Source organism: Mycolicibacterium insubricum, from assembly GCF_010731615.1.
Lineage (GTDB): Bacteria > Actinomycetota > Actinomycetes > Mycobacteriales > Mycobacteriaceae > Mycobacterium > Mycobacterium insubricum.
Genome location: NZ_AP022618.1, coordinates 2,910,249 through 2,967,919 on the forward strand (window position 1 = coordinate 2,910,249; position 57,671 = coordinate 2,967,919).

General features: G+C 70.0%; 51 protein-coding genes, 1 pseudogene and 1 riboswitch (2 of these 53 cut by a window edge). Of the genes and pseudogenes, 26 read left to right on the forward strand and 26 right to left on the reverse strand.

Going from position 1 to position 57,671, the window contains the following annotated elements:
- Positions 1-375: the 5' end (the start) of a Rossmann-fold NAD(P)-binding domain-containing protein gene (locus tag G6N16_RS13830; protein ID WP_083028965.1), read on the reverse strand. The gene continues 1,428 nt to the left of window position 1, outside the view; 375 of the gene's 1,803 nt are visible here — the first part of the coding sequence; the start codon lies at positions 373-375; its stop codon lies off the left edge, out of view.
- A gap of 170 nt (positions 376-545) precedes the next feature.
- Here G6N16_RS13830 and G6N16_RS13835 point away from each other — a divergent pair, with 170 nt between their 5' ends.
- Complete coding sequence (locus tag G6N16_RS13835; protein WP_083028966.1) at positions 546-1,322, forward strand: CPBP family intramembrane glutamic endopeptidase; 777 nt, start codon at positions 546-548, stop codon at positions 1,320-1,322.
- 76 nt (positions 1,323-1,398) lie between these two features.
- Here the strand turns inward: G6N16_RS13835 and G6N16_RS13840 are convergent, their stop codons facing one another.
- The 3 genes from G6N16_RS13840 to G6N16_RS13850 form a co-directional block, all read right to left on the reverse strand.
- Entirely contained in the window at positions 1,399-2,415 is a 1,017-nt protein-coding gene (locus G6N16_RS13840) for a zinc-binding alcohol dehydrogenase family protein (RefSeq protein ID WP_083028967.1), read from the reverse strand.
- Positions 2,416-2,437: 22 nt separating this feature from the next.
- Positions 2,438-2,764: a GlsB/YeaQ/YmgE family stress response membrane protein gene (locus tag G6N16_RS13845; RefSeq protein WP_407663651.1), complete on the reverse strand. Its 327-nt coding sequence runs from the start codon at positions 2,762-2,764 to the stop codon at positions 2,438-2,440.
- A 149-nt stretch (positions 2,765-2,913) separates the two neighbouring features.
- Entirely contained in the window at positions 2,914-3,879 is a 966-nt protein-coding gene (locus G6N16_RS13850; RefSeq protein ID WP_083028969.1) for an APA family fibronectin-binding glycoprotein, read from the reverse strand.
- Positions 3,880-4,045: 166 nt separating this feature from the next.
- Between G6N16_RS13850 and G6N16_RS13855 the strand changes: the two genes are divergently transcribed.
- From G6N16_RS13855 to G6N16_RS13870, 4 genes are all read left to right on the forward strand, one after another.
- Positions 4,046-4,717: an SDR family oxidoreductase gene (locus G6N16_RS13855; RefSeq protein WP_083028970.1), complete on the forward strand. Its 672-nt coding sequence runs from the start codon at positions 4,046-4,048 to the stop codon at positions 4,715-4,717.
- Between the two features lie 142 nt (positions 4,718-4,859).
- Complete coding sequence (locus G6N16_RS13860; protein WP_083028971.1) at positions 4,860-5,768, forward strand: LLM class F420-dependent oxidoreductase; 909 nt, start codon at positions 4,860-4,862, stop codon at positions 5,766-5,768.
- Between the two features lie 67 nt (positions 5,769-5,835).
- Positions 5,836-6,750 (forward strand): LLM class F420-dependent oxidoreductase, encoded by a 915-nt coding sequence (locus G6N16_RS13865; protein ID WP_083028972.1) that lies wholly within the window; start codon positions 5,836-5,838, stop codon positions 6,748-6,750.
- Between the two features lie 75 nt (positions 6,751-6,825).
- Positions 6,826-8,199 carry a type II NADH:quinone oxidoreductase Ndh gene (locus G6N16_RS13870; protein WP_083028973.1) on the forward strand — a complete coding sequence of 458 codons (1,374 nt, stop codon included), beginning with the start codon at positions 6,826-6,828 and terminating at the stop codon, positions 8,197-8,199.
- Positions 8,200-8,362: 163 nt separating this feature from the next.
- Here the strand turns inward: G6N16_RS13870 and G6N16_RS13875 are convergent, their stop codons facing one another.
- Both G6N16_RS13875 and G6N16_RS13880 read right to left on the reverse strand, forming a co-directional pair.
- The gene (locus G6N16_RS13875; protein ID WP_083028974.1) at positions 8,363-8,767 is read right to left on the reverse strand and encodes a PaaI family thioesterase; all 405 of its coding nucleotides are present in this window, start codon (positions 8,765-8,767) and stop codon (positions 8,363-8,365) included.
- A gap of 165 nt (positions 8,768-8,932) precedes the next feature.
- Complete coding sequence (locus G6N16_RS13880; RefSeq protein ID WP_083028975.1) at positions 8,933-9,751, reverse strand: iron reductase; 819 nt, start codon at positions 9,749-9,751, stop codon at positions 8,933-8,935.
- 199 nt (positions 9,752-9,950) lie between these two features.
- Here G6N16_RS13880 and G6N16_RS13885 point away from each other — a divergent pair, with 199 nt between their 5' ends.
- The 9 genes from G6N16_RS13885 (at position 9,951) to G6N16_RS13925 (ending at position 22,307) form a co-directional block, all read left to right on the forward strand.
- Positions 9,951-10,367 carry a BlaI/MecI/CopY family transcriptional regulator gene (locus tag G6N16_RS13885; protein WP_083028976.1) on the forward strand — a complete coding sequence of 139 codons (417 nt, stop codon included), beginning with the start codon at positions 9,951-9,953 and terminating at the stop codon, positions 10,365-10,367.
- A 15-nt stretch (positions 10,368-10,382) separates the two neighbouring features.
- Entirely contained in the window at positions 10,383-11,300 is a 918-nt protein-coding gene (locus G6N16_RS13890; RefSeq protein ID WP_083028977.1) for a M56 family metallopeptidase, read from the forward strand.
- 31 nt (positions 11,301-11,331) lie between these two features.
- Positions 11,332-12,795: an NADP-dependent phosphogluconate dehydrogenase gene (gene gndA / locus G6N16_RS13895; protein WP_083028978.1), complete on the forward strand. Its 1,464-nt coding sequence runs from the start codon at positions 11,332-11,334 to the stop codon at positions 12,793-12,795.
- Between the two features lie 128 nt (positions 12,796-12,923).
- Entirely contained in the window at positions 12,924-14,360 is a 1,437-nt protein-coding gene (locus G6N16_RS13900) for a GuaB1 family IMP dehydrogenase-related protein (RefSeq protein ID WP_083028979.1), read from the forward strand.
- Between the two features lie 73 nt (positions 14,361-14,433).
- Positions 14,434-15,807 (forward strand): hemolysin family protein, encoded by a 1,374-nt coding sequence (locus G6N16_RS13905; RefSeq protein WP_083029073.1) that lies wholly within the window; start codon positions 14,434-14,436, stop codon positions 15,805-15,807.
- On the forward strand, positions 15,807-16,859 hold the full coding sequence (locus G6N16_RS13910; protein WP_083028980.1) for a hemolysin family protein: 1,053 nt from the start codon (positions 15,807-15,809) through the stop codon (positions 16,857-16,859). The genes G6N16_RS13905 and G6N16_RS13910 overlap by 1 nt, the downstream gene beginning before the upstream one ends.
- Entirely contained in the window at positions 16,852-17,742 is an 891-nt protein-coding gene (locus G6N16_RS13915) for a 3-methyladenine DNA glycosylase (protein WP_083028981.1), read from the forward strand. Before G6N16_RS13910 ends, G6N16_RS13915 begins: the two co-directional genes overlap by 8 nt.
- A gap of 132 nt (positions 17,743-17,874) precedes the next feature.
- Positions 17,875-20,067, forward strand: coding sequence for a malate synthase G (locus tag G6N16_RS13920; RefSeq protein ID WP_083028982.1), 2,193 nt, complete (start codon positions 17,875-17,877; stop codon positions 20,065-20,067).
- Positions 20,068-20,156: 89 nt separating this feature from the next.
- A complete protein-coding gene (locus G6N16_RS13925) occupies positions 20,157-22,307 on the forward strand; it encodes a substrate-binding domain-containing protein (protein WP_083028983.1) in 2,151 nt (716 codons plus the stop codon).
- A gap of 15 nt (positions 22,308-22,322) precedes the next feature.
- Here G6N16_RS13925 and G6N16_RS13930 read toward each other — a convergent pair whose 3' ends face one another.
- The 12 genes and pseudogenes from G6N16_RS13930 to secA2 all read right to left on the reverse strand — a co-directional run bounded on the left by G6N16_RS13930 (position 22,323) and on the right by secA2 (position 34,994).
- On the reverse strand, positions 22,323-23,084 hold the full coding sequence (locus G6N16_RS13930) for a hypothetical protein (RefSeq protein WP_083028984.1): 762 nt from the start codon (positions 23,082-23,084) through the stop codon (positions 22,323-22,325).
- A 158-nt stretch (positions 23,085-23,242) separates the two neighbouring features.
- Positions 23,243-26,098, reverse strand: coding sequence for an aminomethyl-transferring glycine dehydrogenase (gene gcvP, locus G6N16_RS13935; RefSeq protein WP_083028985.1), 2,856 nt, complete (start codon positions 26,096-26,098; stop codon positions 23,243-23,245).
- 147 nt (positions 26,099-26,245) lie between these two features.
- Positions 26,246-26,343: riboswitch (glycine riboswitch) on the reverse strand.
- A gap of 159 nt (positions 26,344-26,502) precedes the next feature.
- Positions 26,503-27,045: pseudogene (locus G6N16_RS13940) on the reverse strand (MerR family transcriptional regulator); the annotation flags it as partial.
- Between the two features lie 334 nt (positions 27,046-27,379).
- Positions 27,380-27,874: a bifunctional nuclease family protein gene (locus G6N16_RS13945; protein ID WP_083028987.1), complete on the reverse strand. Its 495-nt coding sequence runs from the start codon at positions 27,872-27,874 to the stop codon at positions 27,380-27,382.
- A gap of 142 nt (positions 27,875-28,016) precedes the next feature.
- Positions 28,017-28,721: a transcriptional regulator FtsR gene (gene ftsR, locus G6N16_RS13950; protein WP_083028988.1), complete on the reverse strand. Its 705-nt coding sequence runs from the start codon at positions 28,719-28,721 to the stop codon at positions 28,017-28,019.
- A 35-nt stretch (positions 28,722-28,756) separates the two neighbouring features.
- Entirely contained in the window at positions 28,757-29,194 is a 438-nt protein-coding gene (gene garA / locus G6N16_RS13955) for a glycogen accumulation regulator GarA (protein ID WP_083028989.1), read from the reverse strand.
- A gap of 148 nt (positions 29,195-29,342) precedes the next feature.
- Complete coding sequence (gcvH, locus tag G6N16_RS13960; RefSeq protein WP_083028990.1) at positions 29,343-29,738, reverse strand: glycine cleavage system protein GcvH; 396 nt, start codon at positions 29,736-29,738, stop codon at positions 29,343-29,345.
- A gap of 40 nt (positions 29,739-29,778) precedes the next feature.
- On the reverse strand, positions 29,779-30,594 hold the full coding sequence (locus tag G6N16_RS13965) for a DUF881 domain-containing protein (RefSeq protein ID WP_179961204.1): 816 nt from the start codon (positions 30,592-30,594) through the stop codon (positions 29,779-29,781).
- Entirely contained in the window at positions 30,591-30,923 is a 333-nt protein-coding gene (locus G6N16_RS13970) for a small basic family protein (RefSeq protein WP_083028991.1), read from the reverse strand. The genes G6N16_RS13965 and G6N16_RS13970 overlap by 4 nt, the downstream gene beginning before the upstream one ends.
- A 55-nt stretch (positions 30,924-30,978) precedes the next feature.
- Entirely contained in the window at positions 30,979-31,884 is a 906-nt protein-coding gene (locus G6N16_RS13975) for a DUF881 domain-containing protein (protein ID WP_083028992.1), read from the reverse strand.
- A gap of 1 nt (position 31,885) precedes the next feature.
- Positions 31,886-32,470: a CDP-alcohol phosphatidyltransferase family protein gene (locus tag G6N16_RS13980; RefSeq protein WP_234805692.1), complete on the reverse strand. Its 585-nt coding sequence runs from the start codon at positions 32,468-32,470 to the stop codon at positions 31,886-31,888.
- A 4-nt stretch (positions 32,471-32,474) separates the two neighbouring features.
- Entirely contained in the window at positions 32,475-34,994 is a 2,520-nt protein-coding gene (gene secA2, locus G6N16_RS13985) for an accessory Sec system translocase SecA2 (RefSeq protein ID WP_456152495.1), read from the reverse strand.
- A 157-nt stretch (positions 34,995-35,151) separates the two neighbouring features.
- Between secA2 and G6N16_RS13990 the strand changes: the two genes are divergently transcribed.
- Positions 35,152-37,077: an ABC transporter ATP-binding protein/permease gene (locus tag G6N16_RS13990; protein ID WP_083029077.1), complete on the forward strand. Its 1,926-nt coding sequence runs from the start codon at positions 35,152-35,154 to the stop codon at positions 37,075-37,077.
- On the opposite strand, the gene G6N16_RS13995 is transcribed toward G6N16_RS13990, so the two are convergent.
- The 6 genes from G6N16_RS13995 to G6N16_RS14025 form a co-directional block, all read right to left on the reverse strand.
- Positions 37,074-38,564, reverse strand: coding sequence for an FAD-binding protein (locus tag G6N16_RS13995; RefSeq protein ID WP_083028993.1), 1,491 nt, complete (start codon positions 38,562-38,564; stop codon positions 37,074-37,076). The two genes, G6N16_RS13990 and G6N16_RS13995, sit on opposite strands and share 4 nt — an antisense overlap.
- 113 nt (positions 38,565-38,677) lie before the next feature.
- Positions 38,678-39,250 carry a LysM peptidoglycan-binding domain-containing protein gene (locus G6N16_RS14000; RefSeq protein ID WP_110810688.1) on the reverse strand — a complete coding sequence of 191 codons (573 nt, stop codon included), beginning with the start codon at positions 39,248-39,250 and terminating at the stop codon, positions 38,678-38,680.
- 114 nt (positions 39,251-39,364) lie between these two features.
- A complete protein-coding gene (locus G6N16_RS14005) occupies positions 39,365-40,531 on the reverse strand; it encodes a cation:proton antiporter (protein WP_083028994.1) in 1,167 nt (388 codons plus the stop codon).
- Between the two features lie 6 nt (positions 40,532-40,537).
- Positions 40,538-41,020 carry a cation:proton antiporter regulatory subunit gene (locus G6N16_RS14010; protein ID WP_083028995.1) on the reverse strand — a complete coding sequence of 161 codons (483 nt, stop codon included), beginning with the start codon at positions 41,018-41,020 and terminating at the stop codon, positions 40,538-40,540.
- A gap of 405 nt (positions 41,021-41,425) precedes the next feature.
- On the reverse strand, positions 41,426-42,541 hold the full coding sequence (locus G6N16_RS14015; protein WP_235674073.1) for a sterol desaturase family protein: 1,116 nt from the start codon (positions 42,539-42,541) through the stop codon (positions 41,426-41,428).
- A 39-nt stretch (positions 42,542-42,580) separates the two neighbouring features.
- Positions 42,581-43,786, reverse strand: coding sequence for an MFS transporter (locus G6N16_RS14025; RefSeq protein WP_083028996.1), 1,206 nt, complete (start codon positions 43,784-43,786; stop codon positions 42,581-42,583).
- Between the two features lie 77 nt (positions 43,787-43,863).
- Here G6N16_RS14025 and malQ point away from each other — a divergent pair, with 77 nt between their 5' ends.
- The 3 genes from malQ (at position 43,864) to G6N16_RS14040 (ending at position 48,031) form a co-directional block, all read left to right on the forward strand.
- Positions 43,864-46,143, forward strand: a complete 2,280-nt coding sequence (malQ, locus tag G6N16_RS14030; RefSeq protein ID WP_083028997.1) for a 4-alpha-glucanotransferase — start codon at positions 43,864-43,866, stop codon at positions 46,141-46,143.
- 10 nt (positions 46,144-46,153) lie between these two features.
- The gene (locus G6N16_RS14035; protein WP_083028998.1) at positions 46,154-47,515 is read left to right on the forward strand and encodes a serine/threonine-protein kinase; all 1,362 of its coding nucleotides are present in this window, start codon (positions 46,154-46,156) and stop codon (positions 47,513-47,515) included.
- A 108-nt stretch (positions 47,516-47,623) separates the two neighbouring features.
- Entirely contained in the window at positions 47,624-48,031 is a 408-nt protein-coding gene (locus tag G6N16_RS14040) for a PASTA domain-containing protein (protein ID WP_083028999.1), read from the forward strand.
- A gap of 45 nt (positions 48,032-48,076) precedes the next feature.
- Here the strand turns inward: G6N16_RS14040 and G6N16_RS14045 are convergent, their stop codons facing one another.
- A complete protein-coding gene (locus G6N16_RS14045) occupies positions 48,077-49,015 on the reverse strand; it encodes an SDR family NAD(P)-dependent oxidoreductase (RefSeq protein ID WP_083029000.1) in 939 nt (312 codons plus the stop codon).
- A gap of 15 nt (positions 49,016-49,030) precedes the next feature.
- On the opposite strand from G6N16_RS14045, the gene G6N16_RS14050 reads away from it, so the two are divergent.
- Together G6N16_RS14050 and G6N16_RS14055 are read left to right on the forward strand one after the other, a co-directional pair.
- A complete protein-coding gene (locus tag G6N16_RS14050; RefSeq protein ID WP_083029001.1) occupies positions 49,031-49,819 on the forward strand; it encodes a hypothetical protein in 789 nt (262 codons plus the stop codon).
- 89 nt (positions 49,820-49,908) lie between these two features.
- Positions 49,909-50,664 (forward strand): hypothetical protein, encoded by a 756-nt coding sequence (locus G6N16_RS14055; protein WP_133052854.1) that lies wholly within the window; start codon positions 49,909-49,911, stop codon positions 50,662-50,664.
- Between the two features lie 32 nt (positions 50,665-50,696).
- On the opposite strand, the gene G6N16_RS14060 is transcribed toward G6N16_RS14055, so the two are convergent.
- Positions 50,697-51,008 carry a WhiB family transcriptional regulator gene (locus tag G6N16_RS14060; RefSeq protein WP_083029003.1) on the reverse strand — a complete coding sequence of 104 codons (312 nt, stop codon included), beginning with the start codon at positions 51,006-51,008 and terminating at the stop codon, positions 50,697-50,699.
- 317 nt (positions 51,009-51,325) lie between these two features.
- On the opposite strand from G6N16_RS14060, the gene G6N16_RS14065 reads away from it, so the two are divergent.
- The 6 genes from G6N16_RS14065 to tnpB all read left to right on the forward strand — a co-directional run.
- Entirely contained in the window at positions 51,326-52,396 is a 1,071-nt protein-coding gene (locus tag G6N16_RS14065) for an FHA domain-containing protein (protein ID WP_083029004.1), read from the forward strand.
- Positions 52,397-52,486: 90 nt separating this feature from the next.
- Positions 52,487-53,866 (forward strand): MBL fold metallo-hydrolase, encoded by a 1,380-nt coding sequence (locus G6N16_RS14070; protein WP_083029005.1) that lies wholly within the window; start codon positions 52,487-52,489, stop codon positions 53,864-53,866.
- 26 nt (positions 53,867-53,892) lie between these two features.
- Positions 53,893-55,095, forward strand: a complete 1,203-nt coding sequence (locus G6N16_RS14075) for an NAD(P)/FAD-dependent oxidoreductase (protein ID WP_083029006.1) — start codon at positions 53,893-53,895, stop codon at positions 55,093-55,095.
- A 222-nt stretch (positions 55,096-55,317) separates the two neighbouring features.
- Positions 55,318-55,986, forward strand: coding sequence for a peptidoglycan endopeptidase (locus tag G6N16_RS21825; RefSeq protein WP_407663652.1), 669 nt, complete (start codon positions 55,318-55,320; stop codon positions 55,984-55,986).
- A 98-nt stretch (positions 55,987-56,084) separates the two neighbouring features.
- Positions 56,085-56,945, forward strand: coding sequence for a glycoside hydrolase family 16 protein (locus G6N16_RS14085; RefSeq protein WP_179961205.1), 861 nt, complete (start codon positions 56,085-56,087; stop codon positions 56,943-56,945).
- Positions 56,946-57,327: 382 nt separating this feature from the next.
- On the forward strand, positions 57,328-57,671 hold the 5' portion of the coding sequence (gene tnpB / locus G6N16_RS14090; protein ID WP_235674074.1) for an IS607 family element RNA-guided endonuclease TnpB. 1,126 nt of this gene lie beyond the right edge of the window; 344 of the gene's 1,470 nt are visible here — the first part of the coding sequence; the start codon lies at positions 57,328-57,330; its stop codon lies beyond the right edge, outside the window.

The window sequence follows — 57,671 nt, forward strand, 5'->3', positions numbered from 1 at the left end:
CGGGGCGATCCGGATGACCAGGCTCGGCGCCCAGCCCGAGGTGACGAGCTCCTCGGCGTCCCGGTAGTCGTTCGGGTCGCCGGCGGCGGGCAGCACGCACAGCAACCGGGACCCGGCCCGGCCGGCCGCGTCGCTGACGGCCAGCACCCCGGGCACACCACTGGCGTCGATGTCCAGGTGGATGATCACGTCTGCATCGGCTGCCAGGTCGTCGAGCACCGGGTCCTCGAGGTCGGCCACGGTGACGGCGACGCGTGGATCCAGCCGCGGATCGTCGGCCACGTCGATGCCGCAGACCTCGTGACCGGCAGCGATGAGCTGCCGGGCACTGGCCCGACCCAATGTCTGCGCGACACCGGTGAGCAAGATCCGCATGCGTCCCCCGATCCATACCCGGGCCTCACTTTAGGAGCCTCGACCGGGTTGCGGCGGGTTTTCCGCGCAGACCGCCACGACGACCTCACAACCGGCGTCCGCGCCCGGCGAACTGGGAGTTTGTACAAATCAGGTACACTTGTCGAGTGATGTCACACGCCACCACAGCGATGCCTGCTGTCTCGAGCACCGAGGCGCACATCGGCGTGTTCGATCATCCGCTGCAATCGCTGCTCTCGGCGCTGCATCACGCCCGGATCTACATCGACATCGCGGTCGTGATCGTGGTGCTGGGCCTGACCAACCTCATTGCGCACTTCACCACCGCGTGGGCGGGCGTGGTGACCGTCCCGGTCGCCGCGGTCGTGCTCGTCGCGCTGGTCCGCTCGCGGGGGCTCGGCTGGGCCGAACTCGGTCTGAGCCGCGAGCACTGGCGCTCCGGGGTGGCCTACGGTCTGGGCGCATTCGCGCTGGTCGCGACCGTCGTGGCGATCGGCGCACTGATGCCGTGGACTCGGCCGATGTTCCTCAACAACCACTACGCGACCGTGTCCGGCGCCCTGATCGCCTCCATGGTGATCATCCCGCTGCAGACCGTCATCCCCGAGGAACTAGCGTTCCGCGGCGTTCTGCACGGCGCGCTGGATCGCGCCTGGGGCTTCCGCGGGGTGCTCGCCGTCGGGTCACTGTTGTTCGGCTTCTGGCACATCGCCAGCTCGCTGGGCCTGACCACCGGCAACGTCGGGTTTACCCGGATTCTCGGCGGCGGGGTGTTCGGCGTGGTGGCCGGCATCGTGGGCGCGGTGATCGCCACCGCCGCGGCCGGATTCGTGTTCAGCTGGTTGCGCCGGCGCAGCGGCAGCCTGATCGCCCCGATCGCGCTGCACTGGTCGCTCAACGGCATCGGCGCGCTGGCTGCGGCCGTGGTCTGGCATATTTCCAGCTGATTGCCCGTTCATTCAGACCTGACGCCGGGATTCCGGCACGCGAACTCAGCGGGGGTTCTGTCTCAACGCCAAGGGCTCAGTTCCGCAGCACCGCCGCCCCGGCGATCCGGCCGCCGGCCAGTGCGGACAGCGCCTCATCGGCGCGGTCCATCGGATAGTCGACAGTGCTGACCTGGATGTGGTGCTCGCCGGCGAACGCCAGAAACTCCCGGGCGTCGGCGCGGGTGTTCGAGGTCACCGAGCGGATCTGCCGCTCCTGAAACAGGTGCCGCTGGTAGTTCAGCGGCGGGATGTCGGTCAGGTAGATCCCGGCGATGGACAGCGTGCCGCCGCGGTCCAGCGCCTCGGCGGCCGGCAGTACCAGCTCACCGACCGGCGCGAACAGGATCGCCGAGTCCAGCCGGACCGGCGGCGGGTCGGCCGCGCCCTGCACCGACGCCGCCCCCAGCGCACGGGCCAGCTCCCGGGCGTCGGCGCCGCGGGTCATCACGTGCACCTCGGCGCCCCGGGCCAGGGCGATCTGCGCGGTGATGTGCGCGCTGCCGCCGAAGCCGTATATCCCGAGCCGCCCGCCCGGGGGCAGCTCCGCCCGGACCAGTGAGCGGTAGCCGATGATGCCCGCGCACAGCAGCGGCGCCAGCTCGGCGTCGGCGTAGCCGGGCGGCAGCCGGTGCGCGAACGCGGCCGGCACGACGGCAAACTCCGCGTAGCCGCCGTCGGCGTCCCAGCCGGTGTAGCGGGAGTGTGGGCACAGGTTCTCCGCGCCGCGCAGGCAGAAGCGGCACCGCCCGCAGGTGTGCCGCAGCCAGGCGATGCCGACCCGGTCGCCGACGGTGACGTCGACGTCCAGGTCGGGCCCACATTCGACGACTTCGCCGACCACCTCGTGGCCCGGGATGACGCCGGGCCGGTGCACCGGCAGATCGCCCTCGCTGACGTGCAGGTCGGTGCGGCACACCCCGCAGGCCAGCACGGCCACCAGCAGTTCACCGGGGCCCGGCCGGGGCACCGGCACGCGCTCGCGATCCAGCGGCCCGGTGTCGACGGGTCCCGGCCGGTTGACCCGCCAGGCGGTCATGGTCTGCGGCGTCATGGCGTCACCGCGAGTCCGGGCGCTATTTGTTCTGGACTTTGCCCAAACCCCAGAGCAGGATCACCGATCCGAGGACCGCGGTGAACAGCGTGAACCACCAGCCACCTTCTGCGGTATTGAGGAAGAAGCTCAGCAGGAAACCGCCGATGAGCGCGCCGATCACACCGATGACGATGTTCATCAGGAGACCGGAACCGGAGCCCTTCACCAGCTTGCCGGCGATCCAGCCGGCGATCGCGCCGATGACGATGTAGCTGAGCCAACCGACGTTGGTGAGCGTGGTGGACCGGTCGGCCAGCAACTCCATGGTTGTGCCGGAAGCCAGATTCATCGCTAGCAGAGTGTTCATCGCGGTCTCCTCGTCGTTTCCGGCTCCGGTGGATCCGGGACCTACATCAGCTATACCCGCTGCGGGTAACAATTCAACCCGTTCTTCGGCGTAGACACAGAAAACCCCGATTCCACCCGGGTGGAATCGGGGTTTTCTGATCGGATCGGTCAGCCGGCGGGGATCATCGCCGGGTCCGGATTCTCCACCGGAACCGGGACGCCGACGGCCGGGTGGGCCGGGTCCGCCGCCGGGGCGGCCGCGTTCGGGTCCGCGGCGGGCGCGGGCGGCGGGGTGTACTGGCGGATCGAGTTGGCCAGAGCCACCGCGGCCCCCTTGTCGATGGGGTCCTTGGCGGTGCCCAGCCACACCACGAACCAACGCTCGTTGCGCTGTCCGCGCGGTGCGTTCTGGCCGGCGTCGCCGACCACACCGGCCCAGATCTGGCCGTCGGGCTTGCTGGAGTCGGTGAACTTCACCTCGTAGTAGGAGGCCGACCCCTTCATCCCGCCGGCGTCCAGCGGTGCCGTCGACTGGTTCACCCGGGTGCCCGGGAACGGCATGAAGAACTCACCCATGTCGGAGGCCAGCCGAACGGCGGCCTTGGCGTTGTCTGGCTCGGCGCCGGCGAACAGCTTCAGGTCGAGCCGGCCCAGCAGGATGCTGGTGTCGTTGGCCGGAGCGGCAGCGGGTTGTCCGGGCTCGGGCTCGGGAACGGCCTTGGTCAGCAGGGCCTGACCGTAGTTGAGGCGGCTGGCATCGCCGACCACCCACCCGGCGGGGACCACGTAGCTGAATGAACCCGCGGCGACGTTGACCCGGCCCGGCTCGTCGACCGGCGCGGCGGGAGCAGCATTGGGATCGTGCGGTGCGGCGTTCGGATCGGTGGGCGCGGGCTCGGCGGGTGCCGGAGTCGCATCGCCCGGCGCCGGGGAGGCCGGTGCGGGAGAAGCCGGTGCCGGAGACCCGGGAGCTGCGGGCGCCGGAGACGCGGGAGCCGGGTTCGGCTCGGGCGTGGGGTCGGCGTAGGCGGGCGGAGCCGCCAGCATGAGGCACAGCGCCGCGGCGGCGCCGGTCCATCGCACGGACCTGGAGCCGCGGCCGCGGCGGGTGGACATCGGCGGGTACTGATCCATGGCGACGAACCTACCGTGTCACCCCGACTGCGCAAGGTACGGCGCGGTAGTGTGTCGCGCCCAACTGCGTTGATGCCGCCCGGCGTGGCCGCTTTGGCGGAATAGCTACCGTCCAGTAACCTCGTGGTGACCGGGTTCGCCGTCGAACAATCTTAGGAGGCTCGCGATGGAGGTTCTCGTCACCGGTGCCGACACCGATCTGGGCCGGGCCATCGCCGCCGGATTCCGCGAGGCCGGCCACGGCGTCGTCATCTCCGGGGCCCGTCGCGCCGAGCTCGAGGTCGCGGCCAAGGAGCTCGAAGTCGATTACGTCGTCTGCGACAACACCGACCCCGACGCCCTGGCGGCCGCCCGCAGCCTGTTCCCGCACCACCTGGACACCATCGTCAACGTCCCCGCCCCGCGGCACGATCCCGGCGATCCCCGGACCTACACCCTCGCCGAGCGCCGGGCCGCCTGGCACGAGGCCCTGGACGCGACGGTGCTGGCACCGGTGCTGACCCTGCAGACCGTCGGGGACCACCTGCGATCGGGCGGGTCCATCGTCTCGGTGGCCCCCGGGCACCCGCCCGACGGCAGCATCGGTGCGGCGGTCAAGGCCGCGCTGTCGGACTGGACGTCCGGACAGACCGAGACCTACGGCACCCGCGGAATCACCATCAACGTCGTGGCCGCCGGGCGCAGCGTGGAAACCGGTTACGACGGGCTGCGCACCCCGCAGCCCGCTGTCGCCGACGAGATCGCCCGCCTGGCCCTGTTCCTGGCGAGCCCCTCGGCCCGGCACATCACCGGCGAAACGCTGCACGTGAGCAGCGGCGTCGCGGCCAGCTTCGGCTGAGCGCGCTCCTCACCCCCGCCGAACGTGGGTCCGGATCAACCCGCCCGCGCAGTAGCCGTCACGGTCGACGGCAAATCGCGTTGACAGCAGTCAACCAACCAGTTGACTTAGTCGATTCGGCGGCTGTCTACCATTGCCAGGCATGACCTTCCGCCTCGGCTTGCTGATCCCCAAATTCGCCTCCGACCCGAAGAAACTCTTCCCCACTCTGGTAGCCCAGACGCGTGAGGCGGAGGCCGCCGGGTACGAGGCGGTGTTCGTGATGGATCACTTCTACCAAGCGGCGAACATCGGCGCGGTCGAGGATCCGATGCCCGAGGCCTACACCACGTTGGGCGCCCTCGCCGCGGCAACGGACACCGTCCAGCTGGGCGCCCTGGTCACCGGCGTCACCTACCGCAACCCGGCGCTGGTGGCCAAGGAGATCACCACCCTCGACGTGATCAGCGCCGGGCGGGCGATCCTGGGCATGGGCGCCGGCTGGTACGAACTCGAACACCGCCAGCTCGGCTTCGACTTCGGCACCTTCGGCGAGCGGTTCAATCGTCTCGATGAGGCACTGCAGATCATCGGCCCGATGGTCGACGGCCAGCGGCCCACCTTCACCGGCAGCTACTACCGGACCGAGGAGGCGTTGGCCCAGCCGCGCTACCGCGACCACATCCCGCTGATGCTCGGCGGCAGCGGCGAGAAGAAGGCCATCCCGATGGCGGCCCGCTACTTCGACCACATGAACCTGATGTGCGATCTGTCCGAACTGCCGCGCAAGGCCGAGGTGGTCCGCCGCTGCTGCGAGGACATCGGCCGCGACCCGGCGACGCTGGCCACCAGCACCATGGTCGTCGTCGACGTCGACGGCACCATGTCCCCGGAGCAGATCGCGGCGGCGTCGGCCAACTTCATCTCCGGCAGCCCCACCGCGATCGCCGAACAGATCAAGGCCAGGGTCTTCGACGCCGGTGTGGGCGGCGTCGTACTCAGCGTGTTCGACTACCGGCCCGGCGTGGTCGCCGAACTCGCCGACGCGCTGCGACCGCTGCTGCCGGCCTGAGCCAACCCACCGGCCGGTTTCGGCCGAGCGGGTGCCGAATCACCTTCAGGCGGCTACCTTTTGGGGTATGTCCTTCCGCCTCGCGCTGCAGATTCCCAACTTCTCCTACGGCACCGGGGTCGAGAACCTCTTCCCCACCGTCATCGCCCAGGCCGCCGAGGCCGACTCCTCCGGATACGGCGCGGTCTTCGTGATGGACCACTTCTACCAACTGCCCGGGCTCGGCACCCCGGACCAGCCCATGCTGGAGGCCTACACCGCCCTCGGCGCGCTGGCCACCGCCACCGAGAACGTGCAGCTGGGCACCCTGGTCACCGGCAACACCTACCGCAATCCGACACTGCTGGCCAAGGCCGTCACCACGCTGGACGTGGTCAGCGCCGGGCGGGCGATCCTGGGCATCGGCACCGGCTGGTTCAAGCTGGAACACGATTCGCTGGGTTATGAGTTCGGCACGTTCACCGAACGCTTCGACAAGCTCGACGAGGCCCTGGCGATCATCGTGCCGATGCTGCACGGCGAACGCCCCACCTTCACCGGCAAGTACTACCGGGTCGACAAGGCGATGGCCGAGCCCCGCTACCGCGACCACATCCCGCTGATGATCGGCGGCTCCGGGGAGAAGAAGACCATCCCGCTGGCCGCGGCCCACTTCGACCACCTCAACCTGATCTGCGGATTCGACGAGCTGGCACACAAGACAGAGGTGGCCCGGCGCTGCTGCGAGGAGCTCGGCCGCGATCCGGCGACACTGGCCACCAGCGTGCTGGCCACCGTCGTCGTCGACGAGAACTTCGACACCGCCCAACTTGGTGAACGGTCCAACCGCACCCTGGTCGGCTCGGTCGAGTCGATCGCCGAGCAGGTACAGGCCAAGGTGCTCGACAATGGGGTCACCGGCATCGTGTTCAACATCCCCTTCCACCGCCCCGGCGACATCACCGCACTCGGGGAGGCGCTGGCGCCGCTGCTGAGGGGGTGAGCCGGCGCGCCCATCCCAGCGCGGGCGACTACGGTGTAGGCGTCGGTCCCATCCGCGGTTTCGAGGAGCCCAAACGTGAGCCATCCCCCCGGCATAACCACTTCGGACAAGCACCGGGTCGTCATCATCGGCTCGGGATTCGGCGGGCTGACCGCCGCGCGCAAGCTCAAGCGCGCCAACGTCGACGTCAAACTCATCGCCAAGACCACCCACCACCTGTTCCAGCCGCTGCTGTACCAGGTGGCCACCGGCATCCTGTCGGAGGGCGAGATCGCTCCCCCGACCCGCATCATCCTGCGCAAACAGCGCAACGCACAGGTGGTGCTGGGTGAGGTCACCCACATCGACCTGGCCAACCGCACCGTCGACTCGGTGCTGCTCGGTCACACCTACCGCACCCCGTACGACAGCCTGATCATCGCCGCCGGTGCCGGCCAGTCCTACTTCGGCAACGACCAGTTCGCCGAATGGGCCCCCGGGATGAAGTCCATCGACGACGCCTTGGAGCTGCGCGGGCGGATCCTGGGCGCCTTCGAGCAGGCCGAGCGGTCCAGCGACCCCGTGCGCCGCGAGAAGCTGCTGACGTTCGTCGTCGTCGGCGCCGGCGCCACCGGCGTGGAGATGGCCGGCCAGATCGCCGAGCTCGCCGACCACACCCTCAAGGGTGCGTTCCGCCACATCGACTCCACCCAGGCCAGGGTGATCCTCATCGAGGGCGCCGACGCGGTGCTGCCGCCGATGGGCCCCAAACTGGGCGGCAAGGCGCAGCGACGACTGGAGAAGATGGGTGTGGAGATCCAGCTCAACGCCATGGTGACCGACGTGGACCGCAACGGCCTGGTCGTCAAGTACAAGGACGGCACCACCAAGCGGATCGAGTCGGCGACCAAGGTGTGGTCGGCCGGCGTGGCCGCCAGCCCGCTCGGCGCCGACCTGGCACGGCAGTCCGACACCGAAATCGACCGCGCCGGACGGGTCAAGGTGCTGCCCGACCTGACCATTCCCGGGCATTCCAACGTGTGGGTGGTCGGCGACATGGCCTTCGTCGAGGGTGTCCCGGGCCAGGCCCAGGGCGCCATCCAGGGCGGAAGGTACGCGGCCAACCTGATCAAGGCCGAACTCAGGGGCGCCGATCCGAGCGTGCGCGCGCCTTTCAAGTACTGGAACAAGGGCTCGATGGCGGCGGTGTCGAAGCACTCCGCCGTCGCCCAGGTCGGCAAGCTGGAGTTCGGCGGCTACCTGGCCTGGCTGGCCTGGCTGTTCCTGCACCTGATCTACCTGGTCGGCTTCCAGACCAAGATCATCACGCTGCTGTCCTGGGCGCGCTCGTTCCTGTCACCGGGCCGCGGCCAGCTGACCATCACCGAACAGCAGGCCTACGCGCGCACCCGCATCGAGCAGCTCGAGGAGGTCGTCGCCTCCACCGAGGACGACGAAAAGGCGAGTTAAGCCTTGGGGATGTTCTGCAGCCTCACCTGCGCAAACCGTTCGGCCAGGATTCGCCCGCAGAACCGTCACCCCGGGTGATCAACCCGCCTTGGGGATGTTCTGCAGCCTCACCTGCGCAAACCGTTCGGCCAGGATTCGCCCGCAGAACCGTCACCCCGGGTGATCAACCCGCCTTGGGGATGTTCTGCAGCCTCACCTGGCCGCGCGCCACGGGTTTACCGGCGTCGTCGCGGATGGTGACCAGCCACAGCTGCTGACGCCGACCGCGGTGGATCGGCTCCGACGTCGCATGCACGGTGCCCGCCGTGATCGCACGCAGGAAATCGGTGTTGTTGTTCACCCCGACGACGTCGCCACCACCGTTCTCCCGCAACCACAGGAAGCCGGACACGCTGGCCATCGACTCGATGACCGCGCAGTACACCCCGCCGTGCACGATCCCCGCGGGCTGCAGCAGCCCCTCTTTGACCTCGAGGCGGGCGGTCGCCCCGTCGGGGCCGGCCTCGACGTAGTCGAGACCGATCAGCCGGTCGAAGGGGGCGGAGTAGAGGTTCACGTCGGCGTTCACATGATCGTGTCTACACCCGGTGGCGACCACCGTGGCTCGCGGGTCGTGCGCGGGATGGATATGCGGAAGGGCCCCGCGCCGTGATGGCGCGGGGCCCTTCCTTCGAGTGGACCGGGGGTCTCTGCAGCCCTCAGGACTCCGGCGCGGTCCGTTAGCCTCGCCCTCTCAGTATAGGCAAGGCTGCCCTAACTTTGCAAGAGGCATCCGGGGGTTCGTCGAATTCGCCGCCGTGGCGCGCCCCGACCGCACTCGGGCGTCGGCACGCAGCCGGGTCCCGCCGCGGACCGGCAACCCGAAACCCGCCAGCGCATCCAGCACCGCCTGCCCCCGGCGCATGCCCACGGCTTCGCTGAAACCGGCGCGCGACGGTGCCTGCGTCGCCGCCGACACCACCGCGGTGCCGACCGCCCGCCACATCGCCTCGACGCTGACCACACCCCCACTGACCCGGTGCAATTCACCGAACAACGGCGACAGGCTGCGGTGGCAGCGATGCGCGGTCCAGGTGGCCAGCGCGGCCTCTCCCGGCAGCGTCACCACGCCGTCCCGCGCGGCGTCCGGGTCATCCGGCAGCACCCTCAGGGTCGGGTCGACCACCGCCAGCCAGTCGATGCAGTCCTCGGAGTCCACGTGCACCCACAAGTTCTCCAGACCCGCGTCCCAGGCCCGGCCCTCCAGCACCACCAGGGCGACCACCCGGCCGATCACGCTGTGCGCGAGCGTGGCGGCGAGTTGCTGGGCCGCTGCGACCGGGTTCCCGATGTCGGCCACCGCAGCGTCGTGCATATCGGCCAGCCGGCCCGCCGTCAGCGCCTCGGCCAGTGGCCACCATCGGCGCCGGGACACGTCGCGCATCACCGCGACGCCGTGTACCCGCGGACTTTCCGGACACAGGGCGCGCAGCCGACGGGCCGATTCGTGCAGCGGAAGTTCCTCGCGGATCGACATCGCGGAGATCAACGGGTCGTCGACTACGACGGTCATGGCACCTCCAGGTTAGGATAGGTAACCCTAACCTAGTATGGAGATGGGCCCGGCCCGCACCCCTGTGATGGCTTTCACAGGGACGCATCGGGAGGAAACGGCAGTTGAGCAGCCTGTGGTTTGCACTCCGCAAACCTGGGTACGACGACCGGTAGTAAACGCGAGTACGCTTTACCTAACGCTGGGAGAAGAACGGATCATGAGCAGAATGGCGCGCTTAGGCGAACTCGAGCAGGCGGTCATGGACCACCTGTGGTCGACGGCCGAGCCGCAGACGGTGCGTCAGGTCCACGAGGGCCTGATCGTCCACCGCGAGCTCGCGTACACCACGGTGATGACGGTGCTGCAACGACTGGCCCGCAAGAACCTCGTGCTACAGCACCGCGACGACCGGGCGCACCGCTACGCGCCCGCCCACGGCCGTGACGTCCTGGTCGCCGGCCTCATGGTCGACGCCCTGGACCAGGCCGCCGACACCGGCAGCCGCCAGGCGGCGCTGATGCACTTCGTCGAACGCGTCGGCATCGACGAAGCCGACGCGCTGCGCCGCGCCCTGGCCGAACTGGAGGCCAAGCACGCCTCCGGGAGGTCGGCTGACAGCGCTGCCGCCGGCTAAGGGACACTGGACGGCGTGTCCGCGCTGGCCTTCGCCATCCTCGCCCTGCTGCTGGTAGGGCCGGTTCCGGCGATCCTCGCCCGCGCCGACTGGCCACTGCGGGCCCCGCGCGCAGCCATCGTATTGTGGCAGTCGATCGCCATCGCGGCGGTGCTCTCGGCGTTCAGCGCAGGCCTGGCGATCGCCAGCCGGCTATTCCTGCCCGACAGCGACGGCCTGCCGTCGGCCGATCCGATCGACGCCCTGCACCGGTTGGGCTGGGCTCAGTGGCTGATCCATCTCGTCGTACTGGGCCTGACCCTGCTGGTGGGCGTGCGCCTGGCCGTGGCCGGAGTCCGGGTGGCCATCGGCACCCGGCGCCGCCGGGCCCATCACCGCATGCTGGTCGACCTGCTCGGGGTAAACCGCGGTGCCCTGCGCATCCTCGCGATCGACCAGCCGTTGGCCTACTGCCTGCCCGGTATGCGCTCCCGGGTGGTGGTCAGCGACGGAACGCTGTCCACCCTCGGCGACCCGGAGATGGCGGCGATCCTCAGTCACGAACGCGCCCACCTACGAGCCCGCCACGACCTGGTGCTGGAGGCGTTCACCGCGGTGCACGCCGCCTTCCCGCGGTTCGTCCGCAGCGCCAGCGCCCTGGACGCCGTCCGGCTGCTGGTCGAACTGCTGGCCGACGACGCCGCCGTGCGCGCCACCGGGCCCACACCCCTGGCCCGCGCGCTGGTCGCCTGCGCCGCCGGTCCGCGTCCGTCCGGGGCACTCGCCGCCGGCGGGCCGACGACCGTGTTGCGGGTGCAGCGCCTGGCCGGTAAACCCAACAGTCCGTGGCTGTGTGCGGCCGCCTACGTCGGGGCGGTCGCCGTCCTGGTGGTCCCGACCCTGGCCGTGGCCGTCCCGTGGCTCACCGAACTGCAGCGCCTGCTGTCCCGCTAGTCCCACCCCCGCCGTACCGAAAGGCAACTCTATGACCGTGACCGACTCCAGTTCCCGCACCGGAACAGCACAGATCGGGGTCACCGGCCTCGCGGTCATGGGTTCCAACATCGCACGGAACTTCGCCCGGCACGGCTACACCGTCGCACTGCACAACCGCTCGATCGCCAAGACCGACGCGCTGATCGCCGAACACGGCCACGAGGGCTCGTTCGTCCGCAGCGAGAGCATCGCCGAGTTCCTCGACGCCCTGGAGCGGCCGCGCCGCGTACTGATCATGGTCAAGGCCGGGGCGGCCACCGACGCCGTCATCAACGAACTGGCCGACGCCATGGAGCCCGGCGACATCATCATCGACGGCGGCAACTCGCTGTTCACCGACACCATCCGCCGGGAGAAGGCCATCCGCGCACGCGGCCTGCACTTCGTCGGCGCCGGCATCTCCGGCGGCGAGGAGGGCGCGCTCAACGGCCCGTCGATCATGCCCGGCGGACCGGCAGAGTCCTACGTGTCGCTGGGCCCGCTGCTGGAGGAGATCTCTGCGCACGTCGACGGCGTCCCGTGCTGCACCCACATCGGTCCCGACGGGGCGGGGCACTTCGTCAAGATGGTGCACAACGGCATCGAGTACTCCGACATGCAGCTCATCGGCGAGGCGTACCAGCTACTGCGCGACGGACTTGGCCTGACCGCACCGCAAATCGCCGAGGTGTTCGCCGAGTGGAACACCGGCGAACTGGACTCCTACCTGGTGGAGATCACCGCCGAGGTGCTCCGTCAGGTCGACGCCAAGACCGGCAGGCCGCTGGTCGACGTCATCGTGGACGAGGCCGGGCAGAAAGGCACCGGGCGCTGGACGGTCATCTCCGCGCTCGATCTCGGAGTGCCGGTCACCGGCATCGCCGAGGCGGTGTTCGCCCGGGCGCTATCCGGATCGGTGCCGCAGCGCCGCGCCGTCGCCGGCATGTCCGCCGGCAACCTGGGCGAAAAACCCTCCGATGCAAAGCGATTCGTCGAAGACGTACGCAAGGCGTTGTACGCGTCGAAGATCATCGCCTACGCCCAGGGCTTCAACCAGATCCAGGCCGGCTCCGCCGAGTACGACTGGAACGTCAAACCGGGTGATCTGGCCACCATCTGGCGCGGCGGCTGCATCATCCGCGCCAAGTTCCTCAACCGGATCAAGGAAGCCTTCGACGCCGACCCGGCGCTGCCCACCCTGATCGCGGCGCCGTACTTCCGCGACGCGGTGGAAAACGCGGTCGACGGCTGGCGCCGGGTAGTCGTCACCGCGACCGAACTCGGCATCCCGATCCCCGGCTTCGCCTCGGCCCTGTCCTACTACGACGGCCTGCGCACCACCCGGCTGCCTGCCGCACTGATCCAGGGCCAGCGGGACTTCTTCGGCGCGCACACCTACGGCCGCATCGACGCCGATCCGGACGCCCGCTTCCACACCCTGTGGAGCGGCGACCGCACCGAAGTGCAGGCCTGACTTTCCGGGCCGGTTCGGCAATGCTCGGCGGAGTCGGCGCGCCCCGACCACCCCAACAGCACAAACACCGCCACCGGGCACGCCGGCGGAGCCGAGGGGAAGCCGGGACCGGCCGATAGGCTTGCACAGTGCGGTTCCTCGACGGCCACCGGCCTCCCTATGACCTGACCTACAACGACGTCTTCGTCGTCCCGAACCGCTCCGAGGTGACCTCCCGGTTCGACGTGGACCTGGCCAGCAACGACGGCTCCGGCACCACCATCCCCGTCGTGGTGGCCAATATGACGGCGGTCGCCGGACGCCGGATGGCCGAGACGGTGGCCCGGCGCGGCGGGATCGTGGTGCTGCCGCAGGATCTGCCGATCGTGGCCGTCGCCACCACCGTCGACTTCGTCAAATCCCGCGACCTGGTCGCCGACACCCCGGTCACTCTGGAGCCGGACGACTCGGTCTCCGACGCCATCGCGCTGATCCACAAGCGGGCACACGGCGCGGCCGTCGTGCTGGTCGACGGGCGCCCGACGGGGCTGGTCACCGAGGCCCGCTGTACCGGGGTGGACCGGTTCGCCCGGGTCCGCGACGTCGCCGTCACCGAATTCGTCACCGCACCCCTGGGTACCGACCCGCGCCGGGTGTTCGCCGCACTGGAGACCGCACCGGTCCCGGTGGCCGTCCTCACCCGGCCCGACGGGTCGCTGGCCGGGGTGCTCACCCGCACCGGTGCCGTGCGGGCCGGGATCTACACCCCGGCCGTCGACGCCCACGGGCGGTTGCGCGTCGCCGCCGCCGTCGGCATCAACGGCGACGTGGCCGGTAAGGCCACCGCGCTGGCCGCCGCCGGTGTCGACGTGCTGGTCATCGACACCGCCCACGGCCACCAGTCCAAGATGCTGGATGCCATCCGCAAGGTCGCCGCACTGGATTTGGGCCTGCCGCTGGCGGCGGGCAACGTGGTCTCCGCCGAGGGCACCCGCGATCTGATCGAGGCCGGGGCGACGATCGTCAAGGTCGGCGTCGGCCCCGGCGCCATGTGCACCACCCGGATGATGACCGGCGTGGGCCGACCGCAGTTCTCCGCGGTGCTCGACTGCGCGGCGGCCGCCCGACGCCTCGGCGGCCACGTCTGGGCCGACGGCGGGGTCCGTCACCCCCGCGACGTGGCGCTGGCGCTGGCCGCCGGGGCGTCGAATGTGATGATCGGCTCCTGGTTCGCCGGCACCTACGAATCGCCCGGCGACCTGCTGCGCGACCGTGACGGGCGGCCCTACAAGGAGTCCTACGGCATGGCTTCCAAGCGGGCCGTCGCCGCCCGCACCGCCGCCGACAGCGGTTTCGAGCGGGCCCGCAAGGCGTTGTTCGAGGAGGGCATCTCCACCTCCCGGATGGCGCTGGATCCCGAACGCGGCGGCGTCGAGGATCTGCTCGACCACATCACGTCGGGGGTGCGCAGCACCTGCACCTACGTCGGGGCGGCCGACCTGGCCGAACTGCACGAGAAGGCGGTCCTCGGAGTCCAGTCGGCCGCCGGTTTCGCCGAGGGCCATCCCCTACCGACGGGTTGGTGAGGCGGGCAGCCGTTAAGCTGAGCTGGCCGCGGAATCGCGGCGGACACGGCGGACCGGGATGGAGGTTGACGCGATGGGCGTCTGGATGACGCTGCTCAGCGTCGGCGCCATCGTGGTCCTGACCGCTGGGACGGCCCTGTTCGTGGCCGCCGAATTCTCCCTGACGGCCCTGGAACGCAGCACCGTCGACGCCAACGCCCGCACCGGCGGCCGCCGCGACCGCTGGGTGCAGCGGGCCCACCGCACCCTGTCGTTCCAGCTGTCCGGAGCCCAGCTCGGCATTTCGGTGACCACGCTGGCCACCGGGTATCTGGCCGAGCCCGTCGTCGGGCAGCTCATCCGGCCCGCGCTGACCGCCGCCGGGCTGCCGGGGCACCTGGTCGCGCCGGTGGCGCTGACCCTGGCGCTGATCATCGCCACGTCGTTGTCGATGGTCTTCGGCGAGCTGGTGCCCAAGAACATCGCGGTCGCCGAACCGCTGCCCACCGCACGTACCGTCGCCGGCCCGCAGTTGCTCGTCTCCGCTCTGCTGACGCCGGCGATCAAGCTGACCAACGGAGCGGCCAACGCCGTGGTCCGCCGCCTGGGCATCGAGCCGGCCGACGAACTGCACTCGGCGCGCTCCGCCCAGGAGCTGGTGTCGCTGGTGCGCACCTCGGCCGACGCCGGCTCCATCGACCCGGCCACCGCCGCGCTGGTGGACCGGTCCCTGCACTTCGGCGACCTCACCGCCGAGGAACTGATGACCCCGCGCACCGAGATCGTTGCCCTCGACGCCGACCAGACCGTCGCCGACCTGGTCGCCGCGGCCAGCGCCACCGGGTTCTCCCGCTTCCCCATCGTCGACGGCGACCTCGACGCAACCATCGGCATCGTGCACGTCAAACAGGTCTTCGAGATCCCCCCGCCGCAGCGCGCCGCCGTCCGCCTCGACATCCTGGCCCGGCCGGTGCCGGTGGTGCCGGCCACCCTCGACGGCGACGCGGTGATGACCCAGATCCGGGCCAACGGCCTGCAGACCGCGCTGGTGGTCGACGAGTACGGCGGCACCGCCGGCATGGTCACCGTCGAGGACCTGATCGAGGAGATCGTCGGCGACGTGCGCGACGAGCATGACGACCGCCGCCCCAACGTGCTGGAAGCCGACGGCAGCTGGCGCATCTCGGGGCTGCTGCGCATCGACGAGGTGGCCGCCGGCACCGGCTACCGGGCGGCCGAGGGCGAGTACTACGACACCATCGGCGGGCTGGTGATGTCGGTGCTGGGCCGCATCCCGGCTGTCGGCGACTCGGTGGAGCTGCCGGCGTTCGACCCCGACGGGCAGCTCGACGACCCGGTCATCTGGCTGGCCACCGTGCTGGCGATGGACGGCCGCCGGATCGACCTGCTGGAGCTGTCCGAACTGGGCCCGCGGTCCCGCCGCGCCGATGGGTCGGGAGCGCTCTGATGGCCGCCGACCTGCTCGCTCTGGTGGCTGCCGTGCTGCTGCTGGGCGCCAACGCGTTCTTCGTGGGCAGCGAGTTCGCACTGATCTCCGCCCGCCGGGACCGGCTGGAGGCGCTGGCCGAGCAGGGCAAGAAACGCGCGGTGACGGTCATGCGCGCCGGGGAACAGCTGTCGCTGATGCTGGCCGGCGCGCAGCTGGGCATCACCGTCTGCTCGATCCTGCTGGGCCGGGTCGCCGAGCCCGCCGTAGCCCGACTGCTCGACGGGCCGTTCGATCTGGTCGGCGTGCCGGCGCCGGTACTGCACACGGTCGCGGCGCTGGTGTCGCTGGCGCTGGTGGTGACCCTGCACGTGCTGCTCGGCGAGATGGTACCGAAGAACATCGCCATCGCCGGTCCCGAGCGCACCGCGATGCTGCTGATCCCCGTCTACCTGGTGTACGTGCGGGTCGCCCGGCCGTTCATCGCGTTCTACAACTGGTGCGCAGCGGTGGTCATGCGGATGGTCGGCATCACCCCGAAGGACGAGCTGGACATCACGGTCTCCACCGTCGAGCTGTCGGAGATGATCGCCGAGTCGGTGTCCGAGGGCCTGCTGGACCCCGAGGAGCACACCCGCCTGACCCGGGCGCTGCAGGTCCGCACCCGCGCCGTCAGCGACGTCGCGGTGCCGCTGAGCGACGTGCGGGTGGTCCCGGTGGCCGGGCCGGGTCTGGGACCGCGGGTCGCCGACATCCAGATCGCCCTGGCCCAGACCGGCTATTCGCGGTTTCCGGTCGCCGACCCCGCCGGCGCCCTGATCGGCTACCTGCACATCAAGGACGTGTTGGCGCTGACCGACCCGGATGCGGTGGTGGACCTGGCGGTGGTCCGCCCGCTGCCGCGGGTGCCGGAGTCGCTGTCGCTGCCCGACGGGTTGTCGCGGCTGCGGCGCAGCAACGCCCACCTGGCCCTGCTGACCGGTCCCGACGACGGCGTCGTCGCCCTGGTCACCCTGGAGGACCTGGTCGAAGACCTGGTCGGGACGGTCCGCGACGGCACCCACCGTGTCTGAGGCAGTGGCCGAACCGCTGTCCGCGGTGACGCTGCCGGAACCGGTATGGACCGCCACCGCGGACGCCCACCGGGCCCGCGCCGAGGCGTTTCTGACCCCGCACACCGACCGGATGCGCCGCGGTGTCCGCCACCCGGTCTGGGACTTCCTGTTCGACTACTACTCGCTGCGGCCCGGCCGGCTGCGACGCTGGCATCCGGGCTACGGCGTGACTCTGACCGGCGCCCGGGCCGCCGAATACGACGGCACGACGGGCTACCGGCGGGTGCCCGACGGGGTGCGGGTCGACCCGGCCCACCTGGCCGCCCGCGCCGACACCGTCGCCTTCATCCACCGGCTGCTGACCGCGACGGCGGCCCGCCCGCCCCGGTTCGGCTGCTTCGGGATGCACGAGTGGGCGATGGTCTACCGCAGTGCCAAACCCCGGCACACCCAGCTGCCACTGCGCCTGGGATCGGCCGGGACCGACGCGGTGCTGGAGACCACCGGGCTGCGCTGCAGCCACTACGACGCCTTCCGGTTCTTCACCGCGGCCGCCGAACCCCGCAACGAGACCCCGCTGAGCCGGGCCGCCCAGGTCGACCACGAGCAGCCAGGCTGCGTTCATACGAACATGGATCTGGCCAAATGGAGCCTGAAATTGACCCCGCTGATCCCCGCCGGGCTGCTGCTGGACTGCTTCGAGCTGGCCGCCAACGCCCGGGTGCTGGATATGCGGGCCAGCCCATACGACCTGCGCGACTTGGGCTTCGCGCCGATCCGGGTGGAGGAGCAGGCCGGCCGCGCCGAATACGTGCGGCTCCAGAGCGAGATCGCCGACCGAGCGGCGGTGTTGCGCGCCGCGCTGATCGGCCGCTGCGAAAACCTGCTCGCTGCACTCTGACACCCGTCGGACCCGTCGTCCGGCGCCGTCGCGCCCGACCCGGAACCGGCCCGCTCCGCTGCCGGAACAGCAAAAACTACTGCCCGGTACGATGGATTAGTTGTCGATAGCCGGAAAAGGACTAGAGGACTCATGACTGAACGCGTCGAGGTTGGCTCACTGCGAGTGGCCAAGGTGCTGTACGACTTCATCACTGACGAGGCGCTGCCCGGTACCGGCGTCGATCCCGACAGTTTCTGGGCCGGCGTCGACAAGGTCGTCACCGACCTCACCCCCGAGAACGAGGCCCTGCTGGCCCGCCGTGACGACCTGCAGGCCCAGATCGACAAGTGGCACCGCCATCGCGTGCTCGACCCGCACGACCCCGAGGCCTACCGCGAGTTTCTGACCGAGATCGGCTACCTGCAGCCTGAGCCGGAGCCGTTTGCCATCACCACCGCCGGGGTGGACCCCGAGATCACCGAGACCGCCGGCCCGCAGCTGGTGGTTCCGGTGCTCAACGCCCGCTTCGCGCTCAACGCCGCCAATGCCCGCTGGGGATCGCTGTATGACGCTCTGTACGGCACCGACGTCATCCCGGAGACCGACGGCGCCGAGAAGGGCAAGGGCTACAACCGGGTCCGCGGTGACAAGGTCATCGCCTACGCCCGCAAGTTTCTCGACGGCGCGGTCCCGCTGGCGTCGGGCTCCTGGGAGGCCGTCACCGGCTTCGCCGTCGTCGACGGCGCCCTGGAGCTGAGGCTGGACGACGGCGGCACCACCGGCCTCGCCGACGCCGGCAAGTTCGCCGGCTACACGGGTGAGGCCGACGCCCCGTCGCACGTCCTGCTGGTCAACCACGGCCTGCACATCGAGATCGTCATCGACCCGTCCACCCCGGTCGGGTCCACCGACAAGGCCGGCGTCGCCGACGTCGTGCTGGAGTCCGCGATCACCACGATCATGGACCTCGAGGACTCGGTGGCCGCCGTCGACGCCGACGACAAGGTGCTCGGCTACCGCAACTGGCTGGGCCTGAACCGCGGTGACCTGTCCGAGGAAGTCACCAAGGGCGACAAGACCTTCACCCGGGTGCTCAACACCGACCGCACCTACACCACGCCGGACGGTGGCGAGTTGACGCTGCCCGGCCGCAGCCTGCTGTTCGTCCGCAACGTCGGTCACCTGATGACCAACGACGCGATCGTCTTCGCCGACGGCCGCGAGGTGCCCGAGGGCATCCAGGACGCGCTGTTCACCTCGCTGATCGCGCTGCACGGCTTCACCGCCGGCGAGGAGACCGGGCCGCTGACCAACAGCCGGACCGGGTCGATCTACATCGTCAAGCCCAAGATGCACGGCCCCGACGAGGTGGCGTTCACCGCCAAGATCTTCAGCCAGGTCGAGGACGTCCTCGGGCTGCCGCAGGCCACCCTCAAGGTCGGCATCATGGACGAGGAACGCCGCACCTCGGCCAACCTCAAGGCCGCTATCAACGCCGCGGCGGACCGGATCGTGTTCATCAACACCGGATTCCTGGACCGCACCGGCGACGAGATCCACACCTCGATGGAGGCCGGGCCGATGGTCCGCAAGGGCTCGATGAAGACCCAGCCGTGGATTCTGGCCTACGAGGACGCCAACGTCGACGCCGGGCTGGCCTGCGGGCTGGCCGGCAAGGCGCAGATCGGTAAGGGCATGTGGGCGATGCCCGACCTGATGGCCGACATGGTCGCCCAGAAGGGCGCCCAGCCGCGCGCCGGAGCGACCACCGCGTGGGTGCCGTCGCCAACCGCCGCGACCCTGCACGCCATGCACTACCACGAGGTGGACGTGGCCGCGGTGCAGCGGGAGCTGGCCGGCAAGACCCGCACCACCCTCGACGAGCTGCTGACCATCCCGGTGGCCGACACCTCGGCGCTGACCTGGTCGCCGGAGGACATCCACGAAGAGGTCGACAACAACTGCCAGTCGATCCTGGGTTACGTGGTCCGCTGGATCGACCAGGGTGTGGGCTGCTCTAAGGTGCCCGACATCCACGACATCGGGCTGATGGAGGACCGGGCCACCCTGCGCATCTCCAGCCAGCTGTTGGCCAACTGGCTGCGCCACGGCGTGATCACCCCCGAGGACGTCCGCGCCAGCCTGGAGCGGATGGCACCGGTGGTCGACCGGCAGAACGCCGGCGATCCCGCATACCTGCCGATGGCGCCGAATTTCGACGATTCGATCGCCTTCCTGGCCGCCCAAGAGCTGATCATGGCCGGTGCATCACAGCCCAACGGCTATACCGAGCCGATCCTGCATCGACGCCGCCGAGAGTTCAAGGCCCGCCACAACGCCTAACTAGGGTGGTGTCGACGGCCGAGGTGTGAGCGGCCCGTCGCGCGGAACCGGTTTCGTGACGATCGCGTTGGAGAGGGCTACGTACGGCTATGGGTAGGCACAGCATCCCCGGAGACCACGACGAACCCGACGATGACGGGTTCGACGCCCCGGAAGCCGACGGCGACCAGCCCGACGGCGGATACTCCGACGACGGGTATTCCGAGGCTCAGTACGGCGGGTACGACGACGACGCCGGCTATGGCGGGTACACCGACGGCGGATACTCCGACGCGGACTACGGCGGCTATACCGACGGGGACGATTCCGACGGCGACCACACCGACGGCGACTTCGCCGATGACGCGAACAACGACTACCGCGACTACGTCGGCGACGACTACCGCGACGACTCCGACTACGGCGACTACACCGACGACTACCCCGACCACACTCCCCCGGTGGACGAGCCGAAGGTCGAAGAGCCGGCGGCCGTCGCCGCCCCGGTGGCCGCGGTGCCGACGCGCAGCCACCGCAACGCCGGGGAATGGACGGGCAGCCACCGCGTGGTGACCCCGGCCCGCCGCGGTGTCAGCCGCGGCGTGGTCATCGCCCTGATCACCGTCGTCGCCGTGGTCGGCGCGTTCATCCTGTGGCGATTCTTCGGCGGGTTGCTCTCCGACCGTTCCAAGGTCGCCGCCGGCAGCTGCGTCGAGGGACAGGTATCCGTGCGGGTGCTGGCCGACCCGGCCATCGCCGACCCGCTCAGCGCGCTGGCCGAGAAGTTCAACGCCAACGCCGACCCGGTCGGCGACCACTGCCCGAACGTGGAGATCAAGGCCGTAGAATCCGGCGCGGTGGTCGCCGGACTCACCGGCGAGTGGCCCGCCGACCTCGGTGACAAGCCCGCCATCTGGGTGCCCGGCAGCTCGGCGTCGCTGGCCCGGGTGCGGGCCAAGGCGGGACCGCAGCTGATTGCCGCCAGCCCGTCGCTGGCCACCTCCCCGGTGCTGCTGGCGGTGCGCCCCGAGCTGAAAGACAAGCTGTCCGAACAGAACTGGTCCACCCTGGCGAACCTGCAGTCCACCCCGGCCTCGCTCGACGACCTGGGCCTGGCCGGCTGGGGATCGCTGCGACTGGCGATGCCGGTGGACGGCAACAGTGACGCCGCGCTGCTGGCCGCCGAGGCCGTCGCGGTCACCTCCGCCGACCAGGGCGCGGGACCGGCCAGCGGCATCCCCGCCGTGCGGACGCTGGTCGCCCACGAGCCGGACGCCGCGGGCAGCACCGCCGACAGCGCCCTGGACGCCCTGGTGACCGGTGACGACGCCGCCGCGGGCAAGGTGCACGCCGTCGTCACCACCGAGCAGCGACTGTTCGCCCGCGCCGCGGTGCTGCCGAACGCCACCGAGCTGCTGACCGCCTGGCTGCCGCCGGGTCCGGTCGCCGTCGCGGACTTCCCCGCCGTCACCCTCAAGGGCGACTGGCTGTCCACCGAGCAGCGCAACGCCGCCAGCCAGTTCGAGAAATACCTGGAGGACCCGGCTCAGCGCGCCGAACTGGCCAACGCCGGATTCCGGGTGGACGGCCAATCCGCGCCGGAAAACAAGGTCGTCGACTTCCGTACCGACATCGGCAACAGGGTGTCCATCGACGATGACGCCACCCGCGCCGGCATCGCCAACGTCCTCGACGCCCAGCCGAACGCCGGCGGCAGCACCGCGATCATGCTGGACCGCTCCCTGGATCTGAGTGCGGTCGTCCCGGTGCTCAAGAGCCGGATCGCCGCCCTGCCACCGTCGTCGGCGGTCGGGCTGACCACGGTGACCTCGTCGTCGAGCACCACCGCAGTGAACGTCGGCGCGCTGTCCGACGACGTCGACGGCGCATCCCGCAGCCAAGCGCTGGCCGGCGCCCTGGACGGTCTGTCGACTTCCGGAAGCGGCGCGGTGTCGTTCACCACGCTGCGCAACATGATCGAAGACATCCAGGCGAACTACCCGGCCGGTGCGGCCCCATCGATCCTGGTGATCACCGCGGGCCCGCACACCGACCAGTCGCTGGGCTCCTCCGGCCTGGTGGACAAGGTGCGCAGCATTGATCCCGCCAAGCCGATCAAGGTGAATGTGATCGACGTCGGCGACGACCCGGATAGCGACACCTGGGAATCGGTGGCCCAGACCAGTGGTGGCGCCTACCAGCACGTCGGCGCCAGTGACTCCCCCGAGTTCGCCGCCGCCGTCAACTCCCTGCTCGGATAGCGCCCGGCCCGCGGGTCAGATGGTGGTGGCGCGCAGCGAGTAGAGCAGATCGGCCTGGTGGGTGAACACCGTGACCAGGGCTTCCTGGGCTTCCTTCGCGCTGCGGCCGTTCCCGACGGTCGCCACCACGGTCACCAGGACTCCGCGGATGTACTGCCGCCCGACGTAGCCGAGTGTGCTGCCGGCGACCCGCTGTTCGACGACGAGCGCGCCCGACGGCATGCCGGCCACCTCGAACCCGGAACTGTCGATGCCGGACTGGTGCCCGGGCAGGCAACGATCGGCCCAGTTCTGCAGGTCCACCGGTGACGCGGTCCGCATCAGGCTGGAGCTGACCACCCGCTTCTGCACACCCCGGGAGTTCGCCAGGGTGATGCGGGTGCCCGCGCTCTGGTCGCCGGCCTTCGTCGGGCCCAGGGGGTTGTCGCAGAAGCTGGTGGACCCGCCGGTCTCGTCGTTGTCGGCGGTGGACACCGACTGGGACTGGAACTTCGCGCCGTCGATCGACGGGTAGTCGGACTTGGTGAGCTGCATGGCGTCGGTCAGGGTGGCGAAGTCCGGTCCGACGGGCGCCGCGACGGCCTGCCCCGGCACCGGGCGGATCCCGGTGACCACCGCGGTGACCGACGCGACGGCGGCCAGCAGCACCACGACGACGGCCGTGACCGCCGGGACCCACCGACGGCGGCGCACCGGCGCCGCGACCGGCACCGGCCACTGCGGTGCGACCGGCGGCTGCGGGGTCCACTGCGGCGGACCGGCGAACTGAGGATTCATCACCGTCAACGGTAACCGCGCCCCTGCCCCGTCCCGCGCACCAGTTTCGGCGGGTCGTCAGGCGGCGTCGAGCTTCTCGATCTGCCTGTTCGCAATGGCCACCAGATCGGCCTGCTTCTGCCCGGCGGTGAGCCCATCGCCGACGTTCGCGGTCACCGTCAGGCGTATTCCTGCACCGGAGGGCAGGAGCAGACCAGGTTGCGGTCGCCGTGGGCACCATCGATGCGGCGCACCGGCGGCCACACCTTCGGTCGCCAGCCCGCACCCAGCGGGTAGGCCGCCTGCTCGCGGGTGTACGGGTGCGCCCAGTCGGCCACCAGCAGGCACTCGGCGGTGTGCGGGGCGTTGCGCAACGGGTTGTCGTCGGCGGGCCAGGCCCCGGAGCCGACCTGGTCGATCTCGCCGCGGATGGCGATCATCGCGTCGATGAAGGCGTCGATCTCGGCTAGGCTCTCGCTCTCGGTCGGCTCGACCATCAGCGTCCCGGCCACCGGGAAACTCATCGTCGGCGCGTGGAAACCGTAGTCCCCCAGCCGTTTTGCCACGTCGTCGACACTCACACCGGTGTCCTTCGTGATGCCGCGCAGATCCAGGATGCACTCGTGGGCGACCATGCCGTTCTCCCCGGTGTAGAGCACCGGGAAGTACTCGTCGAGGCGACGGGCCATGTAGTTCGCCGACGCGATCGCGGTCAGCGTCGCCGCCCGCAAGCCCGGCGCGCCCATCATCCGGATGTAGGCCCAGGTGATCGGCAGGATCGACGCCGACCCGTAGGGGGCGGCCGACACCGGCGGGCCGCCAGCCAGCCCGGGCGCCAGCGGATGCCCGGGCAGATACGGTGCCAGGTGCGCGCGGAGGGCGACGGGCCCGACGCCCGGCCCGCCGCCGCCGTGCGGGATGCAGAACGTCTTGTGCAGGTTGAGGTGGCTGACGTCGCCGCCGAACCGGCCCGGCCGGGCCAGCCCCACCAGCGCGTTGAGGTTCGCCCCGTCGACATAGACCTGCCCGCCGGCGTCGTGCACGGCGGCGCAGATCTCGGCGATGTCGTGCTCGTAGACGCCGTGCGTGGACGGGTAGGTGATCATGATGGCCGACAGGTTCGCGGCGTGCTCGGCGATCTTGGCGCGCAGGTCGTCCAGATCGACGTCGCCGTTCTCTCGGCAGCCCACCACCACGACGCGCATCCCGGCCAGTGCGGCCGAGGCGGCGTTGGTGCCGTGGGCGCTCGACGGGATCAGGCAGATATCGCGGTGCGCCTCGCCGCGCGCTCGGTGGTAGGCGTGGATGGCCAGCAGGCCCGCATACTCGCCCTGCGAACCGGCGTTGGGCTGCAGCGACACCGCGTCGTAGCCGGTGATCAGGGTCAGCCACTCGGTGACGTCGGCGATCAGCTTGCGCAGGCCGGGGGTGTCGGCGGCCGGCGCGAACGGGTGCTGGCGGCTGAACTCCGGCCAGGTGATCGGCTCCATCTCGGCGGCCGCGTTGAGCTTCATGGTGCACGAACCCAGCGGGATCATGGTGCGGTCCAGCGCGAGGTCCTTGTCGGCCAGGGCGCGCAGGTAGCGCATCATCGATGTCTCGGTGCGATAGGCGTGGAAGGCCGGGTGGGTCAGGAACTCCGACGTCCGGGTCTCGATACCGGAAGCCTCCCCCCCGTCCGCCGAGCCGCCGAACGCCTCCAACACCGCGTCGACGTGAGCGTCGGTGGTGGCCTCGTCGCACGACACCGACACGTGGTCCTCGTCGACGCGCCACAGGTTGATGCCCCGGGCCTTGGCGGCGGCGACCACGGCGTCGGCACGGCCAGGCACCTTCGCCAGCACGGTGTCGAAAAACTCGCGGTGCACCAGCGCGTCGCCGAGCCCGGCGGCGATCCGGGCGGCGTGCGCGTGCACCCGCCGCGCCACGGCGGTCAGCCCGTCGGGCCCGTGGTAACTCGCGTACATGGCGGCCATCACGGCCAGCAGCACCTGCGCGGTGCAGATGTTCGAGGTGGCCTTGTCCCGGCGGATGTGCTGCTCGCGGGTCTGCAGCGCCAGCCGGTAGGCCGGCGCGCCGTCGGCGTCCACCGACACCCCGACCAGCCGGCCGGGCAGCTGGCGGGCCTGGCTGGTGTGCACGGCCAGGAAGCCGGCGTGCGGGCCGCCGAAGCCCATCGGCACTCCGAAGCGCTGCGCCGAGCCGAACGCCACATCGGCGCCGATGTCCCCGGGCGGGGCCACCAAGGTGGCGGCCAGCAGGTCCACGCCGACGGCGACCAGCGCGCCGCGCTCGTGCGCCTGGCCGATCAGCGCGCTCCAGTCGGTGATCCGGCCGCTGGCCCCGGGCAGCTGGGTGATCACCCCGAAGAACTCGCCGTCGTCGGGCAGCGCCGGCAGCCCGTCGCGCAGATCGGCGGTGACGATCTGGATGCCCAGCGGTTCGGCGCGGGTGGCCAGGATCGCCCGGGTCTGGATGAACACATCGGTGTCGACGGCCAGCCAGTTCCGGTTGCCGCGCACCGCGCGGTGCATCAGCGTCATCGCCTCGGCGGCGGCGGTGCCCTCGTCCAGCATGGAGGCGTTGGCCAGGTCCAGACCGGTCAGGTCGGCGATCATGGTCTGGAAGTTCAGCAGCGCCTCCAGGCGGCCCTGGCTGATCTCCGGCTGGTACGGCGTGTAGGCGGTGTACCAGGCCGGGTTCTCCAGGATGTTGCGCAGCAGCACCGGCGGGGTGAGGGTGTCGTAGTAGCCCTGCCCGATCATCGAGACGGCGATGGTGTTGGCCCGGGCCAGTTTGCGCAGCTCGGCCAGCGCCTGGTGCTCGGTGGCCGGCCGCGCCAGCTCGTCCAGCCCCGGCGCCAGGCCGTCGGCGGACACGGCGTCGAGGATGCCGGCCGGCAGAGCCTTGGCCGCCAGTTCCTCGAGCGAGGACACCCCGATCACCTGGAGCATGGTGGCGATGTCGGCGGCGTCCGGACCGATGTGCCGGTCGACGAAGGTCGCGACTCCGGCGGCGGGGGTGGATGCGGTCACGGGGACTCCTCACAGGCGGCGGGTGCGCCGACGACGGCGCTCCTCCCCCTCTGTCGTCGACCCGAACCGGGCGCCTGAGAGATTCGGCCCGCTGCGCAGGCCTTTCCCCATGGGCGGGTGCGTCGAGCACCGCTTTCCAGAGGCATCGGATCCGGCACGGTCCGGGTGCCTGAGAGGTTGTCGGAGAGGTGTTGCTCCTTCGGCGTCCGTGACTGGCGGTCACGAAACTCTCCCGCGCCGGGGCGATGCGTTGAGAAGTTTACTGCACGGTAAGCGATGAGCCGGATCGGCAAGGTCGAGTCATCGACAGGCCATACCCACCGGCAGTACCGAACGTTTACCGACGCGGGCCTTCATCTGGATGATCCGCACGAAGGCGCTCACCCGTCAACATTGGGTACCGGTCAGCCGATCTTGCGGTCGCGGCTGCGACGGCGGGAGGCCAGCTCGTCCTCGGGTGCGGCGATCGACTCGCCGCCGTCGGCCCGCTCGCCGGGGAAGTCGGCGATGGTGCCGGTCAGCTCCCGCATGGCGCCGGAGACCGCGATGCCGAACACGCCCTGGCCGCCCTGGAGCAGGTCGACGACCTCTTCGGCGGAGGTGCACTCGTAGACGGTGGTGCCGTCGGAGAACAGGGTGATGTTGGCCAGGTCCTCGACGCCGCGCTGGCGCAGGTGGTCGACGGCGACCCGGATGTTGTGCAGCGAGATGCCGGTGTCGAGCAGTCGCTTGACGATCTTGAGGACCAGGATGTCCTTGAACGAGTACAGCCGCTGGCTGCCGGAGCCGGCCGCGCCGCGGATCGAGGGCACCACCAGCGAGGTGCGCGCCCAGTAGTCGAGCTGGCGGTAGGTGATGCCGGCGATCTGGCAGGCGCTGGGACCGCGGTAGCCGATCAGCTCGTCGGGCACCGAATCGTCGGGGAACAGCCCGGGCTGCACGGCGGCCGTGGGAGTTTCGACGCTCAGGTTCAGTTCCCCCTGCTGGCCCGGATGGCTCTGACCTGGCTGTTCGCCCACCGTGGTTCCTCTCGCCGATCGTGACCCGGCCAGCGACTTCACGCCGCCGAGCATTTGAGCCCGAGTGTTCAAATCATACGCTGCCCGCCCGCCGCATCCGAGTGCTCTCGCGAACAGACAGCGGTGGGGTCCAGCGCGTTCAGTATGGCCGCCGGTGCCCCGCTCAACCGCGTCGCACCGGGCGTGTCGGGACCTCGAACGCAGTTGAGACGGTTCCGTTACGCCGGGGTGACCGACGCAGGCGGCCGACCCGCCGGGGTGCTCAGGATGCCTTGAAATCGTCGGGCGAGACGCTGTCGAGGAACTCCTTGAACTTCTCCACCTCGTCCTCGCGGACCGGGCCGGAGCCCTCCTCGTCGGACTCGTCGGGGATGAACAGCCCGGCCTCGGCCAGCACCGCCTCCTCGACGTAGATCGGCACCCCGACGCGCAGCGCGATCGCCACCGAGTCCGACGGCCGCGCCGAGACGGTGATGTCCCGGTCGAAGACCAGATCGGCGTAGAAAGTGCCCTCCTGCAGATCGACGATCCGCACCTCTTTGAGCGAATGCCCCAGGGCCGCAATCAGATCCCGGATCAGGTCGTGGGTCAGCGGCCGCGCCGGCTCGACGCCCTGCTGTTCCAGCGCGATCGCCGCGGCCTCCGACTGGCCGATCCAGATCGGCAGATAACGATCACCGTCGGACTCGCGCAGCAGCAGTACGGGCTGGTTCTGCGGCTGCTCGACACGGATGCCCACGACCTGAACTTCGCCCATCAGTGCCCTCCGTACCGCAACGAATCCTGTCCCCACCCAGAGTAATAGCTCAGGTGGTTTCCACGCTCCGCCCCTCGCCAAACTACGGCTCGGGTGCGTCGCTCAGGTGGTTTCCACGCTCCGCCCCTCGCCAAACTACGGCTCAGCGCTGACCGAGGTCGCGCACCGCCGACTTGATCAGCGAGGTGTGCAGCGTGATGGCCAGCGCGGCCACCTCGCGGGCCAGATCGTCGGCCCGGTCCCGCGCCCCGGCCTTGTCAGAGTTGACCAGCGGCCCGGCGATCTGGGCGATCAGGTCCGACTGCCGGTCGGCGGCGGAGCGGAACGCCCGCAGATGCCTCGGCTCTACCCCGTGCCCGGCCAGCGCGTGGGCGCACTGCAGGATCACCACGGCGTGCTCGTCGAACAGCACCGACCCGGCGCTCTTGAAGATCGGGGTGATCACCCCGGCCCGCAACAGTGCGGTCAGCAGATCTTCGGCCGGTCCGCGGGCGATGCCCGACTCCTCGATCAGCGCCTCCCGGCTGAACCGCACCACCCGGGTCGGTGCCGACGGTGCGGCGCCGACGAGTTTCGGGGTGCCGTAGCTGCCCGAGGATTCCGGCAGCTCCCCGTCGGGCAGGGCGTCGAGCTGGGCCTTGATGACCTTCAACGGCAGGTACTGGTCGCGCTGGGCGGTGAGGATGAACCGCAGCCGCGCGCAGTCGTAGGCGGTGTACTGCCGGTACCCCGAAGCGGTGCGCGCGGGCGTCACCAGCCCCTCGGCCTCCAGATAGCGGAGCTTGGAGATCGAAATGTCGTCGGGGAAGTCCGGGCGCAGCTCCTCCAGAACGGCGCCGATCGACATCCCCGACGGCTCCGGGGCAGCGGCAGCCGTCGCCACTAGTCCGTCTTGGGTCCGGTCAGGAACACCAGCCGGAACTTGCCGATCTGCACCTCGTCACCGTTGGACAGCGTCGCCGAGTCCACGGGTTCCCGGTTGACGTAGGTGCCGTTGAGGCTGCCCACGTCGACGACCTGGAACTCGCCCCCGGCCAGCCGGAACTCGGCGTGCCGACGGCTGACGGTGACGTCGTCGAGAAAGATGTCGCTGTCGGGGTGGCGGCCGGCGGCGGTGGTGGGCTGGTCCAGCAGGAAACGGGAGCCGGCGTTGGGGCCGCGCTTGACGACCAGCAGCGCCGAGCCGGTGGGCAGGCCTTCGACACCGGAGACCGCGCTCTCGGCGCCCGTGCTCGCCGGGGCGTCCAACTCGTTGAGAAATTCCTGCCGGAAGACCGAGGTCGTCTCGACCGAAACCTCGTCGCTGTCGTTGTCCGTCACACGCTGCTCCTGTCTGGATGCTGTGGCGTTATCGCCGTGTCTCGCGCCGTCAACCCTCCCACCCCGAACGTTACCGTGCGGTGGGCGCCGAGCGGGCCCACTCGCCGGAAACTCCGGTGGTGCCAAGTTGATTGGCTTGCGGCAAACCCTACTCCGTGAGGGTCGCCCGGTAGCCGTCGGCGTCGAGCAGCGTAGCGGCAACCTCGGCCAGTGTCTCGTCGGACACCTCGATCTCGATCAGCCAACCGTCCCCGTACGGGTCAGAATTGACCAGTTCGGGACTGGCCTCCAGGTCGGCGTTGACCGCGAGCACCTTCGCCGTGACCGGGGCGTAGAGGTCCGACACGGACTTGGTCGACTCCACTTCGCCGAACGCGTCGCCGGCGCGCAGCGCGGTGCCGGCCTCGGGCAGCTGCACGAACACCACGTCGCCCAGGGCGGCCTGCGCGTAGTCGGTGATGCCGACGCGCGCGGTGCCGTCGCCGGTGCGGCGCAGCCATTCGTGCTCGGCGGTGTATTGCAGATCGGCCGGGATGTCGCTCACTGTTTGTCCGCTCCCTCGTGGTTTTCGTGGTGGTGCCGGGTCACTTGACCGGCTGAGCGTATTGGCGCTGTTTCGGTTGCCGCAAGGCGGTCACGTCGACTCGGGGCGATTGTTGCACCGTCATCGCACCGCCGACCCGTTCGACACTGTCGGACGCGCCGCCGGGGATGTTCATCGCCGCGGCCAGCGTGGGGGGATCGCCGATCGCCGTGATCGAGTACGGCGGGCTGAGCGTCGCGCCGTCGATCTGCAACGCGCCGGGGTTGCCCAGCACCCAGCTGTCGACGCCGATACGCACCGTCGTTGCGCCGGAACCGATCTGCATGGTTTCCGCGCCCGCACTGCGCAGCTCGTTGATCACGTCGAGCAGGACCTCCGGGGCCACCCCCTGAGCCGGGTCGGTGACGGTGATGGTGACGCCGGGTCCGGTGGCCCCGACGGTGCCGGTCATGATCGACAGCGCCGCGAGCCGCGAGCGGGCGTTGTCGATGGCGGCCTGGTCGGAGTTCCCGGAAGCCTGCAGGGTGCTCAGCGTGCGCTGGAGCTGGGCGATCTCGGCGTTCAGTGCCGCTTCGCGCTGCTGCAGCGAATTCAACAGCACCGCGAGGTCGGCGGGCCGGGCGGTGTCCAGGGTGTCCCCGGAGCGGGTCTGGCGGACCTGGGTGGCGATGGCCACGCCGAGCAGCACGCACAGCAGCACCGCCAGCGCCCCGAACACCCGCCGGCGCGGTGCCCGGGCGGGCTCGGGCGCGTCGGCGTCCCCAGGATCGTCCCCGGGCGGCACGGTCTCGTCCCGGTCCGGTTCGACCCGGTCGGGATCCTCGTCGCTGCCCTCGACGTCGGCCACGCCCGTCACGCCCCGAACAGCCGTCGGCGCAGCGCGGCGGCGTTGCCGAAGATCCGGATGCCGAGCACCACGATGATGGCCGTGGTCAGCTGGCTGCCGACGCCCAGCTGGTCGCCGACCCACACGATCAGCGCCGCCACCAGCACGTTGAACACGAAGGACACCACGAAGACCTTGGCGTCGAAGATGTGCTCCAGATAGGCGCGCAGGCCGCCGAACACCGCGTCGAGGGCGGCGACGACGGCGATGGGCAGATAGGGCTGGACGGCGTCGGGCACGTTCGGGTGGAACACCAGCCCGATCACAATCCCGACCACCAGCGCGGCAATACCGGTCATTGCTGCCCGATCATGTCAGATCCCACCCGCCGATTCACGACGGGAGCGCCCGGATTCACGACGGGAGAGCCCGGGCGAAGGTCACCTCGCGGCCGGTGCCGGCCGGCAGGGTTAGCCCGTCACCGGTGCTGATGGTCAATCCGGCCTGGTAGGCGCTCTCCAGCTGGCGCAGTCGCAGCATCGCGGGACTGGCCTCGAAGTTGTCCCGCAGGGTGTTCGGCGGACCGATGGCATCGACCCGGTACGGGCTGGACACCGGGTGGTTGTCCACCAGGATCGCGCCGCCGGCCTGGCGCATGGTGGCGTTGGGCCCGATCCGAACCCCGCCGACGGCGATCGCCTCGGCCCCGGCCGACCACAGCGCGTTGACCACCAGCTGCAGGTCTCGGTCCAGGATGACCTGCCGGCTGCCCGGAACCCGCTGCTTGGCGGCGTCGGTGAGATCGCGGCCGACGCCGGGGTCGGTGGCTGTCACCGTCAGTCCGGAGCCGATCACCGGTGTGCTTGCAGCGGCCAGGCCGAGCCGGTCCAGGCCGTCGAGCAAGCCGCGCCCGGTGGCGTCGTCGCGCAGCCGCTGCCGCGACACGCTGTCCACCTCGGCGGCCGCGGCGTCGCGCTGGCGGGTGAGCGCGGCGTTGCCGGCCTCGCGGCTGCGCACGTTGTCGGCCAGCAGGCGCTGGGCCTCGTTCATGCCCGGCTGCATCAGCCGGGTCTGGGCGATGGCGGCGGTGAACACCGCGGCCAGCAGCAGCGCCGCCAGCGCACGCCAGGCCAGGTCGGCGACGCGACCGCGCGGCGCCCCGAACCGCTCCCGTCGTCGGGCCATCGCCGCGTAGCCGGGGTCCAGGTGCTGGGACAGCAGCGACCGCAGCAGTTGGGGCACCGGCAGGCGTTGCGTCCGGGGCGCGCTGCCACCCGCGGCCGCACCGAAGCCGCCGAGGCTCGGGTCGCGAGTGGTCATCTCAGTACACCCGCGGCAGCTGCCGGACGATCTGGACGACGGACACCAGGTACACCGCGAACGACCACAGGTACATCCAGATGCCCCAGATCAGGAAACCCCACCCGATGGCGCCGACGACGTGTCCGGCCACCGTGTCGTAGGCGCCGAGCAGAATCAGCGGGAACGCCGACATCAGCGCGAACGTGGCCGCCTTGCCGAGGTAAATCACCGGCAGGGCCGACACCCCGTGCCGCCGGATCAGCGGCAGCAGCGCGGCCAAAATCAGGTCGCGGCCCATCAGTACCGCGATCACCCACCAGGGCACCAGGTGCGCGACGGCGAACAGCACCGGCACCACGACCATGTAAATCCGGTCGACGGCCGGATCCAGCAGCTCCCCCAGCCGCGAATACTGGTTGAGCAGCCGGGCGACCTTGCCGTCCGCCCAGTCCGAGGCACCGGAGAACATCAGCACCGCCGTTGCCCACCCGTAAGACTGCTCGCCCAGCAGCAGCCACGCGAACAGCGGGATCAGCGCCAGCCGCAGCACGCTGAGCACATTGGGCACCGTCAGGACGCGATCCTGCCGCTGCTGGTCGGACACGGGGCTAACGGAACACGCCGGGCAGGCTCAGCGCCGACAAGGTGTCGTCCTGCAGCGGATTGTCGTGCACCATGTAGGTCCACGTCGAGGTCGGCCGGGCCAGTTTCGACAGGTCCAGGCCCGGGGTCTCCTCGGTGATGTTGGCGGTCTCGAAGGTCTGTTGGGCGGCCTCGATAGCGTCGGCGGTCAGCGAGGTGAACGCGTCGACGGCCAGCCGGTGGAACTCGTCGAGAGGGTTCTGCCGGCCCAGGGCCCGCAGGTGGATGCTCTCCCGGATGTCGGCCAGGTACGCCAGGTGATCGGCCCAGCCGCGGTCCAGGTGGTAGAGCATGATCAGCCGGCAGGTGCGCTCCAGTTCGTCCTCGGACATCAGCCGGCCGCTCTCGTCCTCGGCCTCGGTGGTCTCGGCGTCGGTGTCGAGGTCCTCGTCGAGCTCGTCGTCACCGGGCTCGGCGGTGCCGCGCAGTTCCGCGAACCGTTGCGGCGCCAGCTTCTCCAGCTCGTCGCGCGCCGCGGTGGTGGACAGCAGCGTGTTGCGCCGATCGACGATGATGGCCCGCTGCTGGGCGATCAGCTGGTTGTAGCGCCAGGTGTTGGCGTGCACGTCGAGCAACCGGCCCTCGGCCACCCGCTGGGCGTGGTCGATCAGGCCGCTGGCCTTTGCACTGGTGATCCGGCCGTCCTCGTCGGTGTCCATCGGCAGCTTGGCCCGGTCCAGGTGCGAGGTGACCAGTTCGTCCTCCCAGCTGGAGAAGAACACCGAGGAGCCGGGATCGCCCTGGCGCCCGGCACGCCCGCGCAGCTGGTTGTCCAGCCGCTGGGTGTGGTGGCGGCCGGTGCCGACGACGTGCAGCCCGCCGAGCTCGACGACGGCGGCCTTGCGGTCGTCGTCCTCCCCCGCTTCGGAGCCGCCGAGGCGGATGTCGGTGCCGCGGCCGGCCATCTGGGTGGAGACGGTGACGGCGTTCAGGGCGCCGGCCTCGGCGATCACCGCGGCCTCCTCGGCGTCGTTCTTGGCGTTGAGCACCGTCGCCGGGACGCCGCGGCGGACCAGCTTCTCGAACAGTTCCTCGGATTCCGCGACGTCGCGGGTGCCGACGAGCACCGGGCGACCGGTGGCGTGCACCTCGGCGATGTGCTCCAGGATCGCCTCCATCTTGGCGGCGGCGGTGATGTAGACCCGGTCCGGTTCGTCCTCGCGGATGTTGGGGGTGTTCGGCTCGATCGGCGACACCCCGAGCCGGTAGAACTGGCGCAACTGCTCACCGGCGGCCAGCGCGGTACCGGTCATGCCGCACACCCGCGGGTACCGGTTGATCAGCGCCTGGACGGTGATGGTGTCGAGCACCTCGCCGGTGTCGGTGGTCTCGATCCCCTCCTTGGCCTCGACGGCGGCCTGCAGGCCGTCGGGCCAGCGCTGCAGGGTGGCGATCCGGCCTCGGGAGGCGTTGATCAGCTGCACCTTGCCATCGCGCACGATGTAGTGCACGTCGCGCTGCAACAGCACGTGGGCGTGCAGGGCGACGTTGACCTCCGTGAGGGTGGTCACCACGTGTTCCTCGGAGTACAGGTCGATGCCGCCGAGGGTCTTCTCCACCTTCTGCGCGCCGGTCTCGGTCAGGTGGATGTTGCGCCGGTCGTCGTCGGAGTCGTAGTCCACGCCCGGGGTGAGCGTGCCGACCAACTCGATGATCTCGATGCGGGGCGTCTCCCGGTGCGTGGTGCCGGCCAGCACCAGCGGCACCAGCGCCTCGTCGACCAGCACCGAGTCGGCCTCATCGATCAGCGCGACGTCGGGGTTGGGCGAGACCAGGTCGGCGACGTCGGTGACCAGCTGGTCGCGCAGCATGTCGAAGCCGATCTCGTTGACCGAGCCGTAGGTGACGTCGCACTGGTAGGCCGCGCGGCGCTGTTCGGGGGTGGAGTCCTCCGTGATCCAGCCGACGCTCAGGCCCATCGCCTCCAACAGCGGGCCCATCCATTCGGCGTCGCGCCGGGCCAAGTAGTCGTTGACCGAGATGACGTGCACCTTGCGCCCGGCCAGCGCGTAGCCGGCGGCGGCGATCGCGCCGGACAGCGTCTTGCCCTCACCGGTAGCCATCTCGACGACGTCGCCGGCCAGCATCCGCAGCGCACCCTCGAGCTGGACGTCGAACGGCCGCAGGCCTGTGGCCCGGTCGGCGGCTTCGCGTGCGATGGCCAGGAACTGCGGGATGTCGGCCGATTCGGCCAGACCCTCCAGGTTCAGCAGGCCCGAGGCCTTGCGCAGCTGGTCGTCGTCGAGGCCGGCGGCCTTGCCGTCGAACGCGGAGGACGCCTCGACCTCGCCGCGGGAGCGGGCCACGTTGCGGTCCGCGCTGGCACCCAGCAGTTTCCAGAACCGGCCGCTGACCTTGCCGGACTTGGCCGGGCGGTCCTTCTTGTCGGACTTGGCCGCCGTCGCCGTCTTCGCCTTCTTGTCCGTCTTTTTCGGCTGTTCGGACTTGTCGGACGCCTGCACGGGGGCCTCGGAGCTCTTCACCACAGCACAACCGTACTTGAGGTTGCGCACGGAACGGCCAGCTAGCTGCGGTAGCTTCGCCGCAGAAGATCCGGCCGCCCGCGGCCGCAGCGCAGGGCCCGTCGGGCGCCGATCGGCACCGCGGGGACCGTCAAGGCAGGAGAACACACTGGTGGGTGGCCTGGAGCCGTTCGAGTTCGCCATCGAGTGGGCTCAGGCCCCGTTTGACTCGCTCATCTGGATCGCCGAGGCGTGGGCGATCTCGGCGGTGGTGACCCTCGCGCTGCTGGCACTGATCGGAGTGTTCACCTCCTGGGGCCGGCAGTTCTGGCGGATCACCAGCGGCTACTTCGTCGGGCCGGGCAGCGCCCGGGTGTGGCTGTGGCTGGCCGTCATCCTGCTGATCGTGATGGCCGGGGTGCGTCTGGATGTGCTGTTCAGCTATCAGAGCAACGACATGTACACCTCGGTGCAGACCGCGGTGCAGGGCATCGCCGCCGGCGACGACGTGGTCCGGGACTCGGGTATCCGTGGCTTCTACATGTCGCTCGGGGTGATCTTTTCGCTGCTCGCGACGCTGCACGTGGCGCGCATCATGCTCGATCTGTTCCTGGTGCAGCGGTTCATGCTGGACTGGCGCGCCTGGCTGACCGACAACCTGACCGAAGACTGGCTCGACGGCCGGGCCTACTACCGGTCCCGGTTCATCGACGACACCATCGACAACCCCGATCAGCGAATCCAGTCCGATATCGACGTGTTCACCGCCGGCGTCGGCCCGTTGCCCAACACGCCGAACAAGCTCGCCGAGAATATGCTGCTGTTCGGGGCGATCCAAAATGTCACCAGCGTGATCGCGTTCACCGGCATCCTGTGGCAACTGTCCGGACCTTTGACACTGTTCGGGGTGACGATTCCTCGGGCCATTTTCTGGGCGGCCTTCGCCTATGTGTTGATCGCCTCGGTCGTCTCGTTCTGGATCGGCCGCCCGATCATCCGGCTGTCGTTCAACAACGAGAAGTTCAACGCGGCCTTCCGGTATGCGCTGGTCCGGTTGCGCGACGCCGCCGAATCGGTGGCGTTCTACCGCGGCGAGCGCGCCGAGCACCATCAGCTGCGGATCCGGTTTGCGCCGGTGGTCGCCAACTACAAGCGCTACATCAACCGAATGATGGGCTTTCTGGGCTGGAACCTGTCGATGAGCCAGGCCATCGTGCCGATCCCCTGGCTGATCCAGGCGCCCCGGCTGTTCCGCGGCGAGATCAAGTTCGGTGACGTCACCCAGACCGCCTCGGCGTTTGGCGCCATCAACAACGGCCTGTCGTTCTTCCGCAACGCCTACGACGACTTCGCCGGCTGGCGGGCGGCGGTCATCCGTCTGCACGGCCTGGTGGTGGCCAACGAGCAGAGCCGGGCGCTGCCCTCACTGGACGTCTACGGCAGCGACGACGGCTCGGTGTCGCTGCTGGACGTGACAGTGCGAACCCCGGTCGGCGCCGCGCTGATCTCCGCGCTCAACTTGGCTCTGCGTCCCGGCGACACGATGATCATCACCGGCAAGTCCGGGTCCGGGAAGACAACGTTGCTGCGCAGCCTGGCCCAACTGTGGCCATATGCCACCGGCGCCATGGCCTGCCCCGACCGCGATGACGTGCTGTTCATGTCGCAGCTGCCGTATGTGCCGCTGGGTGATCTGCGCGCCGTGGTGTCCTACCCGCGAGAACCCGGCGCCGTGTCCGACGAGGCGCTGGAGGCTATGCTGCGGCGGGTTGCGTTGCCGCAGTTGGCTTCCCGGCTCGACGAGGCGCACGACTGGGCGAAGGTGCTCTCCCCCGGCGAGCAGCAGCGCATCGCGTTCGCCCGGTTGCTGCTGAGCCGGCCCGCGGTGGTGTTCATGGACGAATCCACCTCCGCACTCGATGAGGGCCTGGAGTACATGCTCTACGACCTGGTCCGCACCGATTTGCCGGACACCATCCTGGTCAGCGTCAGCCACCGCGACACCGTCGAGCAGCATCACCGCCTGGAGCTGAAGATCCTCGGCGACGGGAACTGGCGTCTGGGCGCGGTCGGCGAGTTCGCGCCCGCGGCTGACCCTCGCGGTTAGCCCGCGGCGCGGGCGGCGGCATGGGCCCCGGCCCGGCGGCCGAAGAACGAGCCCTCCCCCAGTTGGGTGCCGCTGGCGTAGCCCTTGCCGTCCTGGGCGATGTTCGACGCGCACGCACCCGCCGCATACAGGCCGGGTACCGGCGAACCGTCGGCGCGCAGCACCTCGCCGTCGACGGACACCTGCAGCCCGCCCATGGTGAACCCGGAGTACATGGCCCGGCCCAGCGACAGATCGAAGGCCGCCCACGGGCCCTTGTCCTGCGCGGCAACGTATTCGGGCTGCTTGTGGAAGTCGGGATCTTCACCGCGGGCGGCGTTGGCGTTGTAGCGGTCCAGGGTGGCGGCCAGGTTCCCGGCGGGAATGCCCAACGCCGTCTCCATCTCGGCGACGGTCTCCCAGCCGTCGATGAACCGGATCAGCGGCATGGCCGGCATCTCGGTATGCGCCTCGTCGACGATCAGGTAAGCGATCTGCTCGGGCTGTTCCAGCACGAATGCCGAGGTGCGGGAGTGGTAGGAGTCCTCGGTGACGAACCGGTCGCCGTTGCGGTTGACGATCACCCCGGTCAGCAGCACCTCCGGCGGGTAGGCAGCCGCGGTGATGAACAGCTGGTCCATGTCCAGCGCCACGCCGCCGACCGACACCCCCATCCGGATGCCCAGGCCGTCGTCGTTCGGGTTGCCCAGGATGTACGGCGCGACCATGCCGTGGTGTTTGGTCTTGCGCTCCTGCCCGAGGGCGGGGGTGTACTCGGCGACCATGTCCGGGTTCATCGCGAAACCGCCGGCCGCGATGATCACCGATGACGCCCGCACCGCGCCGGTCTCGGTGAAATGTTTCCAGGTGGCGCCCGTGATGGCGCCGTCGTCGTCGACCACCAGCGCCGTCGCGCCGGTCTCGTAGCGGAAGGCCACGCCGAGATCGGTGGCCCGCTTGAGCAGCAGTTCAATGACCATGGCGGCGCCGCCGAGTTCGCCCGGCACCGGGACCGAGTGGCCGCGGGGCGCGGGCCTGGCCTGCTCGCAGAACGGCCACACCTTCTCATTGCCGGTGTAGGACAGGCCCTCGGTGCCAGGCGGCACCACGACCTTGCCCGGGTAGAAGCTGCGCTCGAACTCGAAGCCGAGGCCCTCGAGCCAGTTGAAGTGTTCGACGCTGCCCTCGCAGTAGGCGCGGATCTTCTCGTGGTCGGCGTGGCGGGCCTGCGTGACGAGGTATTTGTACATCTCCTCGGCGGTGTCGTCGTGACCGGTGGCCTGCTGCACCGCGGTGCCGCCGCCGAGGTAGAAGTGCCCGCCGGCCATCGAAGTGGTGCCGCCGGCGACGGCGGCCTTCTCCAGCACCAGTACCCGCGCCCCGGCCGCCGCGGCGCTCACCGCAGCCGCTCCGCCGGCGATGCCGAAGCCGATCACCAGCACGTCGACCTCGTCGGACCAGTCGGTGACGTCGGCGGCGTTGACGGTGGACGGAATATCCATGCTCACGAGGTCTCCTGGATTTCTGGACAGTAGTCCAGACAGTAATACCGCCGGCCCCGGAACAAAACAACGGCCCGCCCCGGCGCACTGCCGGGACGGGCCGTTGTTTCAGCCGAAGATCACTCCGGGATGGTCAGCACCTGACCCGGCTGGATGAGATCCGGGTTGGCGACGCCGCTGGCGTCGGCAATCCGCTGGTACTTGGAGCCGTCACCGTAGAACTTCTCGGCGATCGCCCACAGGGTGTCGCCGGAGACGACGGTGTAGGTGCGCGGCTCGGGTGCCGGAGCCGGCTCGGGCTCGGGTGCGGGCTCCTCGGCCGCGGCGAGCTCGACCTCGGGCTCCGCCGGCGGCGGGGCGTCGGTCTCGGTGCCCGAATCCCAGGCCGGGCCGTCGGCGGCGTAGAGCACGACGTTACGGTCGTTCTGTACGACGAGCTTGACGTTCTTCTTGCCCTTGGTGTCGGTGTGCCAGACCGGCTTGTCGGCCGTGTACAGCACGAAATTGCCGTCGGTCTGGACCTCGGCGCGCTCGACGCCCTGCCCGTCGGTGCCGGTGGCCCACACGGCTTCTCCGCGGGCCGCCAAGACCAGGTTGCCGTCGTCCTGCAGCGTCAGGGTGTAGGCGCCGTTGTTGGAGGTCAGCGAATCTCCCTTTTGGAGCTTCTGGCCCTCGGTGAGCGTGTCTCCCACGTCACTCCTCATGTTGATGTGATGACTCAACCACCCACCTCGGGTGGCCATGGCCGAGCATACTCATCGGTAGCCCGGCCACAATGGTTCGCTCACCCGGTGAGGAAAATCGGGCTAAATACCCGGTGAACTGGCCCGGCCCGGCGCCTCCCGGGGCGCACCCAGATAGCGGGTGAGCACCGGTCCGGCGATCGCCAGGATGAACACGTACGGCGTCCCGATATCGGCGACCCGCTCGTAGGCCTCGCCCACCAGCGCGATCACCACCAGGGAGAACTCACCGCGCACCACCAGTACCGATCCGGCGCGCAGCCGACCCTGCCGGCCCACGCCGTCGATGCGTGCCGCGTACGCGCCGCTGAGCATCTTGGTGCCGGCCGTGATCGCCGCCAGCAGCAACGCGGCGGGCAGCATCGGGATCAGGTGCGCGGCGTTGGTGGTCAACCCGATGGCCACGAAGAACACCGCGGTGAACAGGTCGCGCAACGGGCTGAGCACCACGCGGGCGCGCTGCGCGGTCTCGCCGGTCAGGGTCAGGCCGACCAGGAATGCGCCGACGGCCGCCGACGCGTTGATGTACTCGGCCAGCGCCGCGACCACCAGGGTCAGTCCCAGCAGTCGCAGCAGCAGCTGTTCGGCGTCCGGGTGCGACACCAGCCGGCCGATATGCGGTCCCCAGCGGTAGGAGACCGCGAACGCGGCGGTCAGCGCGGTCAGCGCGATCACCATGCCGATCACCGCCTGCATCACCGATCCGCCCGCGGCCAGCACCGACAGCAACGGCAGATAGGCGGCCATCGCGAAGTCCTCCAGGACCAGCACCGAGAGCACCGCCGGGGTCTCGCGGTTGCCGAGCCGGCGCAGGTCGGTGAGCAGTCGCGACGCCACCCCCGAGGAGGACACATAGGTGATGCCGGCCATGGCCAGAATGCCGATGGCGTCCAGGCCGAGCAGCGCGCCGGCGACCGCGCCGGGGGTCATGTTGAGCACCAGGTCCACCCCGGCCGACGGCAGGTGGCGGCGCATGCTCTCGGCGAACTCGCCAACGGAGAACTCCAGGCCCAGGGTGAGCAGCAGCAGCACCACGCCGATCGTCGCACCGGCCTCCAGGAAGCCGGTGAGCTGGGCGTTCGGCGCGATACCGCCGTCGCCCAGGGCCAGCCCGGCCAGCAGGTACAGCGGGATCGGCGACAGGTTGAACCGTCGCGCGGCGGTGCCCAGCAGCGTGAGCACCGTCAATACCAGCCCCAGCTCCAAGAGCAGGGCGGCGGAGGCGTGCACGGGCGACTAGCCGCGGTCGAGGATCTGCTCGACGCGGGTCAGGCCTTCGTCGGTCCCGATCACGACGAGAACGTCCCCCGCTCGCAGCACGTCCGAGGGCCCCGGTGAGGGCAGCACCAGCTCGTCGCGCACGATCGCGACGATCGAGGCTCCGGTGCGGGTGCGGACCTGGGTGTCACCCAGCGGCCGGTCGACGAACGGGGTCCCGGGGCGGACGCGCACCTGGCTGGCGTCGAGTTCCGTCATCCCGCTGGTCAGCGCCGAGAACCGGTCCACGATGCGCGGTGCGCCGAGGATCTGGGCCATCGCCTCGGCCTCCTCCCCCGTCAGCCGCATGATGGGCACCGCCGCGTCGGGGTCGCTGCGCTGGTAGCGGACCACCTCGAAGTCTCCGCTGCGCTTGGCGATCACCCCGATGCGGTCTCGGTCGGCGGTGTTGAACTCGTAGCACAGCCCGATGCCCGGCAACAGGACCTCTCTGACCTCCATACCGACATCCTGGCCCAGTCGAGCCACCGAATGCGCACGTAAGTGGTAAATCAACCTCCCGGTCGGCATTGATTCACCAGTTACGTGCGCGGCTCCTTGCCAGCTGCATGGGTGACCTGGGGTTTTGCTTGCGGTTGACGGTGGTGACCGTTCGTAAGTGGTAAATCAACCTGCTGGCGGACGTCGACATACCACTTACGTGCACATCCCGAACCCGCCGCGGGGAAACCGGGCGGTCCCCGCTTCCCCTCGACTCCGCCGGCGCTCGCTTCGCTCGCACCACCTTCGTCGAGCCTCGCCGAACCGCCCGGTTGAATGCGGGCGGTCCCGGCTTCTCCTCGACTCCGCCGGCGCTCGCTTCGCTCGCACCACCTTCGTCGAGCCTCGCCGAACCGCCCGGTTGGTTCAGTCCTGTGCGGGTGCCCAGCCGGGCGGCCCGACGATGTAGCCGAGCCGGTTGCGCAGCCCGCTGGTCGCCTTCACATCGCGGGCTATCGCCACATATTCGTGGGTCTGCAGTTTCCAGATGTTGTAGGTGCCGACGGGTTTGGTCAGCCCGTAGTGCGGCCGGAACAGCTCGTCCTGGTAGGTGCCGAACATCCGGTCCCAGATGATCAGGATGCCGGCGTAGTTCTTGTCCAGGTATTCGCGGTCCATGCCGTGGTGCACCCGGTGGTGCGACGGGGTGTTGAAGACGAACTCGAACGGCCGCCACATCCGGTCGATCCGCTCGGTGTGCACCCAGAACTGGTAGATCAGGTTGAGCGAGAAGCTGAAGAACACCATCCACGGCGGCACGCCGAGCAGCGGCAGCGGCAGCCACATGAGGATCTCGCCGGAGTTGTTCCACTTCTGCCGCAGCGCGGTGGCGAAGTTGAAGTACTCGCTGGAGTGGTGCGCCTGGTGGGTGGCCCAGACGACGCGGACCCGGTGCGCGATCCGGTGGTACAGGTAGAACAGCAGGTCAACGCCGACGATGGCGATCACCCAGGTGTACCAGGCGGTCGACGGTAGATGCCACGGTGCGACGTAGGCGTAGACGGCCGCGTAGCCCAGCAGGGCCAGGAACTTCCAGGCCGCGGTGGTGGCCACCGACACCAGGCCCATCGACAGGCTGGCCCAGGCGTCCGGCCGGTGATAGGCGCCGGGGGCCGGACGACTCGACGAGGGGCGTTTTTCCCCGAGGAAGAGGTCGTCCGACGACAACTCCGGACGACTCGACGAGGGGCGTTTTTCCCCGAGGAAGAGGTCGTCCGACGACAACTCCGGACGACTCGACGAGGGGCGTTTTTCCCCGAGGAAGAGGTCGTCCGACGGCGACTCGCGGCGGCCGTCCTCGTCGTCCATCGTCTCCCGGATCTCTTCGATCCGGTGCTCGTCGATGCTGTGCAGCTTGCGGGCCGCGCCCCACTCCAGGACCAGCAGCAGGAGGAAGAAGGGCACCGCGAACATCACCGGGTCGCGCATCTGCGGCGGCAGCACCGACAGCGCGTCGGTGATCGGGGTGAGGGCGTCGATCATGCGGGCTGCTTCATCTCGGACTCCATTTCGAGCGCCATGCTACCCCCTGGTACGCCCGGGTACCAAGGCGTTGTACCGGGTCGTGCCCAGCACCGTTGCGCATACCGCGACAACCACTCCCGCTACCGGCACCACCAGCAGCGCGACCCGCAGCCCCGCGGCGTCCGCGATGACGCCGACCAGCGGCGGTGAGCCCAGGAAGCCGATGCGCATCAGCCAGGTGACCACCGTCAACCCCGTCCCGGGCCGCAGGCCGGGCAGGTTGTCGGCCCCGTGGAACGCCGCCGGAGCCACCGTGGCCACCCCGAGACCGGCCATCCCGAAACCAGCGATGGTGCCCACGACGCCGGGAAACGCCAGCGCGGCCCCCATACCCGCGGCCGCCAACAGTCCCCCGGCCCGCACCACGACCGCCTCGCCGAATCGGTCGACCGCCCAGTCACCGGCCGACCGGCCCAGGAACTGGCAGCCGGCCAGGGCGATGTAGCCGAAGGCGGCGAGCTGGACCGGCGCCCCGAGGTCGTCGTTGAGATACACCGCCGCCCAGGAACTTCCGGCGTCCTCGATGACCGCCCCGGCAATCGCCAGTGCGGCCAGCGCCGCCAGCGCCACGACGACCACCCGGCCGGGCCGGACCCCCGCGGCGGCAGCCCCGTCGGCCGGGGAGTCCAGCGACTCGGCGCGCGACAGCAAGAACCGCGACGCCGCCAGCGACAACGCCCCGAACGCCACCGCGGCGATGCACAGTTGCACCGCCCGCGGCATCCCGACAGCCATCGCGCCGGCAGCCAGCAGCCCGCCGAGAACCGCGCCCACCGACCAGGTGGCGTGCAACTGGTTGATGATGGACCGGCCGTAGTGCCGCTGCACGGCCAGACCGTGGGAGTTCTGGGCGACGTCGGTCACCGCGTCGGCCGCCCCGGCAGTGAGCAGTGCGGCGGCCAGCCAGCCCGGCGAGGGTGCCAGCGCCGCGCCCAGCAGCAGCACTGACAGCGCGACGCTGGTGACCACCGCCACCCGCCCCGGCCCGTTCCGCCGGATCAGCGCGGCGGCCGTCGGCCCGGCCAGCAGCGCACCCACCGGGAACGCGGCGACCACCAGCCCCAGCACCGTGTTCGTCATCCCCAGGTCGTCTTTGAGCTCGGGATAGCGGGGCAGCAGCCCGGCGAACAACGCGCCGTTGACGGCGAACAGCACGGCCGTCGCGGCCCGGGCGTGCCGGTACCGGTCGGCGGGTCTGGTCATCCGCCCAGTCTGGCCGGTCCGGCCGGCACCCGCGGACTCGGCTGCGGCACCGGGGCAGGCCGGGCACAATAGCGGCCATGACGCAGCTGGATCCGGTGCTGGCCGAGCTCGCCGGGCGACTGGGAGTGGCCACCGAGTACGACGACTGGGTCGGCACCCGGGTACAGGTGGCCGAATCCACCCTTGTCGCAGTGCTTTCCGCGCTCGGGGTCGATGCGGACACGGTCGAGGCGCGGGTGAACTCGGCGTTCGAACTCGACCGCCGGCACTGGCAGCTTCGCCTCCCGCCGACCACCGTCGCCCAGACCGGCGCGGCCGCGAAGGTATGGGCGCACGTGCCGCACGGATCGCCCGCGCGGGTGTGGGTGCGCTGCGAGGACGGCGCCGAGCGGCGCGACGTACGCCAGCTGGAGAACTACACCCCGCCGTTCGACCTGGACGGAACGCTGATCGGCGAGGCGTCGTTCGCGCTGCCCACCGACCTGCCCCCGGGCTACCACCGGTTGCTGCTGTGCTCGGACGCCGACGGCAATCCCTGGGAGGCCGACGCCGCGCTGATCATCACTCCCGCCTGGCTCGGGCTGCCCGAGCGTCTGGGGGCGCACCGGCTGTGGGGTCTGGCGACCCAGCTCTACAGCGTGCGCTCCAAGGCATCCTGGGGCACCGGTGACCTGACCGACCTGACCGACCTGGCCGTGTGGTCGGCGGCTCGGCACGGCGCCGGGTTCCTGCTGGTCAATCCACTGCACGCCGCCGAGCCGGTGGCGCCCATGGAACCCTCGCCCTATCTGCCGACCTCGCGCACCTTCGCCAACCCGCTGTACCTGCGGGTCGAGGCGATCCCGGAGTACTCCCGGCTGGGCAAGCGCGGGATCGTGCGCCGGTTGCGCGACGACGTGCGCCGTCGCGACCGCAAACGCGGCCTGATCGACCGCGACGCAGCGTGGGCGGCCAAACGCGAGGCGCTCCAGCAGGTGTTCCACATCAAACTGCGCGCCGGGCGCCAGGTGGCGTTCGCCGCCTACCGGGAGCGGATGGGTTCCGCTCTCAACGACTTCGCCGTGTGGTGCGCAATCGCCGAGAAATTCGGCAACGACTGGCGCCGCTGGCCGGCCGGTCTGCGCCACCCCCGCTCGCACAAGGTCGCGAAATTCGCCGACAAGAACAAACGCGCGGTGGCGTTTCACCGGTGGCTGCAGTGGCAACTCGACGAGCAGTTGGCCGGCGTCCAGTCGGCGGCCCGACAGTCGGGGATGGCGCTGGGCCTGATGACCGATCTGGCCGTCGGGGTCCACCCGTTCGGTGCCGACGCCTGGGCGCTGCAGGACGTCTTCGCCTCCGGGGTCAACGTCGGCGCCCCGCCCGACGAGTTCAACCAGCTCGGCCAGGACTGGTCCCAGCCGCCGTGGCGACCCGACCGGCTCGCCGAGCAGGAGTACCGGCCGCTGCGCGCCGTGCTGGCCGCCGCGCTGCGCCATGCCGGCGGCGTCCGGATCGACCACATCATCGGACTGTTCCGGCTGTGGTGGATCCCCACCGGCGCGGAACCGACCGCGGGTACCTACGTGCACTACGACCACGACGCAATGATCGGCATCGCGATGCTGGAGGCCTCCCGCGTCGATGCGGTGATTGTCGGCGAGGACCTCGGGGTGGTGCAGCCCTGGGTGCGCGACTACCTGCGCGCCCGCGGCGTACTGGGCACCTCCATCCTGTGGTTCGAGCACGACCAGTGGCAGGGCGGGGCGCCGCTGCGCGCCGAGTACTGGCGGGAGTACTGCCTGTCGGCGGTCACCACCCACGACCTGCCGCCGACGGCCGGCTACCTGGCCGGTGACCACGTCCGGCTGCGCGAGTCGCTGGGGTTGCTGACCCGGTCGGTCGAGGAGGAACTGGCCGCCGACGAGGCCGACCGCTCCGCCTGGCTGGCCGAGCTGCGCCGCGTCGGGCTGCTGCCCGAGGCACCTGAGCCCGACAGCGAACCCGGCGAGGAGCCCGGCGATGAAGATGTCGCCGGGCCTCGTGCTCGCGGAACTACACCGCTCGCCGAACCCGGCGAAGAAGAGATCATCACCGCGCTGTACCGCTATCTGGCCCGGACCCCGTCGCGCCTGCTGGCGCTGGCGCTGCCCGACGCCGTCGGCGACCGGCGTACCCAGAACCAGCCCGGGACCTGCGACGAGTACCCAAACTGGCGAATGCCGCTGTCCACCCCCGACGGGCGACCGATGCTGCTCGAGGACCTGTTCCGCGATCCGCGCGCCGCCGCACTGTGCGAGGTGCTGGACGCGGCGACCCGCTCGGGCTCCCCGGCGCCGGGCAGTGATCCATCCGGTGGCCCATCCGCCGGGTCGTAGGCTTTGCCCCATGCCGCTGACCGAGGGACAGACTTTCGCCGGGTATACCGTCGTGCGGCTGTTGGGTGCCGGCGGGATGGGCGAGGTCTATCTGGTGCAGCATCCCCGGCTGCCCCGCCAGGACGCGCTGAAGATCCTCGGCGCCGAGGTCACCACCGACGAGGCGTACCGCAAGCGGTTCCTGCTGGAGGCCGAACTCACCGCCGGGCTGTGGCATCCGCACATCGTCGCCGTGCACGACCGCGGGGAGTTCGACGGCCAGCTGTGGATCGCCATGGACTACATCGACGGCGTGCAGGCCGGCGAGCTGCTGGCCGAGTTCCCGCAGGGGCTGCCGCCGGAGCGGGTGCTGCGGATCGTCACCGCCATCGCCGAGGCGCTGGACTACGCCCACGAGCGGCATCTGCTGCACCGCGACGTCAAACCCGCGAACATCCTGATCGCCGATCCGGGCACCCCGAGCGCGCGTCCCGTGCTGGCCGATTTCGGCATCGCCCGCCGCGATGACGCCAACAACGGGCTGACCGGGACGAATATGGCCGTCGGCACCGTCGCCTACGCCGCGCCGGAACAGCTGATGGGCGCCGAGCTCGACGGCCGGGCCGACCAGTACGCGCTGGCGGCGACGGCATACCACCTGCTCACCGGTTCCCCGCCGTTCGAGCACTCCAACCCCGCCGTGGTGATCAGTTCGCACCTGACCTCACCGGTGCCGCGGCTGGCGGTGCACCGGCCCGAGCTGGCCGCCCTGGATCCCGCGCTGCGCAAGGCCATGTCCAAGGCACCCGCCGACCGGTTCGACCGGTGCGTGGACTTCGCCCGGGCACTGGGGCATCACCTGGAATCCGGTTACATCCCGACCGACGACGTGCTGGCCACCGCGGCGGCTCCGGTGCAGAGCCACACCCATACCCACTCGCACCGGGCCGCCGGCCCGTCGTGGCGCCGGCCGCGGGTCCTGGTTCCCGCCGCGTTGATCGCCGTCGCTCTCATCGCGGGGATCTTCGCCGCGGGTGCGCTCACCGGTGACCGGGAGGCCTCCGACGCCGATCCCCCCTCGTCGCATACCGCGGCGCCGGCGGAGACGGTGATCGAACAGGCTCCCGGCGCGGTGGTCGGCGCGGCCTGCAAGGAGGACGGCGCCACCGGCCTGACCTCCGATGGCGCCCTCGTGCACTGCGCGCGCCTGCAGTACACCGACCGTCATCTTTGGTCGCTGACGCCCGGGGAGCTGACGAATCCGGTGCTCACCACCTCCCCCACCGCGGAGCCGGCCGTCGATACCGAGTCCCCGGTCCGCATCTGCATGTCCCAGACCGGACACACCCGAGACCGCTGCACCGACGACATCAACACGGCCAACGGCGGCTGAGCCGGCGAAACGTTTCCGGCGTCCGCGGCAATGTATGAGGTAGCGCGCCCGCGGTGACGCGGCGCAAACTGCACTATCGTCGGTGCGAGAGACAAGGACGGAGGCCGGATGAAGAAGATCGCCCTGATGATCGGCGGCGCAGCCGTCACCGCCGGCGTGGTGATTCTCGCCACCGGTCCGGCGTCGGCCGACGTCCCGGACGTGACCGGGGAAACCTACGGTCAGGCCGTGGCGATCCTGAAGAACCAGGGCTACAAGGCCGTGTTCGCCGGGTCCGTCGGCGACGATCTGCCGCAGTCCCAGTGCATCGTGATCGCCCAGAATTCCTCCGGCCGCAATCAGCGACTGCGGCTGGACTGCAAGCTCGCACCCGGTCAGACCATGCCGGTGGCCCCCAACACCCATCGCCTGGTCCCGCAGGGCGGTTCGATGCCCGGCCTGCCCGACGGCAACGGCAACGGCCGGCCGACCCCGGGTGCCGGCACGGTGGTTGTGCAGCCCGTCCCGGTGGGCTGAGCCGCTCGCCCCGCCTCCGCCGGGTCTCGCCGAACCGCCGGTTTGTTACGGCGGTCCCGGCTTCCCCTCGGCTCCGCCGGCACTCACTCCGCTCGCCCCGCCTCCGCCGAGCCTCGCCGAACCGCCGCTGATCATGGCGTGCAGCTCGTCGAGTGTGTAGGGCGGCGAGTCGTGGTGATCTCGGTAGCCCAGCAGCGACGGGGTGGGCCGGTCGAACCGGCCGACGAAACCACCGGCGGCGATCAGGATCTGTCCGGTGACACCGGCCGCCAGGTCGCTGGCCAGGTACGCGTACGTCGGCGCGACGTACTCCGGCGGAGCGGCGTCCAGCGCGCCGTGCATGCTCATCTCGTCGAGCAGGCCGCGCCGGTTCAGCTCGACGATTTGCGCCTCGTAGTCCGGCCCGGTGGACAGTCGGGTCCGCGCGCCCGGGCACACCACGTTGGCCCGCACCCCGAATTCGCGGAGTTCGGCGGCCACAGCGCTGGTCAGTCCGTTCACCGCGCCCTTACCTGCCGGGTATCCGGTGCCACCGTAGTCGCCGAGGAAGGCGAACGAGCTGGTGTTGACGATCGACCCGGCGCGCCGGGCCACCAGATGCGGTGCGACGGCCCGGCACATGTGGAACACCGTGCCCAGATGCGCGGCGATCAGCTCGTCGAAGTCGGCGGTGCTGATGTTCAGGATCGAGGAGCCGGGCGGCTCGGCGATCCCGGCGCAGTTGATCAGCGCGTCGATGCGTCCCCAGCCATCCAGGCAGGCGGCCGTCAGCGCGGCCGCGGTCGTCTCGTCGGACGGGGACCCAGCGAACCCGATCGTGTTGTCGCCGAGCGTCTCGACGGTGTCGGCGACGGCATCCGGGTCGCGGCCGTTGACCACCACCCGGGCGCCGAGCTCGGCGAGTAGCTGCGCGACGGCCCGACCGACCCCGCGGGTGCCGCCGACGACGATTGCGGCCCGGCCGGCCAGCATCGGTGAAGACATTCTTGGGATACTGCCATGGTGTTCCCCGATCTCGGGCTGCCGTGGCTGCCGCGCCCACCGGCGCCGGCGCGCTGGGCTGCCTCGGCCGGCGCGGCGATGGCCTATCAGGCCCTGCTGTCGACGGTGAGTCTGTTGGCCACCGGCCGGACGATCACCGTGCGGCTGGACACCGGGGATCTGGTGGTGCGGGTGGACCGGTTCGACTCCCCGCTGGCACCGGCGCGGCTGGCCGCCGGACGGCTCGACGACATGCGTCTCGACCTCTCCGAAATCCGTTGGCAGGGGCGAGTATTCGAGCGGGCCGAGGTGGTGCTGCACAAGGTCACCGTCGGCCCCGGGCCGTTGCCGATGCTGATGGCCGGACCCATCGACCTGGCCGTCGAGGTGCACGGCACTCAGGCGTCGGATCTGCTGGCCGCCGTCCAGCCGGGGCTGGGTAGCCGGCTGGGCGACGACGGGAAGGCCCGGCTGTGGCTGGCCCGGCGTCCGTCGCTGGGGTGGATGGAGGTGTCCCCCGAGCTCGACGGTTCCGGGCTGTGGGTCCGCCCGCGGGTCCTGGGCTGGGGCAACCGGCGGCTGCGGCTGCCGCCGTGGACACCCGCGCGCGCGGTCCCGCTGACCGGACTGCCGCAGGGACTCACGGTCAGCGGCATCGAGTTGGGCGCCGACACCCTGGTGATCCGCGGGCGGTTGGCGCAGTGGCGCATCGAGATGCCGCGGGCCCGGCTGGAGAGCATCGTCGCCGCGCTGCGGGTGACCGGACTGCCGCTGCTCAACCTGCGCCGCGCCGCGCCCGACGACTGAGTCGAAATTGCCGTCACCGCTGCCGGCCGGTAGGCAATAGGGTCATACCTGTACACATCACGGCAGTACGACGACGAGGTTGGAGCGAGGTGGGCATGGGCTCGGTGTCGCATCTGCACACCGGAGGCAACCGGACGCTCGGCACCACCACCACCGACATTCGCCAGATGCCCGATTGGCGGAGCTTCGAGGGTGTGCACGCGCGGCTGGTCCCCGCTTCGCGACTGGGTCCGTCGCGCCGGGCCGTCGACTATGCGTGGGAGATCGCACCCGGGGTGTTCGAGGTGCTGTGCGTGCCCGACGGCGGCGGCTTCCGGTATCTGAGCTCCGAGCAGTTGCGCGGACTGGCGCCGGGTCCGCTGGCGGAGTTGCGGGCGGTCGCGCGGCGCAACAGCGCAGCCGTGCCGGTCGACAGCGTGGAACTGCACAACCGCCGCGCCGGCGAATACCAGCAGCTCAGCGGCTCCTCGCCGTTCGTCGCGGCCAAGATCCTGGATCCGGCCGCCGCCGGGCTGCTGCCGGGTGGGTCGGGGGCCGGTCCGGTGCTGGTCGAGCCGGCCGAGCCGGGCGCGGGAGAGGTGGCGTTGCTGGCCGGAATGCCCTCGGCCTACACACTTTTGGTTCACCGGCTGCGGTCATTGCCGGAGTTCGTGTCGGCGGTCGACGCGATGGTGACCGCCTGCCGTCGCAGTCGGGAGGTGCTGCCCGCACCGCTGAGCGCGGATCTGTTCCTGTGGCGCCGCGGTGCGCTGCACCGGATCACCCGGGTCGATGCGGCCAGCGGCGACATCCTGATGGATGAGCCCGCCGAGCTGCAGAATGCCCTGGCGGATCTGGCGCACTGACTCAGCACATTGGCTCGTTGTCGGTCGTCTTGTCAGTCGTCGGCTTCGGTGCGAATGACGCGCCGGCGGGTGCCGGTGCGCGCCGGATAGCCGCCGAATTCGGCGAGGTTGCGCAGCTGCTTGAGCGCGAAGGCGCGGCCGCGGCCGCCCTCGGGGACGACGACGCCCGCCCACAGGCCCTCGGCGCCAGGGGTCTCGACGGCTTCGCGGGCGCACAGCCACCGCTTGGGGCAGGACCGGCAGATGGTCTTGGCCTCGGCGTCGGGGGCGTCGAACCAGCGGTCCGGGTCGGACGTGCAGACGCCGAGGACCAGATCGACGGGGATGGGATGTGCTGCGGTCATCGGACCCTCCGGGAAGTTTCGGTTCGCACCGGCGGTGCGTTGTGCTACGAGATTAACACAAAACCGTAGCACCGCAACATTTCGTGCGAAAAAGTTTCGTTGCATGCGCAAATAGCGTTTCGGCAGCCACGAAAAGCCGATTTACCAGCATGTATATCCGGCATATAGGGTGCCGTACCGCGCCGTGACGCTTCGGATTCATCCGATACCGAAGCAGCACGCCCCCGCCGAGCCGGTGCCCTTTTCCCATAGCGGGCGCTTCTATATGCTTCGGTCAGCACGAAATTTCTGTAGCAACCCGTAGCAGGAGGCTTCCCATGGACCACCACCCGGATGCACCCGGCGGCCCTGAGCGCCTGACCCTGCGCTGCGGACAGCAGATCGCGACGGTCGAACCCGACCGCGGAGAGATCACCCTCGGGCGCGACCCGTCGTCGGTGCTGCGCCTCGACTACTCCTGGCTGTCCCGCGTGCACGTGCGGCTCCGGCCCGAGCGCAACTACTGGCTCGCCGTCGACAACAGCCGCAACGGCATGTTCGTCGATGGGGTTCGCCACGAATCCGTCGTGGTGACCGACGGGATGACCCTGCGCCTCGGCGACGCCGACGGGCTGGCGGTGGACCTCTATCTCGGCGACGTCGACGAGGACGAACTGCTCGCGGATGAGGATCCCGGGTTGACCAGCGAAGAGCCCATCGACCCGGCGCTGGCCCGCGTCGGCGCGGCGGTCGCTGCCCGGCGCCGCGAGCTGGAGCTGACCCAGCGCGGCCTGGCCCGGGACAAGATCATCAACGCCGGCGCCCTGATCGCGTTCGAAAAGGGCCGCAGCTGGCCACACGAAAGCACCAGGGCCCGCCTCGAGCAGGTGCTGCAGTGGCCGGTCGGCTCGATCGCCGAGATCCGCGAGGGCGCGCCTTCCCCCGACGAGGAATCCACCCAGGTCATCTCCACCGCCGTCGCCTCGCCGCTGATCGCCCAGACCATCCAGCTGGCGCTCAAAAGCATCGAGACCGCCATCGCCGCGCTGCCGCCGGTCGACGCCGCCGATTATTCGGAGCGGGCCGGGGCGATCCTGTCGGATCTGCGCAACCTGCAGACCGTCGCCGCCGACGCCGCCCGCAATGCCCCGGGAGCACCGGCGCTGGTGGTGGCGCTCGGCCAGGTGCGCCGCCATCACGACGAGCTGATGACGACCGCCGCGACGGCCGCCGACGCGCCGCTGGGCCGTCGGCTCTACGCCGCGCGGCGACGCTGCGGCCTGACCGCCGAGGACGCGGCGCTGGCCGCGGCGGTTCCGGTCAGCGTGATCAATACCGCCGAGGCCGAGCAGCCGGTACCCGAGCACACCGCAGCCGCACTGGAGTCGCTGATCAGCCAGTTGGGATGATGCCGGATTGACAGAACCGATACCCATAGGGGTATATTTGTCAGCGAACTTTCAATACCCCCGCAGGTATTTATCAGGAGGCCGGAAATCATGAAGTTCATTCAGTACTACCTGGACTGCCTCTCGCACGCGTCCTATCTGATCGGCGACGAGTCGACCGGCCGGGCCGTGGTCATCGACCCGCAGCGCGACATCGCCGAATACCTGGCGGACGCGGAGAAACTCGGCCTGAAAATCGAGCTCGTCATCGAGACCCACTTCCACGCCGACTTCCTGTCCGGGCACTTGGAGCTGGCCAACGCCACCGGTGCGCGGATCGTCTACTCCTCGGTCGCTGCGCCCGAGTTCGACTACCTGCCCGTCGCCGACGGCGAGCGCTACTCGCTGGGCGAGGTGACCCTGGAGTTCCTGCACACCCCGGGCCACACCCCGGAGTCGCTGAGCATCGTGGTCTACGAGCACCCGGGCGACACGGTCCCCTACGGTGTGCTGACCGGCGACACCCTGTTCATCGGCGACGTCGGGCGCCCCGACCTGCTGGCCTCGATCGGCTTCACCCGCGAGGAGCTGGCCGACAAGCTCTACGACTCGCTGCACGACAAGCTGATGCCGCTGCCCGATGCCACCCGCGTCTACCCCGCCCACGGCGCCGGGTCGGCCTGCGGCAAGAACCTGTCGACCGAGCTGTGGTCGACGATCGGCGACCAGAAGCAGGACAACTACGCGCTGCGCGCGCCGGACAAGGCGTCGTTCATGCAGCTGGTCACCGAGGGCCAGCCGCCCGCGCCGGGCTACTTCGTCTACGACGCGATCCTCAACCGCAAGGACCGCGAGCTGCTGGATGAGACCGCTCTGCCGCCGGCCATGGACTACCAGGCGATGCGCGTCGCCGTCGACGCCGGCGCGCTGCTGCTCGACGGCCGCAGCCCCGAGGAGTTCGCCCAGGGGCATCTGCGCGGCGCGGTCAACGTCGCCCTCGACGGCCGGTACGCCGAGTTCGCCGGTTCGGTGATCCCGCCCGACACCGACATCGTCCTGGTGATCGACCACGGTCAGGAGCTGGAGGGCAAGAACCGGCTGGCCCGCATCGGCTTCGACCGGGTGATCGGCTACCTGGAACACCCGAAGACGACCATGGCCGCCCACGCCGACGACGTGCAGCGCGCGTCCCGGCTGACCGCGCAAGCGTTCCAGGAGCGCACCCGCGACGTCGCCGGTCTGCAGATTGTCGATGTCCGCAACCCCGGGGAGACCGAGGACGGCATGGTGCCCGGCGCGGTCAGCATCCCCGTCGGCCAGTTGCCGGCGCGGTCCGGGGAGCTCGATCCGAACCGGCCCACCGTGGTCTACTGCGCTGGAGGGTACCGTTCATCCGTGGCGGCGAGCCTGCTGCGGCAGCGTGGTTTCGCCGACGTCAGTGACATCCTCGGGGGCTACACCGCGTGGGACGAGTCGGTCCAGAACGCCTGAATACGAGCGGGAAGAGATAAGCGAGTATGACGACAACGGCAAAGCACAAGATCCTCATCGTCGGCGGCGGGACCGCGGGGATCACCGTCGCGGCCCGGCTGCTGCGCAAGGGTGAGACCGACGTCGCCGTCGTCGAGCCCGCCGACCAGCACTACTACCAGGCGATGTGGACGCTGGTCGGCGGCGGCCGGGCCGATGTCAACAGCACCGAGCGGTCCGAGGCGTCCGTCATGCCGAAGAAGGCGACCTGGATCCGCAACTCCGCGGTCGCCTTCGACCCGGACAACAACGTCGTCGAATGCGCCGACGGCGCCCGCTACGCCTACGACGCACTGATCGTCTGCCCGGGCATCCAGCTGGACTGGGCAGCCACCGAGGGCCTGCCCGACGCCATGACCAAGCAGGGGGTGGCGTCCAACTACGGGTTCGACCTGGCGCCCAAGACCTGGGAGCTGATCCGCAATACCCGCTCGGGCACCGCGGTGTTCATGATGCCGTCGGGCCCGATCAAGTGCGCCGGAGCGCCGCAGAAGATCGCGTACCTGGCCGCCGACCACTGGCGCAAGGCCGGCGTGCTGAACAACATCGACATCCACCTGGTGCTGCCGACCCCGCGGACGTTCGGCATCCCGGCGATCGCCGACAGCCTGGACAAGGTGGCGGCGGCCTACGGCATCAACGTGCACACCGAGTCCGAGATCACCGGCATCGACGCCGACTCCCGCAAGGTGACCATCAGCACCCTGGGCCCGTCGGGTACCCCGGGCACACTGGATTTCGACATGCTGCATGCGGTGCCGCGCCAGTCCGCCCCGGACTGGATCAAGACCAGCCCGCTGGCCACCGGTGAGACCACCGGCTACGTCGAGGTGGACAAGCACACCCACCAGCACGTTCGCTACCCGAACGTGTTCGCCCTGGGCGACGCCGGGTCGACGCCGAACTCAAAGACCGGTGCGGCCATCCGCAAGCAGGCGCCCGTCGTCGTGGAGAACGTGCTGGCGCAGCTGGCCGGCCGCCCGCTGACCGGCAGCTACAACGGGTACGCGTCCTGCCCGATCGTCACCTCCGGCCACGACATGCTGCTGGCGGAGTTCGACTACGACTTCAACGTCACCCCGACGTTCCCGGGCCTGAACCCGGTCACCCCGCACCGGGCCTACTGGTACCTCAAGCGCTACGGGCTGCCGTTCATGTACTGGAACCTGATGCTCAAGGGCCTCGCCTGACGGGCGGTTCGGCAAGCGTGGGCGGAGTTGGCGCGAGCGCAGCGAGTGCCGGCGGAGCCGGAGTGCAGCCGGCACCGCCCGCGACTAAACCGGGCCGAGCGGCCCCGGTGACCCCCGCGATGCGCGCCTGAGACCTCCCCTGGCTCCAGCGGTCGCAACCACGACCTACTGACCAGCGGATACGCCGCGAAATGTGGCCTGGCTCAACTTGATGACTGCGCGGTGAGCGCTGACACAAATTTTGACTGGGTCAAAAAAACCCGCCTAGCGTCGATCGGCATGTATGTCCTTGCCTCACTTCTGACCTTGGTTAATCAGGTGTCCGGCACTCCGTACATCTCCGGCGGCGACACCCCGCGCGGTACGGACTGCTCGGGCCTCGCGTCCTGGGTGGCGAACGCCGCATCCGGGCGCCCCGTCTTCGGCAACCGGTTCAACACCGGCAACCAGGAAGCGGCACTGCTGGCTCGCGGCTTCAAGTACGGCACCGCGCCCAATGCGCTGGTGATCGGCTGGAACAGCGGCCACACCGCCGTCACCCTGCCCGACGGCACCCCGGTGTCCAGCGGCGAGGGCGGTGGCGTGAAGGTCGGTGGCGCCGGTGCCTACCAGCGCGGCTTCAACCACCACATGTACCTACCGATGTCCGAGCTGCCCGAGGGTGCGCTCGACGGTGTTCCGGCTGACGCTCCGGCCGAGGCGCCCGCCCCGGCGCCGATGTTCGTGACGGTGTCCAACAACGAGCCCGCCCCCGAACCCGTCGTCGAGCCCGCTCCGGAGCCGTTCGTGGCGCCCGCCCCCGAACCGGTCGTCGAACCGGCTGCCGAGCAGTTCCCGGCACCGGAGGCCCCGGGCGCTCCCGTGGCCCCCGAGGCCGGTCCGATCGTCTGACGCGCCGGAGGCATTTGAGCGGGCTGGGTCACAGTTGAAACCGCCCGACCTGCTCAAATGCCCCGGATCAGACATCAGACGCGGTTCGCGGTTGCAAAATGGGACGTCGTACCGTTTATGGTTTAGCGGTGTCTGAGGTAGATCGTCGAAGCATGATGTTGATGTCCGGGTTCGGCATCCTGGCGGCCGCAGTGGCGTCCCCCAAGGCTTTCGCCAGCCCGAACGCCCCGCTGCCGGCCGAGCCGCCGCGTGGCAACACCGGGGGATTCCTGTGGTCCGACGAGTTCGACGGCCCGGCCGGTTCGGCCCCCGATCCGTCCAAGTGGATGATCTCCAACGCCCGCGAGACCATCAAGAACCCGGTGTTCTGGGACCGCCCGGAGAACATGGGCCAGTACCGCAACTCGCGGGACTACGTGTTCCTCGATGGCAACTCCAACCTGGTGATCCGGGCGATCCGCAACGGCAACAAGTACACCAGCGGCAAGGTCACCGGCCTGTGGCAGGGCGGGATCGGCACCACCTGGGAAGCCCGGATCAAGTTCGACTGCCTGACCGACGGCGCCTGGCCGGCCTGGTGGCTGCACAACGAGGTTCCCGGCGGCGAAGTCGACCTGATCGAGTGGTACGGCAACCGCGACTGGCCCTCGGGCACCACCGTGCACGGCAACCTCTACGGCGATGCCTTTGAAACCCAGCCGTACCCGGTCGACAGCGCCTGGCACACCTGGCGCTGCACCTGGGACCAGAACGGCATGTACTTCTGGCAGGACTACGCCACCGGCAAGGAGCCCTACTTCACCGTCCCGGCCTTCTCACTGGACCCGTGGCCGTTCAACCTGCCCGACTTCACCATGGCCCCCGTGCTGAACCTGGCCGTGGCCGGCAGCGGCGGCGGCGACCCCGCCGGCGGCAGCTACCCCGCCCAGATGCTCGTCGACTGGGTCCGCGTCTTCTAGGACCCGCTCTGCTTCGGTGAAGCCGGCTGCGCCTCTGCGTAGCCGGCTTCACTGTATTGCGACGGGCCCGCTGAGCCGACTGGCCGATCGCCATGGTGATCGGGGCACCGGCTGACGGGGGGATTCTGAGCTGGTCGCTGAGGTGTGTGCATTTGTGATCCAATGTGCTCGATCGTGAGCGCGTGATGTTGCCTTGGGAGTGGGCGCGGTGGTGACCGGCGTTGGTTGGCGGTGGTGTGTGGCCTCGCGTGATCGGCGCCTCCGATGTCGGACCCATCTGCTTGCATGCTGGTTATGGACCATGGTGGGCGGATGCGAGTGGTTGCGGAGATTACCGCCACCACACACGGCGGCACCAGTGCGGTGGCTGCGGTGGGGGCCGGTGGCAGTGGCGAGGTTTGAGATTCCCGAGGGGTGGACGGTCCAGGCGTATCGGTTCGCGCTGGATCCGACGCCGGTGCAGTTGCGGGCGTTGGCGTCTCATGCCGGTGCGGCACGGTTCGCGCACAATCACATGCTGGCGTTGGTGAAATCGGTGATGGATCAGCGGGCCGCCGAACGTTCCTATGGCATCCCCGAGGATCAGTTGACGCCGGCGCTGCGGTGGTCGTTGCCGGCGTTGCGCAAGGTGTGGAATGCCCGCAAGGATCAGGTGGCGCCGTGGTGGGCGCAGAACTCGAAGGAGGCCTACAACAGCGGCCTGGATGGGTTGGCCCGCGGCCTGGA

Bases quoted from the DNA above. Each gene is read 5' to 3' on its own strand.
- G6N16_RS13835 (WP_083028966.1), top strand. From the start codon at position 546: ATGCCTGCTGTCTCGAGCACCGAGGCGCACATCGGCGTGTTCGATCAT.
- G6N16_RS13840 (WP_083028967.1), bottom strand. From the start codon at position 2,415: ATGACGCCGCAGACCATGACCGCCTGGCGGGTCAACCGGCCGGGACCC.
- G6N16_RS13845 (WP_407663651.1), bottom strand. From the start codon at position 2,764: ATGAACACTCTGCTAGCGATGAATCTGGCTTCCGGCACAACCATGGAG.
- G6N16_RS13850 (WP_083028969.1), bottom strand. From the start codon at position 3,879: ATGGATCAGTACCCGCCGATGTCCACCCGCCGCGGCCGCGGCTCCAGG.
- G6N16_RS13855 (WP_083028970.1), top strand. From the start codon at position 4,046: ATGGAGGTTCTCGTCACCGGTGCCGACACCGATCTGGGCCGGGCCATC.
- G6N16_RS13860 (WP_083028971.1), top strand. From the start codon at position 4,860: ATGACCTTCCGCCTCGGCTTGCTGATCCCCAAATTCGCCTCCGACCCG.
- G6N16_RS13865 (WP_083028972.1), top strand. From the start codon at position 5,836: ATGTCCTTCCGCCTCGCGCTGCAGATTCCCAACTTCTCCTACGGCACC.
- G6N16_RS13880 (WP_083028975.1), bottom strand. From the start codon at position 9,751: ATGACCGTCGTAGTCGACGACCCGTTGATCTCCGCGATGTCGATCCGC.
- G6N16_RS13885 (WP_083028976.1), top strand. From the start codon at position 9,951: ATGAGCAGAATGGCGCGCTTAGGCGAACTCGAGCAGGCGGTCATGGAC.
- gndA (WP_083028978.1), top strand. From the start codon at position 11,332: ATGACCGTGACCGACTCCAGTTCCCGCACCGGAACAGCACAGATCGGG.
- G6N16_RS13905 (WP_083029073.1), top strand. From the start codon at position 14,434: ATGGGCGTCTGGATGACGCTGCTCAGCGTCGGCGCCATCGTGGTCCTG.
- G6N16_RS13910 (WP_083028980.1), top strand. From the start codon at position 15,807: ATGGCCGCCGACCTGCTCGCTCTGGTGGCTGCCGTGCTGCTGCTGGGC.
- G6N16_RS13920 (WP_083028982.1), top strand. From the start codon at position 17,875: ATGACTGAACGCGTCGAGGTTGGCTCACTGCGAGTGGCCAAGGTGCTG.
- G6N16_RS13925 (WP_083028983.1), top strand. From the start codon at position 20,157: ATGGGTAGGCACAGCATCCCCGGAGACCACGACGAACCCGACGATGAC.
- G6N16_RS13930 (WP_083028984.1), bottom strand. From the start codon at position 23,084: ATGAATCCTCAGTTCGCCGGTCCGCCGCAGTGGACCCCGCAGCCGCCG.
- G6N16_RS13945 (WP_083028987.1), bottom strand. From the start codon at position 27,874: ATGGGCGAAGTTCAGGTCGTGGGCATCCGTGTCGAGCAGCCGCAGAAC.
- ftsR (WP_083028988.1), bottom strand. From the start codon at position 28,721: ATGTCGATCGGCGCCGTTCTGGAGGAGCTGCGCCCGGACTTCCCCGAC.
- G6N16_RS13970 (WP_083028991.1), bottom strand. From the start codon at position 30,923: ATGACCGGTATTGCCGCGCTGGTGGTCGGGATTGTGATCGGGCTGGTG.
- G6N16_RS13975 (WP_083028992.1), bottom strand. From the start codon at position 31,884: ATGACCACTCGCGACCCGAGCCTCGGCGGCTTCGGTGCGGCCGCGGGT.
- G6N16_RS14010 (WP_083028995.1), bottom strand. From the start codon at position 41,020: ATGGAGGTCAGAGAGGTCCTGTTGCCGGGCATCGGGCTGTGCTACGAG.
- G6N16_RS14015 (WP_235674073.1), bottom strand. From the start codon at position 42,541: ATGATCGACGCCCTCACCCCGATCACCGACGCGCTGTCGGTGCTGCCG.
- G6N16_RS14025 (WP_083028996.1), bottom strand. From the start codon at position 43,786: ATGACCAGACCCGCCGACCGGTACCGGCACGCCCGGGCCGCGACGGCC.
- malQ (WP_083028997.1), top strand. From the start codon at position 43,864: ATGACGCAGCTGGATCCGGTGCTGGCCGAGCTCGCCGGGCGACTGGGA.
- G6N16_RS14035 (WP_083028998.1), top strand. From the start codon at position 46,154: ATGCCGCTGACCGAGGGACAGACTTTCGCCGGGTATACCGTCGTGCGG.
- G6N16_RS14040 (WP_083028999.1), top strand. From the start codon at position 47,624: ATGAAGAAGATCGCCCTGATGATCGGCGGCGCAGCCGTCACCGCCGGC.
- G6N16_RS14045 (WP_083029000.1), bottom strand. From the start codon at position 49,015: ATGTCTTCACCGATGCTGGCCGGCCGGGCCGCAATCGTCGTCGGCGGC.
- G6N16_RS14050 (WP_083029001.1), top strand. From the start codon at position 49,031: ATGGTGTTCCCCGATCTCGGGCTGCCGTGGCTGCCGCGCCCACCGGCG.
- G6N16_RS14060 (WP_083029003.1), bottom strand. From the start codon at position 51,008: ATGACCGCAGCACATCCCATCCCCGTCGATCTGGTCCTCGGCGTCTGC.
- G6N16_RS14065 (WP_083029004.1), top strand. From the start codon at position 51,326: ATGGACCACCACCCGGATGCACCCGGCGGCCCTGAGCGCCTGACCCTG.
- G6N16_RS14070 (WP_083029005.1), top strand. From the start codon at position 52,487: ATGAAGTTCATTCAGTACTACCTGGACTGCCTCTCGCACGCGTCCTAT.
- G6N16_RS14075 (WP_083029006.1), top strand. From the start codon at position 53,893: ATGACGACAACGGCAAAGCACAAGATCCTCATCGTCGGCGGCGGGACC.
- G6N16_RS14085 (WP_179961205.1), top strand. From the start codon at position 56,085: ATGGGACGTCGTACCGTTTATGGTTTAGCGGTGTCTGAGGTAGATCGT.